Genomic DNA, 57,046 nt, shown 5'->3' with positions numbered 1-57,046 from the left:
CGGCTGATCTCGATCACGTGCGACATCAACGAAGCGGCGCGCGCGCCGATGGGCGACGCCGTCATTGCTGATATCGCCGCCACGTTGCGCGTATTGAGCGAAATCGTGTCGCCCAGTCCGCGGCCGATCCCCAACACGCTATCGCGTCCCGACCACGCGCCCGAATTGCCCGGCCCACTCGCGCCCGAGCGTGTGTTCGATATCCTCGACACCGTCGCGCCGCGCGACGCGATCTACGTGAACGAATCGACGTCGACCACCAACCTCCTGTGGCAACGGCTCCGCATGACCGAGCCGGGCAGCTATTACTTCGCCGCTGCGGGCGGACTGGGGTTCGCGCTGCCCGCGGCCGTCGGCATCCAGCTCGCGAAGCCTGAACGGCGGGTCATCGGCGTGATCGGCGACGGATCTGCCAACTATGGAATCCAAGCACTCTGGACCGCGGCGCAATACGGCATTCCCGCAATCTTCATCATCATGAAGAACGGCACGTACGGCGCGTTGCGCTGGTTCGCCGGCGTCCTGCAGGTCGACGACGTGCCGGGCCTCGACGTTCCGGGGCTCGACTTTTGCGCGCTCGCGCGCGGCTACGGCGTCGATGCGCTGCCCGCGAACTCCGCTGCGTCGCTGAAGGCGGCGCTCGAGCAGGCGCTTGCCGGCGACAAGCCGTTCCTCATCGAAGTCGAAACGCGCGCTTGAGCGCATGTGGAAGGAGACGGAGATGAGCCAGCCTGTCAATGTCGCGGAATTCCGTGCACTTGCACGGAAGCGTCTCCCGCGAATCGTGTTCGACTATCTGGACGGCGGCGCGGAGGACGAAATCGGTCTGCACCACAACCGCCGCGTTTTCGATGATGTGAAGTTTCAGCCTCGCCGTCTCGTCGACGTCAGCCGGCGCGATATCCGGACGTCACTCTTCGGCAAGGCGCTGTCAGCGCCATTCGTCATCGCGCCGACTGGCCTCAACGGCATCCTGTGGCCCGACGGCGACCTGGCGCTCGCGCGAGCGGCTGGAAACTTTGGCATTCCATTTGCGCTGTCGACCGCATCAACCGCGTCGATCGAGGACGTCGCCAGGGCCGCGACCGGCGAGATCTGGTTCCAGCTCTACGTCGTCCACCGCAGGCTCGCGGAAACGCTGGTGAAGCGCGCGCTCGCCGCCGGCTACACGACGCTGATTCTGACCACCGACGTCGGCGTCAACGGCAAGCGTGAACGCGACCTGCGCAACGGCTTCGGAATGCCGATGCGGTACAGCCCGCGCACGCTGCTCGACGGCATACTGCACCCTCGCTGGTCGCTCGACCTCGTGCGGCATGGGATGCCGCAGCTCGCGAACTTCGCGAGCACCGATGCCAAGGATACCGAACTTCAGGCCGCGCTGATGAGCCGGCAGATGGACGCAAGCTTTTCGTGGGAAGGGCTGCAATGGCTGCGCGATCTTTGGCCGCACCGGCTGCTCGTCAAAGGCATCAGCCGGGCCGACGACGCTGAGCGCTGCGTCGCGCTGGGCGCTGACGGCGTGATCCTGTCGAACCACGGCGGACGCCAGCTCGACAGCGCGGTCGCACCGTTCGAAGCGCTTAGCGCGACAGCGTCGCGGATTGCGGCGCCCGTGCTGATCGACAGCGGCATTCGTCGCGGCGGCGACGTCGTGAAGGCCATCGCGATGGGTGCGAAAGCGGTACTGCTCGGCCGCGCAACGCTGTATGGCCTCGCCGCCGACGGTGAGCGCGGTGTCGAAGCTGTATTGTCGATGTTGAAGAGCGAGATCGACACCACGCTCGCGCAGATCGGCTGCCCCGACATCGGCCAACTATCGCGGGACTTCCTCTGGCCGCACGGGCCAAACGCAGATGACGGCGCATCTGCGCCCTCGCCGCTCACTCAACTTTTCGAGGCACCATGACCGACATCCGCATCACCGGCCTGCGCGCGCGGGCCGTCAACATTCCACTGCAATATCCAGTCAAGACCGCAGTCGGCACGGTGGCGACGTCGCCGCTCGTGCTGATAGACTTGCAGACGAATGCGAACTTCATCGGCACATCCTACCTCTTCACGTACACGCCGCTTGCGCTCAAGTCGGTGCAGCGGATGGTCGAAGAACTCTCGGCGGTCGTCAAAGACATGCCACTTGCGCCCTTCGCAATCGACCAACTTATGCTGTCCCGATTCCGCCTGATCGGCCATACGGGCATCGTCCGCATGGCGACGGCTGGCATCGACATGGCCATTTGGGACGCTCAGGCGAAATTGCACAATTTGCCGCTCGTCGAACTCCTCGGTGGCACGGCACGGCCACTGGCTGCGTACGACAGCCACAGCATGGATGATGTCCAGCTCGCGCAAAAGCGCGCGGCCGATGCGGTCGCGTCTGGTTTCACTGCGATCAAGACGAAGATCGGCTACCCGACCCTAGAGCACGACATCAAGGTTGTCCGGGCCATTCGCGAAGCGGTCGGCGATGCCGTACAGATCATGGTCGACTACAACCAGGGGCTGACGGTGCCCGAAGCCATACAGCGCGGAAAGGCACTCGAATGGGAAGGCGTTGCGTGGATCGAGGAGCCGACGCTGCAGCACGACTACGTGGGACATTCGGCCATTCGCGACGCATTGCAGATTCCCGTTCAGCTAGGCGAAAACTGGTTCGGTCCCGAGGAAATGACTAAAGCGATCGCGGCACGCGCTTGCGATCTGTGCATGCCCGACTTGATGAAGATTGGCGGCGTGAGCGGATGGCTGCGGGCAAGCGCTCTGGCCGAGCAATATGGCCTGCCGATGTCCAGCCACATCTTTCAGGAATTCAGCGCGCATCTGCTGGCGGTCAGCCCGACGTGCCACTGGCTCGAACGCATGGATCTCGCCGGACCGATCGTCGAGCCCACTCTGCAATTCAAGGACGGCAACGCGCATTTCGGGGATGCGCCCGGCGCGGGAATCATCTGGCGGGAGAAAGAGGTCGACCGTTTCCTGGTCTGATCGTCGTCCCCGTGGACGAACGCAGGTGTATCACGCTGATTCGCGCGAATGTTCTTGGAGACAGACAACGAATGAATGACAACAAGCAAAGGCGGCATGGGAACTGCACGCGACGTATGAGCAGCTGCAAATGGCCGCCGCGATGCCAACGCAACCGGATGGTGCGCTGTTCCCGTCGGCGCTGCCCGGTCGAATGGACTTGTGCCGACAGTTCCCGATTGGCGTAGTCGGCGTGATCGCACCGCGGAATTTCCCGATTCTTCTCGCGATGCGCTCGGTTGTGCCGGCCCTCGCCTTCTGCAACGCGGCCATCCTGAAACCGGACCCGCAAAGCGCCGTGGCGGGTGGCTCTTGATGCTGGCTCAGGTGGGGGAAGATGCGGTCTTGCCGGCTGGCGTCCTTCACGTGGTCCCCGATGGTCCGGCGACTGGCAATGCCCTTGTGCTCCAACCGAAGGTCGGCATGATTTCGTTTAGGGGCTCGACGGTGGTTGGCCCATCGATGGGCCAGATTTGCGAACAGATGCTGAAGAAAGTCTCACTGGAGCTCGGCTGCAACAACGCAATCGTCGTACTGGACGATGGGTATGTCGATGCGGCGCGTGGGGTGCCTTTATGCATCAAGGACAAGTTTGTATGCAGACAGGCTGGCACCTCGTGCGTCGCTCGCTGGCCAATGTCTATGCATTGAAACTCGCCGAACGTGCGCAAAAACTGCTTGTGGGCAATCCGTACAAGGAACACGTGCACTTCGGGCCGCTCACTAATCAGAAGCAACGCAACAGGATCGACGACATCGTCATGAAGACCCTTGCGTCCGGCGCGACACTTGTGGCGGGAGGACGATTCGAAAAGCTTTTCTATCAACCAACGATCTTGACTCACGTGACGGCGGACATGCCCGCGTTCATGGAGGATATCTTCGGGCTCGTCGCGCCTGTTACGGTGTTCGCCGACGATGTCGAAGCGGTGGCGCTCGTCAATGCGTCGGATTGCGGTCTTGCGGCCGCTGTGCACACGCGGTCACTGTCGCGCGGGTTCGCACTGTCATCGCAAATTCGGGCAGAAATGGTGCATTTGAACGACCAGATGGTCAACAACGAATTCCACGTGCCCGTCGGAGGAATGGGGTCAGCCGGAAACGGCGGACCCGCGAACGTCCACGAATTTACTCAGACCCAATGGATCAGCGCTCTCGACAAGCCGATGGCATACCCGTTTTCGACTATGGAGTACTCGAAGCCGTGGCCCGTCTGCGACCGGTTGCGGCCACGCACGAGCGTAACGATCGGGAAGGCCTCGTCAATATCACCGCTTCGCCGCAATCGCATGACTTAGTAGTGGATTCAAATGCAAGTCGCCGCAGGTAACAGACCGACGCACCGGAAATGCACCACAACCAGCCAGACCTCGCCTCCAGCATCAACCCTTCGATCCACAACTCAAGCAAGTGGTTGAAAGACACACAGTATTGCTGATACGCGCAGTGGCGACGGGATCACATCCGGAAAAGTGGCTTTCGCGCCGCCCGTGAAACGTCGGGGTCTCTATGCTTGTTGATCCTGTGACGTGATTTCCATCGCTCAGGCCAGCGCGTGGCGGATGAGCGCCGCGCGCAATGTGTTCCCGTGCTCGTCCGCAAGCACGGCATCACGCAGTTCGCGCAGGGTCGCGGGTGCGAGCCGTGCACCGGCGTTCGTCACGGGCGCCATGACGGCCTGGTAGTTTTGCACGCCGCGCTTGTGTGTGTCACTGTACCCTTTCACGATGCGCTGGCATTGCGCGACTTCTGTTGCAAGCGCCGGATTATGCTGCGCCGACTCAACGATCTGCGCCAGCCATGCCACGATGCGCGCGTTCTCGAGTTCGTAACGTAGCGTGCGCCTGCGCATACCTCGCAGACTCGCGACAAAGTACAGTAGCAGATAGCCTCGCAGCGAACTCGTCTGCACGACGCGCCCTGACTGCGCAAAGCGGCGCACGAACCTGTGCACCCAATGTGGCTTCGCGAGCCAGCGGCCGAGTCCGGCAGGTAGTGCCTCGCAGATCTCCTCGATGCGAGGATGCATAAACTCGTTGATCGCGAGCAGTTGACCCGGTTACACGGACACTTCGCCACGTACCCGCGCAAAACGCGAACCGCGCGTCTTGAGATCGGCGACGCGGATCGTGTCCTCATACGACATCCACAGCGCAAGATGGCGCGCCGTTTCCCGCAGCAACGTCGCACCGGCCTCGGGCAGCACGTCCTGCAGACGTGCCAAGCGATCCAGATAGCACGCGGCATACGCCGAGTCCTGGTAGTCGACGAGACGACGCACGCCTTCGATCGCAATTAACTGGACCTCAGAAGGCAGTTCCCACATCACACGCTCGACGAGATGCGCTATATTCTCGTGAAGGCAACCCATGGCATGGAGCGTTCGTTCGACCTGCGCGACAACCACTTGCGCCAGATGCGTGCGACCTGATACGGCAGGCTCGCCAGGCGCTCATAGTTCCCGCTGATGCCAAAGTAGGCATAGTGCCCCTTGAGCATCCGACTCAGGCGCTGGTGCTGATCGCGAAGCGGCCGGTTCCGCATAGCGCGGCAGACACGGCTGATTACTTTGAGTGTACGCGCGACGCGAATTTTGGCGGTCAACTGCCGCACCATGGCCCTGCCCTTCTCCGAGGTCACCCACACGTGGGTGAACCCGAGGAAGTTGAAGGTCGTAGCCAACGGCTCCTGATGATCGCCTTGGCCGGATTGAGGTTGGAAGCGGAAATCAATCATCTGGGTTTTGTCCGGATGTAGTTCCAGTCCATACTTGCCCAGTCGCTTTCCCAGCACCCGCAAGACACGCTCCGCATCGTCCTTGTGCGCGAGTATCACGACAAATGTTCACTGCCTGCCTCTTCAGCGCGGGCGGGGCCACTTTCTTACAGCAATGTCCTGCAGGATCGCCTTGTCCAGGCCGAGCTCAGCAACCAGCTTCTTGAGCCGCGCATTCTCGTCCTGTAACTGCTTCAGTTCGCGGAGCTGGTTCGATTCCAGTCCCGCATACTGCTTCTTCCACTGGTAAAAACTTCTGCTCGGAGATCCCCAGCTGACGCTGCAGATCCGCCACTGGCAAGCAGGCGGAACTGTGATTTGAGCACGGCCACGATCTGCTCCGCCGGGTACCGTTTGCGTTTCATCGCCAACCTCCCTCAAAAGGGAAACGCGCGTCGAAACACTAACACTCATTTCTGTCCAGGATTTTTGTAGCAGTTCAGCCCCGATCGCTCCGCAAGTTCGTGCAGTTGCATTGCGCGCGTTGACGCAGACACTATGTCTGCGATCGCGAGTTGACGCGCCAACCGCAACGGAATCGCAAACTACCCAGGAACTTACGGAGCTATGCATGGATCGTTCGCGCAGGGTCGTTGAAAGTCTCTTTCGACCCGACAAGGGCAATCGGGCGCTGGTCTCAATGACGGTTGCAAGGCTGAGATTGAGCGGTAGCGTCGTTGTCGTATGGTTGTGGATCTCGCATCCGCCTCCAATGCAGTCAACTTCAAACGCTTTGCGCTGCAGCTGTCTGCAACGCTGCGAGAAGACGTGCAGCGGACGCGGCGGCTAGAAGTTGCGCTACGCAGACCTGTTTCCCGATTCTTTTCGTGAGGCCCCCAGATGGGAAATTTCCGGAAGTCGTGTGCTTCATCCTTCGGGGTCGGGCAAAACACGATGAATCACTCTCAAGAGTTGGAGCCTCCACCAAACCCGGGGCGGTTCAGTACAGCCTTTTGATGGGAGACCACGGTGTTATAAGGCTTGGCGGTCGGGCGAGATGCTGTATATGTGAACAGTGTTTTCTATCTTAAGTCAGAAAAACACACACCTCTTTGCGACCGGCCAGAACTGCGGGGTAACCACGGTAACCGTATCCGGTGTCCGGAGAGTTGACTACTGCCCCATAGCGTACCTCCACCCCATGCACCCGAGGAATGAACGGGGCAAACCGTTTCTATATTGGGTTTCCGCTGATTCGCTTCTAACGTATTGCACAGAATGCAGGCACGAAACGACGCGATTGGCGAGCGACCAAGATGCAAATATTAGAAGCCGTTGGCCTCGACGTAAGACACCCGCGCCACACAGAACTAGAGCCATAGACGCCGCGCGGGCCTGCGGTAGAACGGCTCCGGACCGCGCCGCGTGTGAGATCTGGGAACGCCAATACGCATTGTGCCCCCTGCTGTATTGGCGACGCTACGGCGACCGCCCCTGACGTTGATGCCCGGTGTTTGCTCGGACTCGAATCCCGGATCTTCCAGCCTTACTGCGCTAGACGGGCTGCCCCCAGCAGAGCGCGCCCACCCTACTCGACTCCGGCAATCCGCCCGAGACGTTGACTTGCGTTTGGCAAACCCCATGAGAACCTCGTCCTGTCACTGCCATTCAACTCGCAGCGACAAGACGGGCGGGCGATCGATTAAAGGTCTGGTAGTCCCGCCTGCCCGCACTGTTCCTTTCGGGCATTCGGCTTAGGCCGCCTTGCCCGCCTTCTACCGATGGAGAAAACAAGAATGGACCGCCCCCCGCTCTGGAAGGTCTTTGTCGAAGAGTGCCGAGACTTCTTCCTTGACTGCATCCGGCCCCTGATTCTGCTCGCCCGCTGGATCAGGCGGCGCCACAAATAATTCTGCGGGCCGCGATGTGCCGCGACCCATCGCCAATTACACAAGGATTTCGAATGAAACTCCGTCGCATCATTTCCCTCGAGGAGTTCCGGCGCCGAGTGAACGATGGGATAGCACGTCCCGTGGCATGGAAACGCCGCGAGGCACGTGAAGAGCTTCGCGAACGCGTGAAGCGACTTCATGGACGCCGGCGCGTGGAACGTCACGTGCCCGTACGCGCACCGCGCTATCGGCGTCGCGAGGCACGCGGCTTTTATCGCCGCCGCTGGGGTCTGCCAGTATGGACGTACCACATGACCTAATTGCACGACCCCGACTTGCGTTGGCGATGTCGCGCGAGAAACTGGACACAAGAAGTCAAGAGCGTACGTCGCTCCATCCCCAACCTGTTTTCGAGGAACCCATGAATCTTTTTGGCATTCAGAAGCTGTATCGCGCGTACCGCGCGCCGGACCAACTTATCATCAACGGGGGCATTGTCACGGTTCCGCTCGAAGCGAAGATCACGCGCGCTGCGCCGACTGTCGTCGCGCGCACCGGACCTGCCCAACCGATTGAGGCTGCACCATCGACTCCCGCCGCTAGGGTGATGTCCGCGATGCCGGCGGGCTCTGCTGAGCCTGCTATTTCGACAGCCTCTCAAGAGCCAGCCATCCACGAGCCCCTCCCGAGGCCGACCGTCACCACTGAACAGCCGCGAGCGCCGGTTCCCCAAAAGCCGTCAGGCCTGGCGCAGCCGAAACAGCCGCCGCAGCCTGAATACACCTTCAATCATCTGGTGCAGCGCGCGCGCTTTAACTTCAGCGCCATCGTCGGCATGGCCGAGACCAAAAAGCGCATGCTGGCTGCCGCGAGGGAGATCCTCGCCTTGCAGGATCAGGGCAAGGGTACGCCGCAGGGACAGCCTGCCGCTAAATCGCGCAACGGCATGCTGTTCTTTGGCGAGCCGGGCAACGGCAAGACCCTGTTTGCCGAGGCGCTGGCCGGTGAACTGAACGTGCCGTTCCTGTCGATCGCCTACGGCGACGTCGCCTCCAAGTGGGTCAACGAGACCCCGCAGAAGATCAAGGCGGTGTTTGACCAAGCACGGCGCAAGGGCGCGGGCGTGCTGTTCATCGACGAATTCGATTCGTTCGTGAAGTCGCGCGACGCGGGCGGTGCGCACTCGATGGATCAGGACATGACCAACGTCCTGCTCACCGAGATCGTGTCGCTGCGTGGCACGCCGGTGGTGTTGGTGGCGGCGACCAATTTCATCGACAACCTGGACCGCGCATCGATCCGCGAAGGCCGCTTCGACTACAAGATCGAGGTGCCCCCGCCCGACTTCGAGGCCCGCAGGGCGATCCTCAACAAGACCCTGTACACGGCGTTCGGCCAGGGCTGCATCTACACCGGCACGTTGACGAACCTCGCGGAGCGCTGGGAAGGCTTCAGCGCGAGCCGCCTCGATTCGCTCGGTGGGCAGCTCAAGGAAATGCGCAATGACGGCACCTTTGGCCCGGGGCGCGTGACGTTCGATATCGCCATGAAGGCCATGCGCCTGCTGCAAGGGCGCAAGGGCAAGCTGCCGGAGAACGTCAAGCCGATCGACGAGATCATCATGCCCGAGCAATCGCGGGAGGTGCTGCGCGACCTCGCTTTCAAGATGAAGAACGTGTACAACCTCGAGAAGATCGGTGGCCGCATTCCTGCCGGGTTGGTGTTTGCCGGCCCCCCTGGCACCGGCAAGACTGAGGCGGGCAGGTCGCTCGCCAAGGAAAGCGACTTCGCGTTCCTGGAGACGACCGGCGCCAAAATCGTCGCCGATCCCGGGTTGTGGGACAAACTGGTGCGCGAGGCGCGCGATATCCGCCCGACCATCGTCTTTATCGACGAGGCGGACGACGTCCTGCGCGACCGGCGGTTTTCGAACGTTGCCACGCTCACCAACAACGTCCTCACCACAATGGACGGCGCCGCTGGCCGGATGCGCGACATCGTCTACATCGCGGCGACCAACCACCTGGAGCAGTTCGATTCGGCTGCCCTGCGCGGCGGCCGCTTCGAGGAGAAGATCCTGTTCGATGTGCCCGGCAGCGAGGACATGGCGCGCTATGCCAGCGCCAAGCTCACGAGGCTCGCCGGCAGCACCTACGAGATCATGCCGGATACCCGTGCGCGGCTGCTCGATATGCTCGCGGGCCGCTCGATCGCCGACGCGGACGCCGTTATGCAGAAAGCGATCGATGCCGCCGCGGTGCGCGCGCTACGCGAAAGCGTCAACGAGATCCGCCCAGAGGACGTCGAGCACGCTTCCCGTACGGTGCTGAACGAGCAGGAACTGGCGTAAAGGCGCAGCAGCAAAAGGGCTGGCGGCGGTGGCCGCCCGCTTTTTTGTAGTAGCCGAGACTCGATCTGACAGACTGTTGGGCCGATAAGAGAAGGTGGGCATCTGAGAGATGAGTATCCTTCGGGAAGACGAGCAGTCGAGGAAGGTACGCATTGGGGGGATTGCCCATAGCAGCATCGGCCTTGATGGCGCAAACCGGCCAACGGCTCGAGGCTCCGGTGCAGCCGCAAATTGGCCGCGCAATTGGGCGTGACTTTTATAACGGTGTAACGCATCTGGCGCGCATCGTCTCGATACCCGCGTGGTGTCCAAAGATCCGGATTTTGAGACGAAGGCCGCCGATGTGATCGGTCTGTACTTGGATCCGCCTGCCCATGCAGATGTGGTGTGTTCTGCAACCGTAAACGTCGGGGCGTGCTTTGTGGTGGTGAGCTGCTCGAAGTCCAGTTCGTTCAGAAGGCGCCGCGACAAGAAAACTTCGCGGCACTTTGCCAACAAGGCCTGGCTTCGATCCCTTTAACGGCAACGCTGGCGTGAGACAGCTTTTGTCCCACGCGAGCGCCAGAATGGTGGCACCGACCTTATCGCGCAGCGGGATTCGTGGGAACGCCTCGTGCGGGAGGCTAACGATATTCGCCCGGCGATCGTGTTCATCGACGAGGCCGCACGGTTGAGCTTCGCACCGGCCGGAGGCGCGACACCTCCCCAAAGGGTCGCGCTCTCAGCGAATTCGGCTATGTCAGCCTTTCCACTGTTTACAAGTGCGACCTTTCGCTCTTTTGCCGAATCGCTTTCTGACGAACAATGCTGAATTGGGTACCATTTCTGCAACTTATCGACGTAAGGCACCTCACGACGTTGGTGTGAATTGTGATTGTGAGACGCGCGCGTCGCGCCGGACCGTCTGGGGCGGAACGCCAAACCCGCGCACGAACGCCTCGCGCATATGGCGGCGGTCGCGAAAGCCGGTTTCTTTAGCGATGACTTCGAGCGGATGCCGGCTCTGTTCGATCATGAGCCCCCATCGTTGCGTAGCCATCGCCGCCCGAGATCTGCTGGCACTTGATCGCGCCGTTGATGACGCCTGTCGACGTGGAAGTCTGTCCGGTGTATGACGGCCCGGTGTAGGCTGGTTCAGGCGCTCCGGCAGGGAGCGCCGTCGGATGCGCCGACGTGGTTGGCGGGCATTGCACCCGGAACGACTGGGCGAATGAAGGAATGGCGAACAGCAGTAACAGCAGTGCTGCAACACTGCCGAGGTATGCGCGGGTACTGAACATATGACCTCCGTCCCAGGGGTCAGCCAGCGCGATACGCGCTGGACGTCATGCTCTACTGCGAGTGCGGGCTGCTCAAGCTTTTACATCTGCCCGTATCTGGATTCTGGACAAGAGCGACGGAGCCTGGGATGGGTCACCCCCCTACACTTGGGGTAGGGGGCAACCTAGCGGCGTTCTTCAAACCGGTCGGAGTACGCATTTGACGGCACGATGGGCTCGGACCGCGCTGTCGTAGACACTTATTCGAATTCGGCGGGCAGCGTAGATGACGCGTTGCGCTTTAGATAGATGGCGGGTCTTTACCCATGCGGATCGGAGGGAATCCCTACTGCTTCGCGTTGATTACCGACGCAAGAATGAGACGACAGAATGCCCCCCTCGCGGGCATCGGGACGACCAGGGTGACAGCGGGTTCGAGGCAAGATGAGGTCCGCATCGTCGAGCTACTGCCCTTGAGATTTCCGGCCTCACTAATGAATCGCTGAAGGATCACACCATGAACAAGCTTACCGCCACCCTTCTCGCCTGCTGCTTGACTTTGCCGATCGCGGGCGCCTTCGCTGCCGATAGTACGTCACCCGACCCCGCGTCTAAAGACGCAGTGAGTCAGGAGAGCATGGCAAACGATGCAACGGAACACGACGCGACGAGCGCCGACAGTATCGCCAAAGATGGGATGAAGGAAGACGCGCTGAAGGAAGACACGATAAGCCATGACAACATGGACAAAGATGGAACAAAGAACAACGAGGTGCCGCAGTAGTGGCCCTTGCGGAGTAGCACGCGGGGATCGCACCCGCAGGCCCCTCGCTCCGTGCCGAAGGGCCGCAAGGCCGTCTAGCGCATGGCCCGCCGCGCCGACCATTGCCGATCGCGCCGGGTATGGCAGGCCGTTGCCAACTGCTGCGACAGCAGGGCCCTGAGCGGGGACACCCGCGGATGCGTCTCCCGCCCCTGGCTCAGCCGCTTGAGCTGGAACTTGACCACCGCCATGCTGGCGAGCGCGCCAAGCGCCTTGTTCTTCCACGTGACAGGCCGTGCCGCCGGCGCGCTGTTCTTGCCGGCTTGCCAGTCTTTCTGCAGATTCGGATCGATGGACAGCGCCGTCGCGTATCAGGTTTCAGGCAGACAAACCCACACCCGGAGCCTGACGCACGGATTTTTCGAAACGCCAGAATCCCGCAAAGCCTTGTGGCGGAAGGCAGCCGACTCCAACAACCGCCCGGACAGCCCTGCCAGGTTTGACTCCCACCCTGCCCGATCACCGCCTACCCACGATCCTACCCATACTTCGTGGCGACACACGGAAACCAGTATCTAACCTGGTTTTCGCCGCATCAGTCGGCGCCACTTTCACGAGAAATTTCGGTCAGTCGTGCGACGCGCGACTGGCTTCCGCACAGCGGCTCCGCAAACGGCGCCGCGCACCTTGAAATCGATTCTCGACCACAGTCTTCTTCGCTTTTTGGTGTTTCGTCAAGCCGGTCGCACGCGTCATCAATCGCCTGAAAGAAGAGTATCCCCACTCGATTGTCAATTAGGCCGCTGGACGTTGGTAGATACGGCGTTTTCGCCCGCTCTTCCACCTCAGGATGTACATCGGCTGGAGCAGTGCTCTCCCTAATCAGCGACGTTCATGTAATCAACGAGTCGTCGGTGAAGTCATTCCGGATACGGCTGTGTCAGGGTGCATCGGGCGGCTCCATAACTCCGCGCATCCCTTACCCAGCAAGGGTTTCACACCAATTTACCATGCTGCACCTAGGTTCTTAAACGCAACAGCGGTGTGCGCCTCCTTCTAGAAAGTTGCCCGTCCGTTGTTACCGTCAGAGATCGAGTTCACAAGCTGCGGGACGGCTCCCTGCCTGAACCGAGTGGGCCGGCAAGTGGCCATGATATGCGCCGCACATACGCAGATACCCCTGTTGAATGGTGATCCGGGACTCTGTTGCCCACCGTCACTAAAGGCGCCACTAAGCCGTGTAAAAACCCGACGTCCAGTTGGACCCGCACGACCAGCGGATTTGTAGGAGAGGGTATCAAGCGGTTCGATCCCGTGTCCGCCAGGAATTCTGACCATCTGCTCGACAGGCTTGAAAGTGGCACTTAAGCCAGACTCTCGGCACGGGCAGGCACGGCACTGCTATACCACGACATCATGGCACGATCTATGTTCCACTTATGTGGCACTTCGCCCTCCCCGATCATCCCGTCGTAAGGAACACGTCGCGGCTTGCCAGGCAGGCAAGTAGCCCGATTCACCAACACAGACACGTCGACTTCCACAACAAAGATTGATGCTTCAAAAATTTTTGGTTCCGGGGTATTGCGTAAATGGTTGCACATCAGTTAATCTTGTCCGTGATTCCCAACGCCGGTGTTCCGGCATGCCGTTGGTCTTCTGATCAACACCCGATGAAAGAGCACCGAGGCGTGCTCACATGAAGAGAAAGCGTTTGGATCTTTGCATGATCTGAACGCCCCACCAGATCGCACATCTGCGAAGAGTGCGTTCGACAGCGACGCGAACGGCGCCTGCCGCTTGCGGGACGGGCACAGCCCTCCCATCCACCTCTCCGGAAACCAGATTCCTAGGTAATTGCGTCGCTTATTGCTGCCTTGTCACGCGAACAATCAACCGAAAGGGCTTCCCATATCAGCGCCGCCGGCGCCCCGCAATTTCCGACGTGATGCAGCTTAAGCATCCCGCTCGCCCCATTTGCACTGCCACCGCACAGTCATCAACATTTCTCTCAAAGTAATCCATTGCTATCAACGGGGTGCACGTAGGCCGCACGTGCAACCCCGTAAGAAAACGTATCGCGGCAACTCGTACTCCTGCGGGGGCGCGCCGGCTCCAGGCCGATCATCTTTCAACCAGTAGTTCGCGGGGCACTTATGTAGTCGTCGATTCAGGATGTGAAGCGGGACCACGGCAGAGTCCATTGCAAGCCCGCTTGCGTGTCGAAAGACACCCTGCAAGCTACCAATGACACACCAATGAGGAGCCGCGTTTGCCGCAGCTGAGACGCGAAGAGTCATTTTCCGGGCCAATGTCCGAGCATTGAATGCCCATGCTCAGACGTTGCCAACCTGCTGTCGATTTCAATACTATTGCGAGAGGACCAAATGTTTAACGAACCGGTATTTAGCAAAAGCACGATAGCGCTCGGGCTGGACCTAGGGTTTGGCCACACAAAATATGCCTTCCTCAACGAAGGAGGGATCCGAACTGGCAGTTTTCCCTCGATCGCGATTCGCTCAGCCGGGACCGATCTGGCATCCGTCGTCGAAGGCATCGGCGCACGCGACGCTGACCTCAAAGTCGAGGTTAGCGGCATCACTTATGTGATCGATACGTCTGAAAGTCAAAGCGTCGCATCAAGCGTAATCCGCACGGAGAACGACAATTTCCCGAGCACCGGTGAATATGCCGCGCTTGTGTTTGCATGTTGTACTCTCACAACGACCGTGCTTGTTTTTGAAACAACGCTGCTCTATTGCAGTACATTGGCATAAGTAGTCGTAGTCGTACCCGCCGCTACTGCGGCAGCCTCCGGGCACCCAAGGTTTGCTTCATATTAACGCGCAGGTGTTGCCGTTCGGTTTTGAGCGGCAAGTCAATTACGCAGGATTCTCTGCGTCACCGTAACCGCCCTTTCTGCTCGTCCGGGAAGAGAGGGCGTGTCTATTTGCGACCAAGAAACCAATCTGTCGTCGGGCTACGCCCCGTGGCGTTGACACACGTGTTTGCGAGCGCCGCAGCGCGCATCGCATCCGCGGTTCACGCCCGTCTCCTCAGATTGGTTCGCGTGCTCACTGTGGCATATAGCGGCGCCTTGTCCGCGATCCATCAATCCCCTCACGTTGAAATGGCTTCCGCGCCGCCGTTGCCGCCCCTGGTCAGGGTATGCCTCGCATCAACCCGCAAAGGTACCTGACCCGTCGCCCCCTGTGGGCGACGGCGGCATCTGGCCGCGCGGGTTGCATCCCCCCTTGTGGATGTGACACTCCCAATACGGAGGTCGAGCCATGCGCACACGCAACAAACCCTCAAAGCTGAACCGGGCGCCGATCGTTGATCAGATCCGCCGGTATACAACGGCGCGCTTGCAAGCGGTGGACAAGCGCGCTTACTCGCTTCAGAATCTCGCCGACAAGATTGAGGATCGGTTTCAGATCAAGGTTCACAAGTCGACCGTCCACCGCTTCCTCAAGGTCCTTGGACTCCATTTCGCCTGGGAGAAAGCGAAATGACCAAACGCCCCCACTCCGTCGAAGAATCCGCGCGCAAAAGTATCTCGAGCGTACTAGCATTGGGGCAGTCGAAGACTACCCTCGGCAAACTGGTCCGTCGTGTAATTAAGTCGGTGGGTACCGCTCGCAGTTTCGAGCAGTGTCTTCGGGATTTTCTGTGGTGGCGCGTCGCACAAGGCGCAAGCATCGACGCGCCTGTAACGCGCGCAGAAATAGAAGACTACCTGCGTCAAGAAAGCGTGCGGTGGCGTCAAAAGACCGTTGATCAACACCGGCAAGCATTGAGTCTGGTATATAGCGTGGCCCTGACCCACGTCGAGGCCGGGATCCCCACGATTGCCGTCGGACGGGCATATACGCTGGATCAAATGGAGCGAATCGCATGTCGTCAGGCATCGCACAATGCTCTTGCGACGAGGATTGCCTTTCATTCGGGTCTTCGGGCAGCCGAATTTCCGGAACTACGTGATGCTCCCGAACTTGCGCCGGAGGCGAATCGACCATGGCGCAACGATCTGTTCATAGGGATGGCAGGGGGTACTATCTACCGGACCGTCGGCAAAGGTGGGTTGGCGCGCAGCGTTCTGATCCCGCATGAGTTGCACCTGCAATTGCAGTCCCGTCGGCTTGACGCTCCCGCCGTCGTGATCGACCGGAAGGTACGCCGGACAGCACATTTTTGCGTCGGTGGGGGTCAAGCTGTTTCGGAATCCTTCTCATCGGCAAGTCTTCGAGTGCTGGATTTTTCCAACGGCTTCCACGGGCTGAGGCACGCTTACGCGCAAGCTCGCCTCGAAACGCTACTGAGTATGGACCTCGACCCACTGGACTGTCTGGAAATCACGTCCCAAGAAATGGGACATCTTCGCCCCGACGTCTCACTTGTCTATACAACTCGGAGCAAACCCCATGCCGCGGAGAACTGATCGGCCGGCAGGGATGCGCGCGCGTCGCGGCCGGAAAGGGGTACTCACCTACTATCTAGTGCGCCAGGACGGCTCAAAGCTCGTCCTGGGACAAAATCTGGAGCTTGCATATGCAAGGTGGGTGCAAGAACAGCGATCGCTAGTCCAGCTCGCGCGCCCGACGACCGCGATTGAATTGCTCGGCTGCTTTGAACAATGCGCGCTCCCTCTGTCAAGCGAACAGGCCGCCGCCCGCCGTCGCGCTGAGTTGACAACACTCCGCGCGTTCTTCACAGAACACGATGACCCGGCTTTGGAATCGATTGCCGGAGAAGAGCTTTTCCTGGCCTGGTATCGCAATGACAGTCGCTCAAGCCCATCCGACACCGCCATTCGGATGTTCAGGTTGGTGTGGATGTTCGCGTTGCAGCTTGAGATCGTTAAAAGCAACTGTCCATGGAAAACCTTCGATCTGCGCAAAATCCAGCTGAAGCTGGAAGCAGCCGATGTCGTCTGTCAGTTCGCGTCCCCTCCTTTGAAGGAATTTCTTGAAGAGCTTCTATGTAAAACAACCCGGACGTCGGTAAAGCCACCGAGCGATGTGAAACCCGAATATTCCGAGCGTTTGCAGGTTGAACTTACGCTTGCTATTTCGCGCGCTGTCGTGATGCTACGCAAATGCGGTCGCCCCGACCTCATAGCGCCGGTTCATCAACTCAAGGTCGACGAGTTGCTCTTGCTGCGGAACTCGTCCGTTCTTGAATTGGCGCGCCCTCCCGGCGCCATTTTTCTTGATCATCAACGTACGGAGGTCCTCGCTTCGCTGCGTACGGAGACTAACGCTTCGGGGCATCAGACCAAGCCTCGCACACTTCAGCGATTCAATCGAACTGCATCGCCCGAAGGTGATTCACAATTTCCCGGGTCGGTTGGTTTTACCGTGGAGGAACAATGAGCCAGAGACTCAGATCCACCGGGGAGTTAAAGCGGCCGACGGATTTCATGTTCCTGACCAAAGATGAACTGACCTATCTAACTGGAAGACGCCAGCGAGTTAGCCAAGCGCAAGCGCTTCGCGCAATGGGCATCGAACATCGAATCCGGCCAGACGGCCATATTGTAGTGCTACGCCGGCACGTCGAGCAGCTATTTGGCGCGGAAGCCGAACGTATAAACGCAGGTGAACCGGTCCCTAATTGGAGTGCCGCTTGATGCCGAAGAGGAGAAATTCCGAAAACCGCGGCTTGCCAGAGCGCTGGAGAAAATTTCATGGGGCCTACTATTACCGTGTACCGAATGGGCTTGAGAGCTCATGGGACGGAAAGAAGCAATTCCGCCTTGGCGGCACGCTGCCCGAAGCGTACAGAGTCTGGGCCGACCGGCTAGGATCCATCGATGACGCAAAAACTGTCGGCGACCTGTTGGAACGGTATGCGCTCGAGGTCGTACCTAAGAAAGAAATCACCACCCAGGCGCACAATGCGGTAGCAATCAAACGGCTGCGCGCCGTCCTCGGAAACATGCCACTTGCCTCGATTAAACCACGTCACATATATCAATATGTCGATAAGCGTTCGGCCAAGACCGCAGCGAAGCGCGAGATTGAGGTCCTGTCCCACGCCTACACGAAAGCCGTAGAGTGGGGATACTTGGACTCGCATCCGTTCAAAGGAGAGGTGCGGTTAGGCGGAGAAAGACCGCGCACACGATACGTTGAGGACTGGGAGATCGTGGAATGCCTTTCCCTGCAGTCGCGGCGGAAATCAGGCAGTGTGCTGGCGATCCAGGCGTACGCTCGCATCAAACTTCTCACCGGAATGCGCCGTGGCGACCTGCTTCGGCTAACGATGTCTGATCTGCAAGACGACGGCATTCATGTGACGCCCGGCAAAACCGAGGGCTCGACAGGAAAACGCCTAATTATCGAGTGGACTGACGAACTCCGCGCGGCCGTCGCCACGGCGAAATCGGTTCGTCCGGTTCCGCTCTCACCTTGGCTATTTTGCAATCGTAAGGGCGATTGCTACTTCAACCAGGTGGGACGCGCCGGCGGTTGGGACACGATGTGGCGTAATTTCATGGACCGCGTGCTGGAAGAAACGCAGGTGAAGGAGCACTTCACCGAGCATGATCTGCGCGCCAAATGCGCTAGGGATGCGGAGACACTTGAGCACGCACGTACGCTTCTCGCCCACGCAGACGGTAAGGTGACGGAACGTATCTATCGGCGAAAGCCTGAACGGGTGAAGCCGTTGCGATGAACTCTATGGCACAGCGCCTAACCTATGGCACAGCCGGCGAATTGGAACGGCCGCAAAGCCTTATAGGTCGGGTGGCGGAGAGACGGGGATTCGAACCCCGGATAGGCTATTAACCTATACACGCTTTCCAGGCGTGCGACTTAAACCGCTCATCCATCTCTCCGGCGGGGAGCCGAATTATAGCAAACTTCACGCCTTGCGCCACACCCCTGCGCAAACGCGCTCAAGGATGCCGGATATAGTCCACCAGCGCGATCGTATAGGCATCCGGTTTCCGGTCGAACATACTCACGCCGATCGCCACCAGAAACCCCGCCGGCACGCCGAACACGCCCGAGCTGATCGGCTCGATGCCGAACCATCGCGCGCCTGTGAAGCCCGTCATCTGCGTGAAGAACGGATACGTCGAGACGATGTAATAGATGCACACCACGAGCCCCGCCACCATGCCGGCCACCGCGCCGAGCCGCGTCGTGCGCTTCCAGAACACGCCTAGCACCAGCACCGGAAACAGACTCGACGCCGCCAGCGAAAACGCCGCGCCCACCAGGAACAGAATGTTCCCCGTATTCAGCGACGCAACATACGACGCAAACAGCGCCACCCCCAACAGCAGAATCTTCGAGATCGTCACACGCCGCTGACTCGACGCGGCGGGATCGACCATGTGGTAGTAGACGTCGTGCGACAACGCGTTGGCGATCGTCAGCAGCAAACCGTCGGCGGTCGACAGCGCCGCGGCCAGCGCGCCGGCCGCGATCAAGCCCGACATCACATACGGCAGCCCCGCGATCTCGGGCGCGGCGAGCACCACCATATCCGGCTGCATCTGAATCTCGCTCCAACGCACGATGCCATCGGCGTTCGTATCGGCGAGACTGATCAGGCTCGGCTCCACCTTGCGCCACTGCATCAGCCATTGCGGCAAATCGGCAAAGTGATGACCAACCAGATTGCTCAGAATCTCGTACTTGATCAGCACCGCCAGCACCGGCACCGTCAGATAGAACAGCGCGACGAAAAAGAGCGTCCAGCCGACCGAGCGTCGCGCGGACCCCACCGAAGTCGTCGTGTTATAGCGCGTCAGAATATGCGGCAGGCTCGCCGTACCGAGCGACAAACACAGTAGCAGCGACAGAAAATTGCGCTCGTGAGTGCGCCGGTCCTCATCGCTGACCACGGGAAACGGCTCATGCATCGGCACCGGCGCGGACGCGCGCATCAACATTTCGTCGCGGTGCTGGGTCCAGACGATCTGCGCGGCGGCGGCATCGCGGGGAAACTGTTCAAGCGCCCTTTCACGCTCCTTGATCTCGCGCAACGGACCATTGTGGCGGCGCAAATCGGCGACTTCCTGCGTGAGCCGCGACTTCTCGTCGACGAACGATTGCGGCAACGTGTCGAGCCGGTTCTGCATCAGCGTGGCACGACGTCGATAGTCGTCGCGCACGGTCTGCTCGAGCGGTGCGTCGCGCACCTGCTTCTCGAGCCCTTCCATGCGCTCCATCAAACGCCCGTAGCTGAATTGCGGCACCCAGCCAAGGCCGTCTTTATGCGCGATCATCGACACGGGAATCAGGATCGCCGCGATCAGGATGATGTACTGCGCGACCTGGGTCCACGTGACCGCGCGCATGCCGCCAAGAAATGAGCACACCAGAATGCCCGCGAGTCCGCAGAAAATGCCGACGGCGAAATCCACGCCGATAAAGCGCGTCGCGATCAGGCCGACGCCCTGAATCTGCGCGACCAGATAGACGAACGAGCACAGGATCGCGGCGAGCGCGGCGAGGCCGCGTACCGCGTTGCTCGAAAAGCGCGTGCCGAGAAAATCGGGAATCGTGTAGCGCGCGAGCTTGCGCACGTACGGCGCGAGCAGGAACGCGACGAGGCAATAGCCGCCGGTCCAGCCCATCAGATACGCGAGACCGTCATATCCGGTCGCATAGATCGAGCCGGCCAGCCCGATGAAGGATGCGGCCGACAGCCAGTCGGCCGCCGTCGCCATGCCGTTGAACGCGGACGGCACGCGCCGCCCCGCCACGTAGTATTCGACCAGATCGGAAGTACGCGACAGTACGCCGATCACCGCATACACCGCGATCGGCACGAACAGGAACACGTAGCCGATCCACACGCCGGAACCGGTGGTGCGCTCGATGCGCCACATCAAGTAAATAAACAGCAGGAAGCCGAGCGTATAGAGCGCGTACGAGCGGATCAGCCGGTGCGTGAGCTTCATCGGCTCAGTGTCCGCGCGCGCTCGGCGCGCCGGCATCGGCACTGATGTCCGCACGGGCATCGGCACTCGTGTGCGCGCTGGCATCGGCGCTGGCATCGGCGCTGGCGTCTGCGCTGGCATCCGCATCGAACGCGCGTTGCAGGCGGCGGTCGGCGCGCTGCATCAACGCGATATACACGGCGATCAGCCCGAGGTAGATCAGGATCGCGCCTTGCGCGCCGAAGTAGAACGGCAACCTGAAGCCGCCGACACGCAACTGCGCCAAAGCCGGCGCGATCAGCGGCAACACGAACGACACAATGAAGCCCAACGTCATCAGCGTCGCGATCAGCGCGAGATTGAAACGCCAATACTTTCGATGCGCGCGCGCCATCGCCGCCGAGACCGCAGGCGGTTCGGGCGCGGGATTGAGCGTAGCGTGAGAGAAGTGGTGCGGCGCGGCCATGCGCCTATTTATCAAAAAGCCACCGGGCAGGCAATCGGGATTGTCCGCGCGATGGCATCGATAGCCTCGCCGAAGTGATCAACACGTGATCGACCTCTGCGTCAGGTCAAGAGCGCATCGTTCGACGCACCCTTGCCATCAACCCAGATGACCCGGCGCTCAGAGCGACTCGCCGAGCTGATCGAGAATCGCCGGGTTCTCCAACGTGGACACGTCCTGAGTGATCGCCTCGCCTTTCGCGAGCGAGCGCAACAGGCGGCGCATGATCTTGCCCGAACGCGTCTTCGGCAGGTTCTCGCCGAAGCGGATGTCCTTGGGCTTGGCGATCGGACCGATCTCCTTGCCGACCCAGTTGCGCAGTTCGTTGGCAAGCTTCGCTGCTTCCTCGCCTTGCGGACGCACGCCCTTGAGCACGACGAACGCGCACACGGCTTCGCCGGTGGTCGCATCGGGCCGGCCCACCACCGCGGCTTCGGCCACGAGCGGATTCGACACCAGCGCCGACTCGATCTCCATCGTGCCGAGCCGGTGGCCCGACACGTTGAGCACGTCGTCGATGCGGCCCATGATCGTGAAGTAGCCGGTTTCCTTGTCGCGCACCGCGCCGTCGCCGGCGAGATACAGCTTGCCGCCGAGTTCCTCGGGGAAGTAGCTCTTCTTGTAGCGGTCCGGGTCGCCCCACACGTTGCGCAGCATCGACGGCCACGGACGCTTCATCACCAGAATGCCGCCCTGCCCGTTCGGCACGTCCTGGCCGGTTTCGTCGACGACCGCTGCCATGATGCCCGGCAGCGGCAGCGTGCATGAACCCGGCACGAGCGGCGTGGCGCCCGGCAGCGGCGTGATCATGTGGCCGCCGGTTTCGGTCTGCCACCACGTATCGACGATCGGGCAACGGCCGCCGCCGACGTTCTCGTGATACCACACCCACGCTTCCGGATTGATCGGCTCGCCGACCGTGCCGATGATGCGCAGCGTCGACAGATCGTAGCTCTTCGGATGCACCTTCGGGTCCGCGTCGGCGGACTTGATCAGCGAGCGGATCGCGGTGGGCGCCGTGTAGAACAGCGAGACCTTGTGCTTCGCGATCATGTCCCAGAAACGCCCGGCGTTCGGATAGGTCGGCACGCCTTCGAACATGACCTGGGTGCCACCGAGCGTCAACGGACCATAGGTGATGTAGCTATGGCCGGTGATCCAGCCGATGTCGGCGGTACACCAGAACACGTCGGCGGGCTTCCAGTCGAAGGTCCACTTCATGGTCTGCGCGGCCCACAGCAGATAGCCGCCGGTACTGTGCTGCACGCCCTTCGGCTTGCCGGTCGAACCGGACGTGTAGAGGATGAACAGCGGATGCTCGGCGCCGACCCACTCGGGCGCGCATTGATCCGATTCGGCTTGCGCGAGTTCGTGCATCCACAGGTCGCGGCCTTCGTTCCACGCGACCTTGCCGCCGGTGCGCTGATACACGATCACGCTCGTGACCGCTTCGCAGCCGCCCATCGCGAGGGCTTCGTCGGCGATGTTCTTCAGCGGCAAGGCCTTGCCGCCGCGCATCTGTTCGTCGGAGGTCACCAGCGCGACCGCGCCCACGTCCACCAGCCGCTCGTTGAGCGACTTCGACGAGAAGCCGCCGAACACCACCGAATGCGTTGCGCCGATTCGCGCGCAAGCCTGCATCGCGACGACGGCTTCGATTGACATCGGCATATAGATCACCACGCGGTCGCCCTTCTTCACGCCGCGCTTCTTCAGCGCGTTCGCGAAACGCGACACGCGTTGCAGCAGATCCTGATAGGTGACGTTGGTGACGGTGCCGTCGTCGGCTTCGAAGATGATCGCGACGCGCCCGCCGTTGCCGGCTTCGACGTGACGGTCGATGCTGTTATACGACGCGTTCAGCTGGCCGTCTTCGAACCATGTGTAGAACGGCGCTTGCGATTCGTCGAGCACCTTGGTGAAGGGCTTGCTCCAGCTAAGGGTCTCGCGGGCGAGGCGCCCCCAGAAACCATCGTAATCGCGCTCCGCTTCGGCGGCCAGCGCCCGGTACGCGTCCATGCCGGAGATCGTGGCACCCGCCGCTGCTTCAGCGGAGGGCGGGAAAACACGGCGTTCCTGAAGAACCGATTCAATCGCAGACATCGATAACCCCTTGGTGAAGATGAAACGTAAAACCTTTGGCAGCGCACCCATGGCGCGCCATGTCCTGTTGACGCCGCCATCGGTGACCGACGCGCGGCGCGCTGTCTCCAACCCTCGCGCCTCGATCGCCGATCGCTGCGCCGTGGCTCGCTGGCCTGCGCTGGGCACTCATGCGGCACTGCAATATGAATGCGTGCGAAACCGGCTTACCGCTCTCGTGTTCAAACATAAGCGCTGCAACTTACCGGCCACTTACGCGAGCGGCATCGGCTTGCAAGCGAAAACCCTTAGCCGCTGCCTGGTCGCTGACAAGGCACACGCGACACCTACGCGGAGCCCATGCAGCAACGCACAAGCGGCGCATTCAACGCAACGTACGCATCCTACTCGTTACGTCGCGTTCACGTATTCGAAGCGGCATAAGGCTGCGCCGCAAGGTTGAGCGTCCGCCTCGCGCCTTTACGCTGGCTCGCACGGCCTCTTACAATGCTAACTGAACTAGCCGCCCGGATTCCAGCTTGAATCGCTACGCCCTGCTTCTCATTACCTCGATGCTGCTGGTCGGCAGCAATGTCGGAATCGGTAAATCGATCGTCGAGTTTGTCCCCGTCCCTCTGTTTGCGCTGCTGCGCTTTGTGATCGCGATGGCGGTGCTATGGCCGCTGCTGCGCGTGGCCAAACTGCGCCGCGTCAAGCGCGATGAATGGGTCAATCTGTTTCTGCAGGCGCTGTTCGGCACCTTCGGGTTTACGCTGCTGATGCTCAACGGCGTGCAGCGCACCAGCGCGGTGGCGGCCGGCGTCTGGACGCTGCTGTTGTGGTACGGACTGTCGGCCAGCATCTTTTCGTTCTGGCTGTGGATGAAGGGTATCCGTCACGTGCCGGGCAGCCTCGCAGGCGTCTTCAGCGCCGTGCTGCCGGTGGCCGCGGCGATCTACGGCATCACGTTTCTCGGCGAACGCCCCACGCTCGCGCACGGCTTCGCGCTCGCCTGCGTGATCGCGGGAATCGGGCTGGCGAGTCTGAAAGCCAGACGGGTGCCGCCGCTCGCGTCCTGAACAAGCCGCCGCCCACGCTGCCCGCCGCGCCGCAGCAAATTCACCCGACGCTGTACAATGGCACGCCTGACGCGAGCTGTTCCGGCCTTCCATCGCCGTGCACCGCGGCGTCTGCGCCTGGTTTTGCGTGTCTGATCCACGTGCGTCGTCTGCACGCCGGGTCGGCGAATTTAGTCCGTGTTCCGTCACCTGCGTTTCATCCGACTCTTGCCTATGTCCGCTCCGCGACTCGACTCCGCCCGTCAGCGCCGCCCGATGCGCCCGCTGCCGGTCATCATCTTCATGAGCCGTTGGCTGCAAGTGCCGCTCTACCTGGGCCTGATCGTCGCGCAGGCCGTCTACGTCGTGCTGTTCGTAAAAGAAGTCTGGCACCTGGTCACGGCGTCGATGACGCTCGACGAAACCAACATCATGCTGGTCGTGCTCGGCCTGATCGACGTGGTAATGATCTCGAACCTGCTGATCATGGTGATCATCGGCGGGTATGAAACCTTCGTGTCGCGCCTCGGTGTTGAGGGACATCCGGACGAACCGGAATGGCTCGACCACGTGAACGCCGGCGTGCTGAAAGTCAAATTGTCGATGGCGCTGATCAGCATCTCGTCGATCCACTTGCTGAAGACCTTCATCAGCCCCGATCAGAACACGACTCACACGATCATGTGGCAGGTCATCATCCACGTGGCGTTCCTGGTGTCCGCGCTGGTCATGGCGCTGGTCGACCGCCTCACCACGCACACGCATCCCAAGCATTTCGAAGAGCCCACGGTACTGCACGCCGTGGGTTCCGCAAAACTTTCCACTCCCCTGAAGGCGCACGACTGACCGCACTGCGCTGCGTGTCTGACAACAAGCGCCATTGTCCCCACTGAGCTAGCCATGACCGTCATCAAACAGGAAGATCTGATTCAGAGCATTGCTGATTCGCTTCAGTACATCAGCTATTACCATCCGCTCGATTACATCCAGGCCTTGGGCCGCGCTTACGAACTCGAACAGAGTCCGGCAGCGAAAGATGCGATCGCGCAGATTCTCACCAACAGCCGCATGTGCGCCGAAGGCAAGCGCCCGATCTGCCAGGACACCGGCATCGTCACGGTGTTCGTGAAGGTCGGCATGGACGTGCGTTGGGACGGTGCGACGATGGGCGTCACCGAGATGATCAACGAAGGCGTGCGCCGTGGTTATCTGAACCCGGACAACGTGCTGCGCGCGTCGATCGTGAGCCCGCCGGAAGGTGCGCGCAAGAACACGAAGGACAACACGCCGGCCGTGATCCACTACGAGATCGTGCCGGGTAACACGGTCGACGTGCAGGTCGCGGCCAAGGGCGGCGGCTCGGAAAACAAGTCGAAGTTCGCGATGCTGAATCCGTCGGATTCGATCGTCGACTGGATCCTGAAGACCGTGCCGACCATGGGCGCGGGCTGGTGCCCGCCGGGCATGCTTGGCATCGGCATCGGCGGCACCGCTGAGAAAGCGATGGTGATGGCGAAGGAATCGCTGATGGACCCGATCGACATTCAGGACGTGATCGCCCGCGGCCCGCAGGACTGGATCGAAGAACTGCGCGTGGAACTGCACGAGAAGGTCAACGCGCTCGGTATCGGCGCGCAAGGTCTCGGCGGTCTCGCCACCGTGCTCGACGTGAAGATCATGGCCGCGCCGACGCACGCCGCGTCCAAGCCGATCGCGATCATCCCGAACTGCGCCGCCACGCGTCACGCGCACTTCACGCTGGACGGTTCCGGCGTCGCCAGGCTCGAAGCGCCGTCGCTCGACGCATGGCCGAAGGTGCAGTGGGAACCGAATACGGAAACGAGCAAGCGTGTCGATCTGAACACGCTGACGCCGGAAGAAGTGGCCGGTTGGAAGCCCGGCCAGACGCTCCTGCTGTCGGGCAAGATGTTGACGGGCCGCGACGCCGCGCACAAGCGCATCGCCGACATGCTGGCGAAGGGCGAAAAGCTGCCGGTCGACTTCACGAACCGCGTGATCTACTACGTCGGTCCGGTCGATCCGGTGCGTGACGAAGCGGTCGGCCCGGCAGGCCCGACCACCGCAACGCGTATGGACAAGTTCACCGAGACGATGCTGTCGCAAACCGGTCTGATTTCGATGATCGGCAAGGCCGAGCGCGGACCGGTCGCGATCGAGGCGATCAAGAAGCACAAGGCCGCGTATCTGATGGCCGTGGGCGGCGCAGCATACCTCGTGTCGAAGGCGATTCGCAGCGCAAAGGTTCTGGCGTTCGAAGATCTCGGCATGGAAGCGATCTACGAGTTCGACGTGCAGGACATGCCGGTGACGGTCGCGGTCGACTCGAACGGCACCTCCGTGCACCAGACCGGCCCGAAGGAATGGCAAGCAAAAATCGGCAAGATTCCGGTCGCGGCGGTCTAATGAATCGCCGTTGACGCCTGTCACGTGAGTCGAAAAGCCGGGGCTGCAATCCCGGCTTTTTTTATGGCCGCGCGACAAGGTGCGCGATACCTGAAAACAATGTCAAAAGATCGGTCTGTTTCCTTGGCTTTTTCAGGTATGGCGTTTATTGTTGTTGGAAATTCAAAGTGCCCACATAAGGAAATATCATGCAAGGCGACAAGAAAGTTATCGAGTATCTGAACTCGCAGCTGAAGAACGAATTGACGGCCATCAACCAGTACTTCCTGCACGCGCGGATGTACAAGCACTGGGGTCTCGACAAACTCGGCAAGCACGAATACGACGAATCGATCGGCGAAATGAAGCACGCCGACTGGCTCATCGAGCGCATTTTCATGCTCGACGGCCTGCCGAATCTGCAAGACCTGCACAAGCTTTTGATCGGCGAGGAAACCAAGGAAATCCTCGAATGCGATCTGAAGCTCGAGCAGATTTCGCAAGGCACCTGCAAAGAAGCCATCGTGTATTGCGAGTCAGTTCGCGATTTCATCTCGCGCGAAATCTTCGTGAAGATTCTCGACGACACGGAAGAGCACATCGACTGGCTCGAAACCCAACTCGACCTGATCGACAAGGTCGGCATCCAGAACTACCAGCAAAGCGCAATGGGTTCGGTCGAATCCTGATCGAGCCGCGCTGAAATTGCCCGCGCGCTGGCCCATGGGTCTGCCCATTTGCGACGGCATTCGAGATGGCCTGCGCCGCGCGGGCGATATACTTGCGCACTTTCCCGTTTTTGCGGGTTCACCTTGACCCCCGCGCCACGCGCATTCTCTTCGCCTATGCCTGCACAATCGCCGTCCCCGACTGTCCGGACATTTACCTCGGGCGCCGTTTCGCGCGCGCCGGTCGGCATTTTCGATTCGGGTCTGGGCGGTTTGTCGGTGCTAAGAGCGGTCCGGGCGCAACTGCCTGACGAATCGATCCTGTACGTCGCCGACTCGCTCTACGCGCCCTACGGCGAGCGCGACGACGACTTCATCGCCGACCGTACGCTCGCGATCGGCGAATGGCTGGTCAAGCAGGGCGCGAAAGCGCTGGTGGTCGCGTGCAACACCGCAACCGCCCAGTCGATCGCGCTGGTTCGCGAAAAGCTGCCTATTCCGCTGGTGGGCGTCGAACCCGGCGTCAAACCTGCCGCGCTGCAGTCGAAAACCCGTGTCGCCGGCGTGCTCGCTACGCAGGTGACCTTGCGCAGCGCCCGCTTTCAGGGACTGCTCGAGCGCTACGCCGCGGATTGCCGCTTTCTGTGCCAGCCAGGCCACGGGCTCGTGCAGGCCGTCGAACGTTGCGATGTCGGCTCGGCCGAGTTGCGCGCGCTGCTGCGCGATTACCTTCAGCCGATGCTCGATGCGGGCGCCGACACGCTGGTGCTCGGCTGCACCCACTATCCGTTTCTCGATGCGGCGATCCGCGATATCGTCGGCGATCGGCTCACGCTGATCGACACGAGCTTGGCCATCGCGCGTCAATTGGAACGCGTGCTGGATCAGCATGGCCTGCGCGCCGCTACGGAAAGCGCCTGTTCTGCTCTGCCCCGTTTTTATTCGACCGGCGACGGCACCCATCAGCAACAGCTTGCGGCAACCCTCTTGCACATCGACGCAACAGTCGAGCGCGTGCAGATCCAGTCGCGCCGCACGGCAGCGCCGGATTCCCAGGCGGCATAAAGCCCTCTGACGCGGCGGTATAGCGCCGTCGCAGCGCGTTTTTGCCTACCTTTCAGGCACATTCGCGCCAATCCTGTCGCCCGCGCCGAACGCTATCCTTAGACGAAACCCTTCTAACAGTCTGGTTTTGTTACAAAAAATCACGCAGGAGGCTTGCCAAACGGCCCAAACAAAATGATAATAATTCCCATTAACGTTAGCTATGACGCCCTGCCATGATTGTCTGTGTCTGCAAGTCTGTTTCTGACCGCACGATCCGTTCCGCGATCGCGGATGGCGTCGACTCGTTCGACGAGCTTCAGTTTGAACTCGGCGTCGCTTCCTGCTGCGGCAAATGCGAAGAGTCCGTGCGCGACGTCATGCTGCAAAGCGGCGTGTGCGCAAGCCGTTGCGGCGTCGAGCATCATTCGCAGGCCGTACCTCTCACGTTCTACGAACGCAAGGCCGCCTAAAGCCAGCTTTCGGGGCGCGGCGCGAGCCGTGCCCGGAGTGCTCAACGCCCCACGGCCTGATGCGCCGCTTCACGCGCTGCATTACGCGTCATTCCACTGCCGTCAGCAAGCCAGTATTCGTACCAGCCAGCTACCCGCTCACTCGTCAAAAGGAGTTCGAGATGGAATTGCTGATTGGTTTCGTGACTACTTTGTTTATTTCGCTGCTGATCTTCCGAACATGACGATGTCTTGTCTGACGCGCTGCTTCGACAGCGCGCTGCCACGCTAACATGCAGGCCTCGCCTACCGTTTCCGCCAGCGCCACGCCGGCCTCGCCCTCTCGTACGAATTCCCGCGCGTTGACCGCAACCGCCGTAGTGGCGGTAGTTCACGTTGCGCTGCTTGCCGTGATCATGACGTTGCGTCATGAACCCGTGCAGCCTACGCTCGAATCACACGTGATGACCGCGCAATTGCTGCCGCCAGCGCCGCTCGCCGCGCCGGTCGCGATGCAGTCGCTCGCGCCGCCCCCGCCGAAGCCAACGCCGCCGGTTCATACGAAACCCAAGGTCCAGCCGAAGCCGACACCGACGCCCAAGCCATCGCCTACCCCATTGCCCGAGGCGGCCGCGCCATCGCCGACGCCTGTCGCGGCCCCGGATCCGACGCCGCCTACGCCCGCCGCACCGGCGGCACCGCCGGCCGCGGCGGCGCCCGCGATCGGCCGTCAGACGATGGAGATCAGCGCGCCGAAGAACGTCGCGCACCTCGACTGCAATATCGCCAAGCCCGACTACCCATCGCTATCGAAGCGGCGCGGCGAAACCGGTACGGCGTCGGTGAGGTTCGTGGTCGGCCTGAGCGGAAAGCTCGAAAACATCGAGTTGAAGAAGAGCAGCGGCTTCAACCGTCTTGACGATGCCGCGCTCGCCGCCGTGCATGCGAGCGCCTGCAAACCCTACGTTGAAAACGGCCAGCCGGTTCGGGCCGCATATACCCAGCCTTTCGACTTCAATCTGACCGATTGAGGCAGCTTTTAAAAATAAGGAATTGCAATGCAGAACTACGGATTGGCGCACGTTTGGGCGCAAGGGGACTTCGTGACGCGCGGTATCGCGCTCGCGCTGTTGATCATGTCGGTGATGTCGTGGAGCGTGATCGTCATCAAAGGCTGGAATGTGATGCGCCTGAAGCGTCTCACGAAGAATGCCGAGCAGGCGTTCTGGCATTCGGACGATCTCGCCGACGGCGTGAAGAAACTCGGCGCCGGTTCGTCGACGCCGCACGACAATCCGTTCCTCGCGCTGGCGCTGTCGGGCCAGGAAGCGGCCGATCATCATCATCAGACGCAGCCGCATCTGCACGACCGCATGGACGTGTCGGACTGGGTCACGCGCTGCCTGAAAGACACGATGGATGAAAGCGTCGCGCGCATGCAGAGCGGCCTCGCAATTCTCGCGTCGATCGGCAGCACGGCGCCGTTCGTCGGTCTGTTCGGCACGGTGTGGGGCATCTATCACGCGCTGCTGGCGATCGGCGCAAGCGGCCAGTCGTCGATCGACCAGGTCGCCGGTCCGGTCGGCGAAGCGTTGATCATGACCGCATTCGGTCTGTTCGTCGCGATCCCGGCGGTGCTCGGCTACAACGCGCTGACGCGCGCCAACAAGGCGGTCGTCGCCAAACTGAGCCGCTTTGCGCATGGCCTGCATGCGTTCTTCGTGACGGGCGCGCGTCTGTCGTCGTCCAAGCGCGGCGACGGCCTGCGTCTCGCGACCCGCACGAACTGATCGACGAGGCACTCCGATGGCAATGAGCCCCTTCGCCGGCGACGATGACGACGGCCTGATGAACGAAATCAACATGACGCCGCTCGTCGACGTGATGTTGGTTCTCCTGATCGTCTTCATGGTGACGATTCCGGTGATTCGTCACGCGGTCAAAATCGATCTGCCGCATGCGAGCAGTCAGAAGGAAGAGACGAAGCCCGCGCAAGTGACGGTCGCGATCGACGCGGACGGCAACGTCCTGTGGAACGACCAGAAGGTCGACGAAGCAGCGTTGAGCGCGAAGATTGCAGAGGCCGCGCAAGCGAGCCCGCAGCCGGAACTGCATCTGGACGCGGACCGCAAGGTGCCGTACGAGAAAGTGGCGCAACTGATGTCGGCGGCGCAGGCCGGCGGCCTCACGAAGATCGGCTTCGTCACGCAGCCCAAGGGCAAGTAAGCAGGCAACCAGGCCGACAAGCAACGCTGCAAGAAGCGCTGCAAGCGAGCACGCGGCGCTTTACACAGCGCCTGCCGAAAAGCGCAGAAAAGCCCTTGCAACAAGGGCCAAAAAGTAAAAGGCCCTCATCGTCAGATGAAGGCCTTTTTTTGTGCGCACTCGGCGCCTTCGGGCGGCGGGCTCACTTGCCATTTGAAGATTGATAGCTGGAGTCACCGCATGCGACAGCCGTGATCGACACGGACAGCGCGGTCAGCCCTATCAGGCCCGCTATGATAGCGGCCATGAGTTTCCGCATAAGAGACTCCTTAGCGAAGGGATTCCACTATAGGCCTGTGAGCGCGCGCATTCAAGCAAACGGCCATTGAAAGTACTCATGACAAGCCACGCTTAAATGCTAAAAGCGATATAGCGTTGCGGAAGGCCAGCTAGGGCGCAACTGCAAGCGACGGTTGCGCCGCGGCCTTTTCCTCCCATGCCGGACATTCGCCCATGATGTGTTTGCCGTCGTCCGGATCGAGCATCTCGACCAGATAATCGACGAACGCGCGCACCGCCGGCACCATCCCCTGGCGCGACACGAATACGGCGTACAACTGCGGCGTCGGAAAGGTCCAGCCCGGCATGACCGGCGACAATTGCCCCGCGCGCAACGCGGCACCGTACATCATCTCCGGCAGCGCGGCGATGCCGACGCCGGAGAGCACCGCCTCGCGAATCGTCATCAGATCGGCGGTCACGAGTCGCGGCTCGTGTTCATGCGCGTGACGCGTGCCGTCGGGCGAGATCAGGTTGTAGACGTGGCGTCCGTCGCTGGTCGGTACGTCGAGCGTTTCGAAGCGGCTCAGATCGGCTGGCAACAGCGGCGGCGCATTCTGCTGCAACAGACTCGGCGCGCCCACCAGCATCTGCTGCGTGCGCCACAGCGGCCGCACGACGATGTTGGCGTTTTCCGGCGGGTCGGAGCGCACGCGCAGCGCGACGTCGATCGAATCCTCGAACAGATCGACCACGCGGTTCGTCACCCGCATCACCACCCGCACTTCGGGATAGCGATGCATGAATTCCGGCAGGATCGTCGACAGGATGGTCTGCGAGATCGTGACCGGCACGCTGACGCGCACGGTGCCGCGCGGCGACGCGCGCAGTTGCTGCACGACGTTGACCGCCGCCTTCGCCTCGCTCAGCATCGCCTGACAATGCTGGTAAAACAGTTGGCCGGCTTCGGTCAGCGCCAGCTTGCGCGTGGAGCGCTGCAACAGGCGCACGCCCAGCGACGCTTCCAGCTCGGTCAGCCGGCGCGACAGGCGCGACTTGGAGATGCCCAGCACCCGTTCGGCGGCGGAAAAACCGCCATGTTCGACGACCTGCGAGAAGTACATCAGGTCATTCAGGTTGTGTGAATCGATCTTCATCTCATCGTTCCATTAATAGAACAATCCATTGCGTGACGGCGGCTGGCACCTCTAAAAACGGTCCCTATAATAGCTCGATGTTTCAAAAATGACGCTATTCCCCATTTTTCAAGGTGACTTTGATGAGCACGACACGCACGATCGAACGCACGTTTCCCGCCGTTCGCACGACCGAAGGCGGCGGCTTTATCGTCTACCGCCCGTTTCCGACCCGTTTGCTGATGGACTTCGATCCGTTCCTGCTGCTCGACGAAATGGGCCCGATCGACTACGCGCCGGGCGAGGCCAAAGGCGCGCCCGACCATCCGCATCGCGGCTTCGAAACGGTCACGTACGTGCTGGAGGGCCAGTTGGGCCATAAGGATTCCGCGGGCCATTCCGGCACGCTGCACGCCGGCGACGTGCAATGGATGACCGCGGGCGCGGGCGTCGTGCATAGCGAGATGCCGGACCCGTCGTTCGTGCGGACCGGCGGACGCGTGCACGGGCTGCAACTGTGGGTGAATCTGCCGCGTCGCGACAAGATGATCGCGCCGCGCTACCAGGAGATACCGTCATCGAGCATTCCGGTGGCGACGTCCGCGGACGGCAAGGTGCGTGTCAAGGTGATCGCCGGCGAAGCGCTCGGCGTGAAGGCGGCGATCGAAACGCGCACGCCGATCCTGTATCAGCATTTCTCGCTGCAACCGGGCGCGACGATCCGCCAGCCGGTGCCGGCCGACTATCGCGTGTTCGCGTATAGCCTGGCCGGCACGGGCTTCTATGGCGAAGGCGAAGCACGTCAGCAAATCGACGCGCAGAAGATGGTGGTGTTTCAGAACGACGGCGACGCCGTCACGCTGACCGCCGGCGAGGAGCCGCTCGAGGTGCTGCTGCTGGGCGGCGTGCCGCTGAAGGAGCCCGTGGTGCGCTACGGCCCGTTCGTGATGAATACCGAGGACGAGATCCGCCAGGCCGTCGTCGATTACCAGGCCGGGCGCATGGGCGCGATCACGCACTGAGCGACGGTGAAGCACGCGCCGCCATTTAAGGATCGCGGCGGCCAGCTTGTGGATCGCCCGGCATCGCGACATGCCGCCGCTGACAACACGGGTGGCACGAGTAGCGTCCAACGCGCCGCTCGCGTCGGGGTTCATTCAAACCAGACATAGATCAGCCCGAGGCACTCAGGCCGGTAATTTCGTTCACAATAGCGTTTCATGCCGCGCGCCACGCCGTTCACCACAATGAGTCGTGGCGCGCGGCGATTTTCCGTCCTGTTCAGGAGCGCGCATGGCAGAGTCCACCGTCACCGCCCACATCGGTTCAACGAATTTCCGAGTCCTTTTGGACGACGGCAAGCACACGTGGCTGGCCGACGAACCCCAGTCGCTCGGCGGCGGCGATCGCGGGCCGGCGCCCGTTTCGCTGTTGCTGTCGAGCCTCGGCGCCTGCACGTCTATCACACTGAAGATGTACGCTCAGCGCAAGGAATGGCCATTGACGGAGGTGCGCGTGACGCTCTCGTTCGAAACCGGCGACGCGGGCTCGACCATCGACCGCAAGATCGTGCTCGAAGGCGATCTGTCCGACGAGCAGCGGGAACGGCTCTTGCAAATCGCCAATGCGTGCCCGGTTCACAAGATCCTCTCGAATTCGATCACGATCCGTTCGGGTCTCGTCATCGCGTAACGCGGCGATGGCCCGCAGGGCGCGCCCACGCTGACAGGGGGCACACGTATTGCAACGCTTTCACAGGAAGCCGCCGACTTGAATTTCGAACACCTTATCCAGATCAACGACCCGTTGAATCCCTTTGTCGACTCGATGACCCGCGAGCAGTTGTGGGAGGGGCTCGTGCTGCGCGCCGAGCAGCCGCAACTGTTCGTGATGGGACTCGACAGCTGCACGATTCTGTCGCGCGACGGCAATGTCCTCGAGCGGGAGCTGCACTACGGCCAGGCCACCGTGCGCGATCGCGTCACGCTGCAGGAGAGCCAGAGCGTGCGCTACGACATTCTGCCAACCGCAGACTACGTCGGCGGCTCGCTGACGATGACCATCGAACAGCCGGACGAGCTGCAGCTGTTCCTGCGCTTCGAGTACGCGACCACGCTGCCGGTCTCCACCGACCAGGACGCGGTGCAGACGCAGGAAATCGTCAAGTCGGCGTATCGGGAGAACGATATCGATACGGTGCGGCTGATCCGCCAGTTTGTGCAGACCAGGCAGGAGCCCGGTTCGCTGCATTGAATCCGGCGCGGGAGCGCTGCCCGCGCCGCTGTGTCCGCTGCGCTTACGCCCTGCGGGGCCGCCGGCTGAAGGCGATCTTCCCCTGTTCTTCCACGCCCCTTTCGTTTAGCTATCAGAACTCGGATCCGATGAATTTCTCTTTCTTGTAAATAGGAATGGTTATCATTTAGAATCAATCCATCGAATCGACCAACAAGCTAAAACGAATGACCGATCTCACCCGCCCTTCCACACTCAGCCTGCACCGCCCGGCGGCCGCGCTGACCAGCCGTCCGAAATCGTCGACGGCGAGCGCACCCGCCGCGAAGCCTGCCGCGGAGCGTGCAAACGGTTCGGGCGAGACGACGGAACGAGTCGTACGCAGCGACGCATTGCTGCAAGGACATAGTCACGTCAGCATCGTGCACAACGGCGAAACCTACCAGCTGCGTGCCACGCGCTTAGGCAAGCTGATCCTGACGAAGTAACAACGAACAGAGGTAAGTACCGGGTATTGTGGGGACCACCTCCTCGAGAGGTGTTGGGCATTAGCCAGCCACGACGGCTTGCACGTGAGAACTAGACCCCTTCGTGCAGATACCAAGCCAGCCGTCGCAGCCAGCCAGGCCGCTTTTTTGGTTCTCACCCGATGCGGATGCACGAAACGTCGTGTGCCGCTGATGCAGAAAATGAAAGAGCCGTGGGATGTTGCCATCTCCACGGCTTTTTTGTTTGTGTGGCGCGGCCAGTGTTCCAACGAACGCGGCACGGCCGGAATAAAGCTTCTGGCTTACTTCGAAGCCCAGCCCCAGAACATCAACCACCACGCGCTATCGACCACGGCCAGTGCGGCGGCGAACCACATCATCGCGAGGCTGCGCTGCACGAAGCGCTCGCTATAGCGACGCGTGACGAGCCACGCAAGCCATGCGCTCCACAGGTTAGCGATCAGCAGAATCGCGAGACGCAGATCCGACGCCCACCACAGCGGCACATGTTCCGCACGCAGCAGCGACAACGTCGTGGCCGACAGCCCAAGGAACACACCCGCGCCGGCGATCGGAATCAGCCCTTGCGTCAGATGATGCAGACGCACCGCGCTGAAACGCCCGAGCATGCGCGTCGCGCCCGTCAGCAACAGCAGCAGCGCGGTGCCGTATACCAGCGCGGTCGCGAGGATGTAGCCGATCACCATCGTGCCGTCGAGCCAGGAAAACACGTCGTTCTGTTCGGGGTAATGCGTGAACAGGAACCACGGCGCGTTGGTGTCGAGCGGCCAGGTGATGTCGTGATCGACCAGCCACGTGGCGAAGAACATCTTCAGGTCGACGAACCAGCGCGACGCGGTCCAGTGGAACGCGCCGATCGCGATGCCGAGCAGGCCGTACAGGATCAACGCGGTGTCCCACGGGTTCGCCCGCTTGTCGCCGAGCTGCACGACTTCCGACGACGGCGCGCGCCACGTCAACGCAATCGCGTCGCGGTGCCCGCTGCAACGGCCGCACATATGGCAGTCCGCCGCCCCCTTCATATTGCGCAGCGGCACGAGCGGCGCGCAATTGATCGGAATCACGCGATGCCCATGCTCGCCGTTCCTGTACGAACGCCGCCAGGCGTCTTCATCGACTTTGTAGTGGAACGGCGCAAGGCGTGCCAGAAGCGAAAAAACCCCGTTGACGGGGCACAGGTACTTGCACCAGACGCGCTTCTCCCGTCCATAAAGCAAGCCGATGATAATCGCCGCGAAGGTCGAGCCACCGAGCACCAACAGCACGGCCTTCGGATACTGGTAGACGCTCACCATCTGCCCGTAGATGGTGGTGATGCCGAACGCGACGAACGGCCAGCCGCCCCAGCGCATCCAGTGCGGGATCGCCCAGCCGCGGCCGAACTTGCTGGCGAATTCGGCGAGCGCGCCTTCCGGACACAGCACGCCGCACCAGACCCGGCCGAGCATCACCATCGACAGCAACACGAACGGCCACCAGATGCCCCAGAACACGAACTGCGCGGCGAGCGTCAGGTTGGTCCACAGATGCGCGGTGTCGTCCGGCAGCGGCATCACCGCCGGCACGATGATCAGAAACGCGTACACCGCCACCACAACCCATTGAATGCCGCGGATCACGGCGCCGTGACGCTGCATCCATTGGCCGGCCGCCGCAAGACGACCCGGCCGGGTCATCACGGCGCTCATGCGGCGCGCCCTGCCGCTTGCTGCGCCGGCTTGCGATTCGCACGACGCAACAGCAGATAAACGACCGCCCAGTACACCGCGTACGCCAGCAGATTCATCAGCGCCGGATGAGCGCGATAGCCAGTCAGCGTCGCGACCAGTGAACCGAAGGTGTTCGAGTCGTCGAGGATCGCCGACGAATTCCACAACTGGTCGACAATCGTCGGCAGGATTTCCTTGTCGATCAGCTTGTCGACACCGGTCTGGAACAGGCCCGCGCCTAGGAACAGCAGCATGATTTCGGTGACGCGGAAGAAGAGCCGCCATGAGAAGAACTTGCCGCCCAGTTGCAGCAAGTAGAAAGTCAGGAACGCGAGACCAAGGCCGATCACGACCGCCAGCATCTGATTGCCGTCGACGTGACCCGACTGGCCGAAGCCGAGGCCGTACAGGAAGATCACCGTTTCGCTGCCTTCACGCGCGATCGCCAGCGCCACCAGCAACGCGACGCCCCACCAGTTCGAGTCGCGCTGGCTCTTTCGCAGCGACTGTTCCATGTCGCGCTTCAGGGACCGGCCGTGCTGCTTCATCCACAGCACCATCTGCACGATCAGCACACAGGCGACCAGCACCATCGCGGTCTGGAAGTAATCCTGCGCGTCGCCGGAAAGCACTTCGGTGAAGCCGACCAGCGCCGCGCCGAGCGCCACCGCCGCGATCACACCGGCCGCGACGCCGCCCCACAGGTACGGCAAGCCGCGGCGCGCATCGTCGTCGCCATTTTTCAACCACGCGTACAGGATGCCGACGACCAGCAAGGCCTCGACGCTTTCCCGCCACACGATGAATAGAATCTGACCCATTCAAGCTCTCCCTTCTATCCTTTCTGCTGCTTGACTGCCTGAGCGAACGCGGCACTCGCCGAGCGCTCGCGCTTGCGTCTCAAGCGATTACTTCGCGACGATCACGCCCTGCGCCTGCTGGTGGAAATCGTCGAAAAACTTGTATTCGCCCGGCTCCAGCGGAGCAATCACGACGAACGAATCCGCGCCCGGCGCCAACACCTTTTCTTTACGAAGCTGCACGCTTTCGAATTCGGCTGCGCCTTTGCCGGTGTTGCGCACTTCGATCTTGATACGCTGCCCCGCCGGCACTTCGATACGGGCCGGGTTCAGCTTGCCGTCGTTCATTTCCAGCTTGAAGGTCGGCAGGTCGGCTGCGTGGGCGGTGCCCGCGAGCAACATCGTGGCGGCGAGCATCGCGATCTTTCGGTTAATTCTCATTAGCCTTTCCGGAAAACGCGGCGCGCCGATCTCGATCGTCCGCGCGCCGCCTGCTGCATTCATTCACTCATTCGCCCGTTCGTCGATCTGCGGCCGCGCGCTCAAGCATGGCTGCGCAGCGTGACCGGCGGCAATCGACCGATCAGTAGCCGCCCTTCTTGCCGATGCCGGCGAAGGTGAAGTCGTACTCGAGCGTGATCGGCTTGAACCACGGGCCCACGCCGGTTTCCTTGTCGACGTGACGGCCGAAAGCCATATGGCCTGTCTGCATCGGCGCTTCGACGATCATCTTCAGGTGATACTTGCCCGGGCCTTGCAGCTTGACGTTGTCGCCATAGTGCGGACCGTCGTTGGCGACCATCGCCATCATGTCGCCCTTCTGCGTCTGATTCGAGCCGGCTTTCGTCAGCTCATAACGCACTTGCAGATACGGCATCCAGTCGCCTTCGGCAAAACCGGTCGGGTTGTTCTTGACCGCGTGGATGTCGGCTTCGAGGTGGATGTCCGAGTCCGACGCCTTGCGCATCATGCCTTCCGGTTCCATCGTGATCGGCTGCAGGTAGACCGCGCCGATTTCCATGCCGCCCTGGATCTGCTGCTTGCCGATCGGGTATTCCGCGGCCGTCGCCGAAAGAGCCGCCACTGCGGCCACCGCTGCGGCGCCACCGCGCACAAATGAAGAAATCCGCATTGAAACTCCTTGTTTTTATCAGACTGGAATCGAACCCATTGGAACAGTGCGTTGCGCATGCCTGATGCGGCGGTCCCACCATCCTTCAGCAGGGGCGATCGACCGGAAGAAACCGCATATACGAACTTTAAATGCGAACCATTCTCAATATTGGGCGAGTTTATCATTGATCGCCACGGAGAACAATTCAGGACGCACGCAAAGCCTTGTCGCAATAGGGTCTTAAGGCAGATTTAAGGAAGCGCGTGTGAGGGAACGTGCTGGGGCGTCAGGCGGATTTTCCGGCTGCAATGGACAGGGCGGCACATTGCCGCGCCCTGCGGTGGAAAGCGGCTTTATTCGATGCCGGGGACGTGGTCGCCGACGTTCGCGCCGAACACGCGCTGACGCAGCAGCGCCAGTTGGTCGCGGGTCTGCGCGGCCTTTTCGAACTCGAGGTTCCTGGCGTGCTCCATCATCTGCTTTTCGAGGCGCTTGAGCTCCTTGGCGAGCTGCTTCTCGGACATGTCCTCGAATTTCGCGCGCGTCTGCTGCTCCTTCAGTTCGGCGCGCGCATCGTCGACGTTGTACACGCCGTCGATGATGTCGCGAATGCGCTTGACCACCCCGCGCGGCGTAATGCCGTGCTCGACGTTGAAGGCGATCTGCCTGGCGCGCCGCCGCTCGGTTTCGTCGATCGCGCGGCGCATCGAGTCCGTCACCTTGTCCGCGTACAGAATCGCCTTGCCGTTCACGTTGCGCGCCGCCCGGCCGATGGTCTGGATCAGCGAGCGCTCGGCGCGCAGAAAGCCTTCCTTGTCCGCGTCGAGAATCGCGACCAGCGACACTTCCGGGATATCCAGCCCTTCGCGCAGCAGGTTGATCCCGACCAGCACGTCGAAGGTGCCCAGCCGCAGATCGCGGATGATCTCGACCCGCTCCACCGTGTCGATGTCGCTGTGCAGATAGCGCACCTTGACGCCGTGGTCGGCCAGAAATTCGGTCAACTGCTCGGCCATCCGCTTGGTCAGCACCGTGACCAGCACGCGGTCGCCGACCTTGACGCGCTCGTTGATCTCGCCGAGCACGTCGTCGACCTGGCTGCGCGCCGGCCGAACTTCGATTTCCGGATCGACGAGACCGGTCGGGCGCACCAGTTGCTCGGCCACCTGCCCGGCTGTTTTCTTTTCGTAATCCGCCGGCGTGGCCGACACGAACACGACCTGGCGCATCTTGCGCTCGAACTCGTTGAACTTGAGCGGCCGGTTATCGAGCGCCGACGGCAGGCGAAAGCCGTAGTCGACCAGATTCTCCTTGCGCGCCCGGTCGCCGTTGTACATGCCGTTCAACTGGCCGATCAGCACGTGCGATTCGTCGAGCATCATGATCGCGTCCGGCGGCAGGTAGTCGACCAGCGTCGGCGGCGGCTCGCCGGGCGCCGCGCCGGAGAAATGCCGCGAGTAGTTTTCGATGCCCTTGCAGAAACCCAACTCCTGCAGCATTTCCAGGTCGAAGCGGGTGCGCTGCTCGAGCCGCTGCGCTTCGACCAGCTTGCCGTCGCTATAGAAGAATTCGAGCCGCTCGCGCAACTCGGTCTTGATCGTTTCGACCGCGCGCACCACGGTATCGCGCGGCGTCACATAGTGCGACGACGGATACACGGTAAAGCGCGGAATCTTCTGCCGCACGCGGCCGGTGAGCGGATCGAACAGTTGCAGCGTGTCGATTTCGTCGTCGAACAATTCGACACGCACCGCCATCTCGGCGTGCTCCGCCGGGAAGATATCGATCGTGTCACCGCGCACGCGGAACGAGCCGCGCTGGAAGTCGGCTTCGTTGCGGTTGTACTGCATCGCGATCAGCCGCGCGATGATGTCGCGCTGACCGAGCTTGTCGCCGGTGCGCAGCGTCAGAATCATCTTGTGATATTCGGACGGATTGCCGATACCGTAAATCGCCGACACCGTGCCGACGATCACCACGTCGCGCCGCTCCATCAGGCTCTTGGTGGCCGACAGCCGCATCTGCTCGATATGCTCGTTGATCGACGAGTCCTTTTCGATGAACAGGTCGCGCTGCGGCACGTAGGCTTCCGGCTGATAGTAGTCGTAGTACGACACGAAGTACTCGACCGCATTGCGCGGAAAGAACTCGCGGAACTCCGAATAAAGCTGCGCGGCGAGTGTCTTGTTCGGCGCGAACACGATCGCCGGGCGGCCGAGCCGCGCGATCGTGTTGGCCATCGTGAAGGTCTTGCCGGAGCCGGTTACGCCGAGCAGCGTCTGGAACGAGAGCCCGTCCTCGACGCCTTCGACGAGCGTGTCGATCGCCGTCGGCTGGTCGCCGGCGGGCGGATACGGCTGATAGAGCTGAAACGGCGAGCCTTCGAACGTGACGAATTTGGATTCGTCGAGCGTTTCTTCGGCTTCAGTCAGGTGGTGTTCGGACATGGGGACGGCACCGGGCCTTGGGCAAAGGACCATTCTAACGGGTTGCGGGAAACGCGGATTGAGCGGGTCCGCGTAGGGTTGAGGAAGTCGTCTGGGAAGTCGCGGGCGGGTTTGCGGCCGATCGCCGGAGCACTGCTATGGCCCTTTGCTCGGACCAATCGAGTCTTTCCGGTTATGCGCAGAGCGGCCATAAGGGGCGTTCGTGGGATGGACCGGGAGCCGGCTGGCGGCTGTCGCCAGTCGGCGTCCGCGCAGAGCTGTTCTCGCCATATGACGCCGGAGTGCCTGTTTTTCAAGCAAATAATTGCCTCCTGCTGGTCTTGTCGCCCGAAAAACGCTCGCGGATTCGTTACAATGCGAAGTTACGCTCGCTCGCCGCCATCCGCCACCTGTCCGCGTTCTGCATCAGACGCCTCAGGCTGGGCCGCCCGCGCTCGGAGCCGCCCTCTTTTCACTACTGCTGCCCACCCACCATGTCTCTGTTCTCCGCCGTCGAACTTGCTCCCCGCGACCCGATTCTGGGCCTGAACGAAGCTTTCAACGCCGATACGCGCGCCACCAAGGTCAATCTCGGCGTTGGCGTGTACTTCGATGAAGAAGGCAAGATTCCGCTGCTGCGCGCCGTGCGCGAAGCTGAAAAGGCCCGCGTCGAAGCTGCGCTGCCGCGCGGCTATCTGCCGATCGAAGGCATCGCCGCTTACGATGCAGCCGTGCAGAAGCTGCTGCTCGGCAACGACTCGCCGCTGATCGCAGCGGGCCGTGTCGTCACGGCGCAGGCACTGGGCGGCACGGGCGCGCTGAAGATCGGCGCGGACTTCCTGAAGCGCCTGAACCCGGCGGCCAAGGTCGCGATCAGCGATCCGAGCTGGGAAAACCACCGCGCGCTGTTCGAAGGCGCAGGCTTCCAGGTCGAGTCGTACCCGTACTACGACGCGCACACGCATGGCGTGAACTTCGCAGGCATGTTGAGCGCGCTGGACGGCTACGCCGCAGGCACGGTCGTCGTGCTGCACGCGTGCTGCCACAACCCGACCGGCGTCGACCTCACCGTCGATCAATGGAAGCAGGTGGTCGAAGTCGTCAAGGCGCGCGATCTGGTGCCGTTCCTCGACATCGCGTACCAGGGCTTCGGCGACAACATCGAATCGGACGCCGCAGCCGTGCGTCTGTTTGCGGCATCGGAACTGAACGTGTTCGTCTCGTCGTCGTTCTCGAAGTCGTTCTCGCTGTACGGCGAGCGTGTCGGCGCGCTGTCGATCATCACGGCAAGCAAGGAAGAAGCCGCACGCGTGCTGTCGCAACTGAAGCGCGTGATCCGTACGAACTACTCGAACCCGCCGACGCATGGTGGCTCGGTGGTCGCAGCGGTGCTCGCCTCGCCCGAACTGCGCGCCACGTGGGAAAAGGAACTGGCCGAAATGCGCGACCGTATCCGCGCAATGCGCAATGGTCTGGTTGAGCGCCTGCGGGCGAGCGGTGTGGATCGCGACTTCAGCTTCGTGAACGCACAGCGCGGCATGTTCTCGTACTCGGGTCTGACGGCGCCGCAAGTGGACCGTCTGCGCGAAGAGTTCGGCATCTATGCCGTGGGCACGGGCCGCATCTGCGTGGCTGCGCTGAACACGCGCAACCTCGACACAGTGGCTAACGCGATTGCTCACGTGTTGAAGTAACGCATTTCAGAGCGCGGACGTTCGTCGCCCGCTCTGCTGGAACTGCTTGTGAAAAGCGGCGCCCTTTCAGAAAGGGCGCCGTTTTTTATTGCTGAACGCCGCCGCCCTTTCAGCGCGCATCGCGATGGATATCGTGCGTGACGAAACCCGCGTCGTTATCGGGTATGTCGAGCCACTCGGGTTGCTCGAGCGAACGGCGGATGTCCTCCAGACCGCTTCGCCAGTGCTCGCGCATGGTCGACAGGCCGAACTGGAAGTCCTTGAAGTGCCCTTCGTATTCCTTCTGCCGGTAGATGAGATGGATCACGTTGTAGCGCTTCGAACACGCGAGGTCTTCGGCCAGCTTGCACCACGGATCGTCACGCTGGTCGGACGGCACGCGCTCCAGCACCTCGCGCAACACGTGCCGGAAACGCTGCGAGCGCTGCATCATGTCGGTCACGAGACGCGTGCGGCTCGAATACTGGATGTCTTTCATGCGTCCCTGAACGTCGGTGAGGTTGTCCGGCACCGGCCCGATCGCGCTCCACAGATCGACCTGGAACGCGAGCGTGTCGCGACGCGGCGTGGACTGGATCACTTCGTAGAGCGGCGTATTCGACATCAAACCGCCGTCCCAGTAATACTGGCCGTCGATTTCGACTGCCGCGAAGCCTGGCGGCAACGCGCCTGACGCCATGAAATGTTCGGGCCTCAGCGTGGTGTGCGTGTTATCGAAGTACGCAAAATTGCCCGTACCGCAATTGACCGCGCCCACCGACACGCGCATTTCGCGCGAATTGATCCGGTCGAAATCGCACAGCGCCTCGAGCGTGGCCTTCAGCGGTGCAGTGTCGTAGTAGCTGGCCATTTGCGGCGGCCCGGACACCGTGGGCAACGGCGGCGGGAAACGCGGCACGAAAAAGCCCTTTTGCCCTTCGACGATCGCGCCCATCGCCTGGGTTGCCGTAAAGGCTTTGCGCACGGCCTCGCTGGAATTGAAGAACGCGTGCTCGACGAAAGCCGGCAATGGCGGTCCGAATGCCGGTTGGCAGATCGTCTCCCAGAACTGCAGCAGCCGTTCGACCCGCTTCTCCGGCGGATTGCCGGCAATGATGGCCGTATTCAACGCGCCAATCGAAATGCCCGCCAGCCAGTTGGGCTCGATGCCGGCTTCGTAAAGCCCCTGAAAGACGCCGGCCTGATAGGCTCCCAGCGCGCCGCCGCCCTGCAGCATCAGCGCGACAGTTTCGTAGTTGGGCAACTCGAAGTGCTGGCCAGGGAGCGCGGCGGCGGGCGGACCGGCGCCCTCGCCGTCCCCGTCGCCGGGCGCGCCCACGCGCGCCCGCTTCAGATTGCGTTGCGCCATGGGCACCTCCTTATTGCATGTACCAGCCGTGGCTCACAATGAAGGACTGGCCGGTCAGCGCCGCCGTCGGGAAAGTGGACAGGAACAGCACCGTCTGCGCGACGTCTTCCACCGTGGTGAAAATGCCATCGACCGTGCCGCCCAGCATCACGCGCTTGACCACTTCTTCCTCACTGATGCCGAGTTCCTTGGACTGCTCGGGAATCTGCTTGTCGACGAGCGGCGTGCGCACGAAACCCGGACACACCACATGCGAGCGCACGTTGTGCTTCGCGCCTTCCTTGGCCAGCACGCGTGCGAGCCCCAGCAGCGCATGCTTGGCCGTCACATAGGCGGACTTCAGCGGCGACGCTTCGTGCGAATGGACCGAGCCCATGTAGATCACGATGCCGCCGCGATCGTCCTTGTACATGTGCTTCAGCGCGGCCTTCGTGGTGAGGAAGGCGCCGTCCACGTGAATCGCCTGCATCTTTTTCCAGTCCGAAAACGAATAGTTTTCGATCGGATTGACGATCTGGATGCCGGCGTTGGAAATCAGAATATCGATCGAGCCCAGTTCCGCGGCGATCTTGTCGATGCCCTGATTGACGGCCTCTTCGCTCGTGACGTCCATCGCCACGCCGATTGCCTTACCGCCACCTTTCGTGATTTCTTCAGCGACGGCGTTCGCGCCGTCCTGGTTCAGGTCGGCGATCGCGACCGCCGCGCCCGCCGCGGAAAGGGTCAGCGCAATCTGCTTGCCAATGCCGCTTGCCGCGCCAGTAACCACGGCGACCTTGCCGTTCAGATTCGTGTTCAGAGACGACATCCGGAACCTCCATGCAGTTGATGAGCAATGAGACCACAGGCCGCAAACGGCGTGAAGTCGGTCAAACGGCATAGACCGTTCGGCCGAATGCTACATTGCGGCCAACGCTGCTATTGTGCATGAACCCTGTGAACTCCATAGGTAAAACGCACATCGAGCTGCATCTCTTTAAACTGGACGTTTTCGGCGCAATACCGGCGGCATCACCAACAAGGAGACATACATGAACTATCGACGTCTGGGCCGCTCCGGCCTGCAAGTCAGCGAACTGTCCATCGGCTCATGGGTCACCTACGGCAATCAGGTGGATCATCGCGCGGCGCGCGAATCGCTTGCGGCAGCGCGCGACGCGGGTGTCAACTTCTTCGATAACGCCGAGGTCTATGCGGGCGGCCAATCCGAGGAAATCATGGGCCAGGCCCTCAAGGAACTGGCGTGGCCGCGCGTGAGCTATGTCGTGTCGACGAAATTCTTCTGGGGGCTCACGGAAGCGCCGAATCAGTACCACACGCTGAACCGCAAATACTTGCTGGACGCAGTCGACGCGTCGCTCAAACGCCTGCAACTCGACTATGTCGACCTGGTATTCTGCCATCGTCCCGATCCGAACACGCCGGTCGAGGAGACCGTCTGGGCGATGAGCGACATGATCACGCGCGGCAAGGCGCTGTACTGGGGCACGTCCGAATGGAGCGCCGACGAGATCCGCGCCGCGTATGAGATCGCAGAGCGGCACCATCTGCACAAACCGGTCATGGAGCAGCCGCAGTACAACCTGTTCCACCGCAAACGCGTCGAGCAGGAATACAAGCGGCTTTACGGCGATATCGGCCTCGGGCTGACCACCTGGAGTCCGCTCGCGTCCGGGCTGCTCACCGGCAAATACCGCGACGGCGTGCCGGCCGATAGCCGCGCGCAGTTGCAAGGTTATGACTGGCTGCGCAAGCAGGTCACCGACGCAGGCAAGAACAACGTGGTCGGCAAGCTCGGCGCTGTGGCCGACGAGTTGGGCTGCACGATTGGCCAACTCGCGATCGCCTGGATTCTGCAGAATCCGAACGTCAGCACTGTGATCACGGGCGCGTCGCGGGTCGAACAGATTGGCGAGAACATGAAATCCGCCGAGGTGGCAGCGCGGATCACGCCGGAGATCAAACAGCGGATCGAGGAAGTCATCGGCGACGCTTGCGACTGACCGGACTCGAGCCGGAACTTACCGGGAAGCGCAACGCGGCGTCGCGTACAATACGCGACCGCGCTGCACACCGGCGCTGTTTGCCCGCTGTGCCGCCGCATTGCACCCGCACCGCCGAATCCGCCCGGGACCGGCATGCCCTCTTTCAGCGTTTCCTCATCATGCTCAGCTACCGCCACGCCTTTCATGCAGGCAATCACGCCGACGTTCTGAAACACGCCGTCGTGTTGCAGCTATTGCGCTACCTCGGCCAGAAGGACAAAGCCTACTGGTATATCGACACGCATGCGGGCGCCGGCGTCTATTCGCTGAAGGAAGGCTACGCGACCAAAACCGGCGAATTCCAGACGGGCATCGCCAAACTGTGGGAGCGCAACGATCTGCCGCCGCTCTTCGCCGAATACGTCGATGAAGTGAGCGCGCTCAATCCGGACGGCCAGTTGCGCTTCTATCCCGGCTCGCCGTATATCGCGTGGCGGCAGTTGCGCGAACAGGACCGCATGCGTCTGTTCGAACTGCACACCACCGAAATCGACGTACTGCGCCACAATTTCCGCGACGCGGGCCGCCGTGCGATGCTTTACGCGGGCGACGGCTTCGATGGCATCCTCGCGCTGCTGCCGCCGGCGCCGCGCCGCGCGCTGGTGCTGCTCGATCCGTCGTACGAGGACAAGCGCGATTACACACGCACGCTGCGCTGTGTCGAAGAGAGCCTGAAGCGCTTTCCGACCGGCACCTATGCGGTCTGGTATCCGCAGGTGAAGCGCCCGGAATCGCAGCGTTTCCCCGATCAGTTGAAGAAGCTGCAGGAGCGTAACTGGATCCACGTGAGCCTGACTGTCAGCAATCCGCCAGCGGATGGCTTCGGACTCTTCGGCAGCGGCATGTTCATTCTGAACCCGCCGTATACGCTGGCGAAAATGCTGAAAGAGCAGATGCCCTGGCTGGTCAAAACGCTCGGCGAGGACAAGGCCGCGGACTTCAAGGTGGAGTATCGCGGCGACTGAGGTTTGCCGCGGGCAGATTGCAGTTACGGTTACCAATGCGCGTGTCGGCGCAAGCGAGCTTTATTGCATGCTCGCGCTGCGGGTTTCGGCGAGTGCGTCACGACAAGCGAATCTGTTGCGGGCCGCGCGCGCATCGGCTGCCAAAGTACAGCGTATAGCGCGCGCAACCGGGTTTCCCGCCGCCCGTCTGTGCGCTTACTTCAGCTGCGCCGCGGCCTTACGGGCGAAGTCGTTCGTATAGGTAGCGTTCAGGTCGATCTTTTTCGGATCAAGCCGGCTATCGAACGACGCCAGCGCGCGCAACGAAGTCGCCGGGCCGTCGGCCGGCATCAAGCCATCCGGTGAATACGCGTCGCGCACGTTGTGGAAGGCTTCCACATAAAGCGCCGAGTCGTTGAGCAGATAAGCCGGCGGCACCATCTTCAGCAAATCGGCATCGCTCGCGGTCTGCAACCAGTGGTTTGCGCGCACGATCGCATTGGCGAGCGCCTGCGTCGTCTTCGGATTCTTCTGGATGAAACTCTCCGATGCGTAGAGCGTCGCCGCGGGCATCGTCCCGCCGAATACCTCCTGCGTGCCTTTCACCGTACGCGTATCGACCAGCACCTTGATCGCACCGCTGCGTGTGAGCTTGGTCATCATCGGATCGACGTTGGAGAGCGCGTCGATCTGGCCGCTACTCACGGCAGCCAGCACCGTGGCACCGCTGCCCACACCGATCGCCGAAATCTCGCTACGTTGCACACCGGCTTTGCGCAAAGCCACGGTAAGCACGAGATCCGTCGACGAACCCGGCGCGCTCACGCCGACTTTCGCGCCCTTGAAGTCCGCCAGCGACTTGAACTGATCGGCCTTCGACTTCACCACCGCGACGACGATCTGCGGCGCGCGGCCCATCAGCGCAAACGCCCGGTAGTGCTGCCCCTTTGCCTGCATGAACAGCGTGTGCTCGAACGCCCCCGCGCCCACGTCGGCGCTGCCGCCGACCACCGCTTCCAGCGCCTTCGATCCACCCGCGAAATCTTCGAGCGTGACGTCGAGCCCTTCGTCCTTGAAATAGCCCAGTTGATGCGCGGCAAGTACCGGCAAATAGTAGAGGCCGGGCAAACCGCCGACGGCCATTGTCAGCGCGGGCATCTCAGGCGTGTCTTTGGCGAGCGCGACGCCGGGCGGCACGGCAAGCGCGAGAAGTGTCACGCAGGCACTCGTCGCACGCCGGATCCAGTGAATGGACATCTGATGTCTCCTTGTTCTGTTTTCATTCGAAGCGGTGACGCGGCGCGATCAGGATCGCTCGGTCCGCTGGCGAGACGCTGCGAAACGATTGTCGTCGGACGGTTTCGCTCGCGCCATGCGCCCAAACCCCAATGCCGCTCACGAGTCGTCACGCCTGCACGAGCTGAAGTCATGCGCGGATGCGCGAGCGGCGGCCAGGCGCGTGCCGGGCGTCGAAGTGTCAACGGGGATGAATCAGAACCGCCGGAAGAAATCGCGCCGACGACGCTTATTGCGAAGGAGGCAGCGGACGGGGCTGTGGTCGTGGCGGCGCGCCACCACCCGCGGGCAATTGAATATAAGGCGCGACAACGATCGGTATCGACGACTCCGGCAGCGCCAGCTCGGTGGGCGTTGCGATGGGCTGCGCGCCGACGATCGGCTGCCACGATAGCGGCCCGGTCTGCACCACCGTGCCGCTCTGGCCATTGATGATGCCGCCCTGCGAGTCGACGATCACCGGTCTGCGGGCGCTGTCCGGCGTGGCGAACGCCGTCGGGACGGCGAAAACCGTCGTCAGCAAGGCTGCAGCGGCTACGGCCAGGATGGATTGGGGCGAGCGGACAGAGGACATAGGCGGACCGGTTGGGTTGAGAATGCCGGATTGCGCGGAGAACACTTTACCTTACCTCGGCATTAGCCGCCAGGCTAGTCGGTATTCGCCAAGCATAGCGTTCGAGCACCGTTTGCCGGGCAATTCTCAGGGTCCAGATGTGACAAAGCCCCGAATCGACGGGGCTCGACACTGTACTACAATCGCCGCGCATCGAGCGCAGCCGGGTCAAACTCGAAGCAGATGAAACTTACAGCGAGTAGCCGTTGGTTTCGAGCGAGCGGATACGCTGTTCAAGCTGAACGATGTCCGACGACGATGCCAGGTAGGCTTCCCGGCGGCTACGTTCGGCGGTTTCAAACCAGGCGCTCAGCTTTTCAAGAATCAATGCAAACATGATGTTCTCCAAGGATCAGATTGAATCCCCGGTGATTTGGACATCAGGGATTTCCCGTAAAAGGGTTAACCCGAATTATAACCCTATGGTGCAACCTGACTAGTGAAATGCCCGCATGACGTGCATTCCGTTTTGGAATGGTGCACGCTAGCAGTGCGTATAAGTTCTTGATTTGGCTCGACTCAAGATGAAATTTTAGTGGTCTTGGATGCCACCCCAAATTTTATTGCACATAATTGGTGCAAATTGCCACCAGGTTGCAACAAATTCACACCCTAGGTTGCACCTATCCCGTCAACGCACATCAAATGGGATGACAAGCCTTCCCCGAAACAAGATTCGTATCGGCAAGGCGCTCGATAATCGGACAGTCGGGGCGATCGTCGCCATGGCAGTGATTGGCCAGATGAGCAAGGGTATCGCGCATTTCGGTGAGTTCGGCGATACGGCGGTCGAGCTCCGCGACGTGTTCCAGCGCAATCTGCTTCACTTCGGCGCTGGCGCGCGAGCGATCGTGCCACAACGCCAGCAGCCGGCGAATGTCTTCGACCAGAAAGCCGAGCCGGCGCGCCTGCCGGATAAAGCGCAGCGAATGGACCTCCTGCGGACCGTATACGCGGTAGCCAGCACTGGTGCGCGCTTTTGCCGTCAGCAAGCCAACGCTTTCGTAGTAGCGAATCATCTTCGCCGTGACGCCCGATGTGCGGGCCGCTTCGCCGATATTCATGACTGTTTCCTCAAGGTGTCAGTCGATCGTACACCTTCCCATGATGGGAAGGTCCAGACACTGAAGTACGGATCGGCAGGCATAATTCAACTACCGTAATATTGATTTTTCCCGAGGCAATCCTGATGACAATCGAATTCAAGGTTAATGGCATGAGCTGCCAGCATTGTGTCGCGGCCGTCACCAACGCCATTCGCGAACACGATGCAGCCGCGCAGGTTCAGGTCGATCTCGCGTCCGGCCGTGTGGTGGTCGACTCGGCGCAACCGGTCGACACGCTGAAGGCCGCCATCGACGACGCCGGTTACACGGTTACCGCCGTCGCGAGCGGAACGGCAACCGGCGGCACAGCCCGCTAAGCGAGTTCAGACCATGTTCAAAGTTGTCGTCATTGGCGCGTCCGGGCTGCTCGGCCGCGCGCTCGTCGACGAACTGGCGCGGCAGGCGGACTGGCAAGTCGTTGCCACGGCGTTCAGCCGACCGGCGCCGAACACCGTCGCACTGGATATTCGTGACGCGCAGGCGGTCGAGCAGTTTGTCGAGCGCGAAGCGCCGGACGCGCTCGTGATTGCCGCGGCGGAACGTCGGCCGGATGTGTGCGAGCACGATCCGGCGCTTGCCCGCGCGCTGAATGTCGACGCAGTGCGCACCCTGGCTGCGGCGGCAAACCGGCGCGGCGCATGGACGCTGTCGATCTCCACCGACTACGTGTTCAACGGCACCCACCCGCCCTATCGGCACGACTCCACGCCCGCGCCGCTCAACGCGTACGGGCATAGCAAGCTCGACGGCGAGCGCGCGCTGACGGCAACGACCGACCTCGGCTGCGTGCTGCGTTTGCCGCTGCTGTATGGGCCGATCGTCAGTTGGGCCGAATCGGCGGTGACGAGTCTCGTGCCGGCGATTGCCGCATCGGCGTCATCGAATGGCAGATCCGCCGTGATGGATGCGTGGGCGATCCGCTATCCCACCTTCACGCCGGACGTCGCGTTAGTGATCCGGCAAATGCTCGAACGGCATGCGCATGGCGAAACGATCCGCGGCATCGTGCAATGGTCGGGCGACGAACCGATGACCAAGTACGAGATCGCCGTGCGCCTCGCCGAAGCATTGCAGCTCGATGCGAACCTGACGCCGCAGTCCACCCCGACCGATGCGACGCCTCGTCCGCATAACTGCCATCTGGCATCGAGCCAGTTGGAGGCGCTCGGGATCGGCCGCCGCACACCATTCGACACGGCGATTCGGCAAGTGCTGGCCGCATTTCCGTGGCGCGGCGAAACGGCCGCCTGACATCGGGCATGCGCGCCTTTGCTTGACCACGGCCAGCCGGCTTCAATGAAAATCGCGGCTCGCCGTGGCCAGTTCGCCGAGCCAGTCGCTGTGGTCCGCGAGACGATGGGCGACGAGATGGATCACCTCGCCCTGGTTTTTCCGTTTTCCCTGGGCCTGCGTTTGGCGTTCACCACGTTGCCGGCGTGGCCGGCATTGTCGCCGCCAGTCGCGACGCCGTCGTCGCGTTGCAAAATACCGTAGACCGCCAGCAACGATGAACCCAGCAACGCTTTACGCTGCTTTTCCACGAACGATGGCCAGACGATCACATTGATCGAACCAGATCGTCGGCATCTTCTGGGCACGCTTCTGCGTGCGCGGCTTGTGTCTTGCCCGCACGGTCGTTCTGTTGACGCTCCCGTTCCTGTCTGATTTCTCTCAGCGCCGTGTGCGCAGGCACGACGCGCCGCCAGTGAGCATTCGTCGATGATCGCGAGCGCGCTATCGCCGCCCGACATCGCCTGTTCGACGAGTTCATGGGGATGCGGACGCCCTGCTGCAAGAGGGGGATGGCAGGAAGGTTGTCATGATGCTCAGCCGAACAAGCCCTGCAAATACCACTCGTTAAGACGCTCGCGATACACCCAGACCATGTGGCAACGATCGTCGTCCGCGACGTAGTAATCCCGTTCGACAATATTGCCATCCCACCACCCTGCTTGAATCCGCTCGGTACGCGTGAGCATTTTCAGAGGCCGGCGATAGATCGGCCGCCGGTCGCGCATCATCAGGCGCAGCGGTTTATCGATGTGGCGCGACAATTTGGATGAGAGACGCGCGACAAACAAGATGAGAATGTCGCGGCGAGGTTGATGGTGCCCATGTTGATTGACGCTGGCAAGCGATTATTGATTGACGCGCACTTGTTGATTGACGCTGGCGAGCATCGCGCGCGCCGCGCGTCAATCAGGATGAGAACAGTGCATCAGTCGGTGAGATCGATTCCGTAACGCGTGACGATGGCGTTGAGCACGCGCTTTACGCTGTTGCGTTTGATTTCAATGAGCATCGTCGGAGTCCCACCGGCATCCAGTGCCGCCAACCCATCACTGAGCAGGCTCAGCAATGTAACGCGTGACGCACAGGTCTCTTCGCCAATGGCGTCGATGACGGCTCGTTTGCGCCGTAGGCGGTACGCGCGTTGCCGTTGCGCGGCAGTGCGCGGGATGGACGTCGCCGGCGACGCATCGGATGTGCCATCACGCGTGACGACATTCAGTTGTGAGTTGCTCGTCATTGCTGTTCCTCCGCGCGCGGCGGCACGCCGACGTTGTTTGGCGTCGCGAAACTGGCCGGACGTCCCGGTCCCTGCTGCTTGCGCTGCAGGGCGGTGCGCCCTCGGTAGCTTTCGACGTTGAGCTCGAAGATGGTCGAGTGATGGACCAGCCGGTCGACGGCGGCCACCGTCATGGCCGGGTCGGGGAAGACCTTGGTCCATTCGCCGAACGGCTGATTTGCCGTCAAGAGAACCGAACGTCGCTCATACCGTGCGCTGATCAACTCGAACAGCACCGACGTCTCCGCCTGGTCCTTGCTGGCGTACGCAAAATCGTCAAGGATAAGGAGATCGAAGCGATCCAGCCGGTTGATGGCAGATTCGAGAGCCAGCTCGCGTCGCGCAACCTGCAACCGCTGCACAAGGTCGGTGGTGCGGGCGAACAGGACCTTCCAGCCCTTCTCCAGCAGGCTCAGTCCGATGGCCGACGATAAATGCGACTTGCCCCCGCCGGGCGGCCCCATGAGAATCAGATTGGCGCCATTGCGCAGCCTGCCGTCGCCAGCGCAAAGCGCCGAGACGTGCGCCCGGGACACCATCGGGACCGCGTCGAAATCGAAGTTCTCCAGCGTCTTGCCCGGCAGCAGTCTCGCTTCCCTGAGGTGGCGTTCGATACGGCGTCGATCGCGCTCGGCGATCTCGTGTTCGGCCAGCGCCATCAGCAGGCGAGCGGCGGGCCAGCCTTCAGTATCGGAGCGTTCGGCAAAGCCAGGCCAGATCTGCCTGATGGCGGGCAGCCGCAAATCGTTGAGCAGCAGCGACAGGCAGGTGGCGTCGAAATCGTGACTCATGCTGCCACCCCCGTTGCCAGGTCGAGCAGGGCCTCGTAGTCGCGTAACGAAGCCAGCCGGACGTGCACCTGCGGCACGGCTGCGGGTTTCGGTGCGAAACGCGAATCCAGTGCGCCCAGATCGGGTAACTGTCCATCGTCCAGGCACTGCTGCAGCGCCTGTGCCAGTTGCGCCTCGCAGTTGCGCTCGTGGGCCAGGCTGAGCAGTTCAACCATGGTCTTGCATGCCGCACGCTCCGGCAGTTGCTCGCACAGGCGTTCGAAGGTCAATCGATAGGCCTCGCGCGGAAAGACCTGATCGCGGTAGACCAGGTTGAGCAGCGCCATGGGCTTGCGGCGTAGCGCGTGGATGATGTGCCGGTAGTTGATGACGTGGCCGTGCTTGCCGTTGGCGCCCGGGCGGCCGCGCTGCAGCGTCATCATGGTCGTGCTGCCCAGGAACAGTTCCAGCCGGTCGTCATACAGCCGCACACGCAGTCGATGACCGATCAGGCGCGACGGGACGGTATAGAACACCTTGCGCAGGACGAAGCCACCGGTGGAGCTGACGTACACACGCGTTTCCTCGTAGTCGCTCGTACGCTGCGCCGGCAGTGGCTGAAGCAGCGCTCGCTCGGCCTCAATGCGCTTGCCATTACGCGCGTTGATGCGACCGACGATCTCGTCGATGAAGCGGCGATAGGCCGCGAGCTCGGCAAAGTCGTTACTGCCGCGCAGGAGCAGCGCATCACGCACCGCGCTCTTGAGGTGGCCGTGAGGGCTCTCGATGGAGCCGTTCTCGTGGGCGATGCCACGGTTGTTGCGCGTAGGCTGCATCCCGTAATGAACACACAGCGCTTCGTAGCGCGTGGTCAGGTCGTCGCGCACTTCACGCTCGAGGTTGCGGAACGCCGCGGACAGGCTGTCGCTGCGATGCTCGCGCGGCGCGCCACCGAGTGCCCAGAGCGCGTTCTGCAGCCCTTCGGCCAGCGCGACATAGCTCTCGCCGCCGAGAATGACGTGAGCGTGTTCAAAGCCCGAGCAGGCCAGGCGAAAGTGATACAGGCGATGTTCCAGCGCGACACCGGCCACGGTGACACCCAGGCTGTCCATCTCGGTGAAGTCGGACAAGCCGAGGCGACCGGGCTCGTGTACCTGACGGAACACGACGTCACGCTCCTTGCCATGGAGTGCGCGCCAGCCGCGAATACGTCGCTCCAGTGTTCGGCGCACGTTGCGCGAGAGGTCTGGATGGCGCCGAAGCATCTCGTCCAGTACGGCCACGGGCCGGATACCCGGCGCGGACTGCAGCAATGGGACGATCTCGGCGTCAAAGATCGCAGCCAGCGGATCTGCGCGCCGGCGCTCGCGCGGCGCCTTCTTCTGCGATGGCAGTCGCCGGTCCTGTTCGATGCGATAACCCGTGGCGGCGCTGAACCCGGCGCGCGCAGCCGCTTGAGCTGGTCCTTCCTTGAGTCTGTACCTCATGTAAAGCCTCATCTGATGGTCGTTGATGTGCCGTCCGGGCACTGCGCCTCCCCTTGACATGGAAGACTCAGTTCATACCCGATCTACCGCGACCACCGACAAGGCTCTCCAATGACGGGGGGCTCCTCGGCGCGGCGTGGCGTCAGCGGTTCCGGGCTACGCCCTTCACCGCTGACGCCACGCCTGTACTCTCATCCTCATTGACGCGCTGCTCTCACCTTGATTGACGCGCGGCATTCGGGTCCTCCGGTCTGGCTTTGGAAAATCTCTATGATCTACCGTTTTGGGCACTTTGATGCCGTCGCCCCGTGAGGACCCACCTTCTTACCTTCCATCTCCACCGCTCACGGGTGGGAGGCGCTCATTCCATTCTCACACCGGCAGCCTGGTTCTCTCACGCGGCAGCCTGGTTCGCGAGGGAGACGGGATCCATTCCACCGAAGGGCGGTACGGATTCATGAAAGCGAACCGGGCCCGCTGGCCCATTGCAATGATGGCACGGCTGCTCGGCGTCTCGACGAGCGGCTATTACACGTGGCTGGTGCGAGAGCCCGCGATGCACACACGTAGCGATGCGCAACTGCTGGCGCACATCCGCACGCTACATGCGAGTTCGCGCGGCACGTATGGGGCACCGCGTATCCATGCGCAGCTCGCGCGCGAAGGCGTACACGTGGGGCGCAAGCGGGTGGCGCGCCTCATGCGTATGGCGGGTCTGTGCGGGGCAAGCCGGCGGCGCTGGCCGCGCACCACACGGCCACGCGCAGGCGCCCGGCGTGCGCCTGATCTGGTGCGCCGGCACTTCAGTGCCGACGCGGCAAACGTGCTGTGGGTCGCAGATGCGACCTATGTACCCACGGGTGAAGGATTCCTCTATCTGGGGGTCGTGCTGGATGTGTTTAGCCGTCGCATCGTTGGCTGGGCGATGTCCAACCATCTGTACACCGAACTGATGTTGCGCGCGCTGGACATGGCGTTGCAGCAACGACGCCATGAAGGTGTGATGCTACATTCCGACCACGGCTGCCAATACACATCCATTGCCTTTGGACGGCGCTGCCGCGAAGCAGGCGTACAGCCATCGATGGGCACGGCCGGTGATGCTTACGACAACGCGATGTGCGAGTCGTTCTTCGGCACACTCGAAGCCGAACTGCTCTGTCGCGAACACTTCGCGACCCACGAACAGGCACGGCGGCGTCTCTTCTCGTTTCTGGAGAGCTGGTACAACATACGCCGCCTGCACAGCAGCATCGGCTACTGTTCACCGCTCGAGTTCGAAAACCTGCATGCGCAAGATCTAAGCTTATCGCCGCGCGGGTTGTCCACCGCCGGGCAGCGTCGTGGTCGTGACAGGCGACCCGCCGCCCGGCCGTGGACAACCCGCGATTCAACCTTATCGGGAGGTGCCACACCGCATTAGATTCAACTGCAAATCCATCCGTCGAACCGGGTCAATCTCAGGGATACGAATTGAGTACCAGCGTATGCGCTGGCTTATGACGTTGAGGATATTATCAGAAAGGGATAGAAACTGCGCTTTCACGGCCGCTTTCTGTTTTTCGGGGAATGTGGGCGCGGCAACCGGCACGCGAATCGCATGTACGCGTGAAATGAGATGTGCGCGGTTCTCATGCACGCGTAAAC

The 57,046-nt window shown here is 61.7% G+C and carries 53 protein-coding genes, 1 tRNA gene and 7 pseudogenes (1 of these 61 cut by a window edge); 33 read left to right on the top strand and 28 right to left on the bottom strand.

The features are described from left to right. The 5 genes and pseudogenes from mdlC to HV744_RS37630 form a co-directional block, all read left to right on the top strand. Positions 1–699 carry the final stretch of a benzoylformate decarboxylase gene (gene mdlC / locus HV744_RS25945; protein ID WP_175152230.1) on the top strand. Its footprint begins 879 nt before the window's first position, so the window shows 699 of its 1,578 coding nt (coding positions 880–1,578); the start codon falls outside the window, past its left edge; the stop codon is at positions 697–699. 22 nt (positions 700–721) lie between these two features. Beyond that, complete coding sequence (locus HV744_RS25940) at positions 722–1,909, top strand: alpha-hydroxy-acid oxidizing protein (protein WP_175152229.1); 1,188 nt, start codon at positions 722–724, stop codon at positions 1,907–1,909. After that, entirely contained in the window at positions 1,906–2,985 is a 1,080-nt protein-coding gene (locus tag HV744_RS25935) for an enolase C-terminal domain-like protein (protein WP_175152228.1), read from the top strand. The genes HV744_RS25940 and HV744_RS25935 overlap by 4 nt, the downstream gene beginning before the upstream one ends. Before the next feature lie 130 nt (positions 2,986–3,115). Next, positions 3,116–3,340: an aldehyde dehydrogenase family protein gene (locus HV744_RS37635; protein WP_246279195.1), complete on the top strand. Its 225-nt coding sequence runs from the start codon at positions 3,116–3,118 to the stop codon at positions 3,338–3,340. Then, positions 3,340–4,322: pseudogene (locus HV744_RS37630) on the top strand (aldehyde dehydrogenase family protein). Before HV744_RS37635 ends, HV744_RS37630 begins: the two are co-directional and overlap by 1 nt. Before the next feature lie 245 nt (positions 4,323–4,567). Here the strand turns inward: HV744_RS37630 and HV744_RS37625 are convergent. The 3 genes and pseudogenes from HV744_RS37625 to HV744_RS25910 all read right to left on the bottom strand — a co-directional run. Further along, positions 4,568–5,374: pseudogene (locus HV744_RS37625) on the bottom strand (DUF6537 domain-containing protein); the annotation flags it as partial. Next, the gene (locus HV744_RS25915) at positions 5,371–5,859 is read right to left on the bottom strand and encodes an RNA-dependent RNA polymerase family protein (protein ID WP_175152182.1); all 489 of its coding nucleotides are present in this window, start codon (positions 5,857–5,859) and stop codon (positions 5,371–5,373) included. The pseudogene HV744_RS37625 and the gene HV744_RS25915, both read right to left, overlap by 4 nt. Continuing rightward, positions 5,855–6,164 (bottom strand): annotated as a pseudogene (locus HV744_RS25910) (transposase); the annotation flags it as partial. The pseudogene HV744_RS25910 and the gene HV744_RS25915, both read right to left, overlap by 5 nt. Positions 6,165–8,052: 1,888 nt before the next feature. Here HV744_RS25910 and HV744_RS25905 point away from each other — a divergent pair. Continuing rightward, positions 8,053–9,981 carry an ATP-binding protein gene (locus HV744_RS25905; RefSeq protein WP_175152225.1) on the top strand — a complete coding sequence of 643 codons (1,929 nt, stop codon included), beginning with the start codon at positions 8,053–8,055 and terminating at the stop codon, positions 9,979–9,981. A 189-nt stretch (positions 9,982–10,170) separates the two neighbouring features. Beyond that, positions 10,171–10,372: pseudogene (locus HV744_RS37620) on the top strand (IS630 family transposase); the annotation flags it as partial. Positions 10,373–10,831: 459 nt separating this feature from the next. Here the strand turns inward: HV744_RS37620 and HV744_RS25900 are convergent. After that, positions 10,832–10,996, bottom strand: coding sequence for a hypothetical protein (locus HV744_RS25900; RefSeq protein WP_425497839.1), 165 nt, complete (start codon positions 10,994–10,996; stop codon positions 10,832–10,834). Between the two features lie 7 nt (positions 10,997–11,003). Then, positions 11,004–11,261: pseudogene (locus HV744_RS37615) on the bottom strand (multicopper oxidase domain-containing protein); the annotation flags it as partial. Positions 11,262–11,757: 496 nt separating this feature from the next. Between HV744_RS37615 and HV744_RS25895 the strand changes: the two are divergent. Then, complete coding sequence (locus HV744_RS25895; protein WP_175152224.1) at positions 11,758–12,024, top strand: pentapeptide MXKDX repeat protein; 267 nt, start codon at positions 11,758–11,760, stop codon at positions 12,022–12,024. Between the two features lie 74 nt (positions 12,025–12,098). On the opposite strand, the pseudogene HV744_RS37610 reads toward HV744_RS25895, so the two are convergent. Further along, a pseudogene (locus tag HV744_RS37610) lies at positions 12,099–12,371 on the bottom strand (2,4-dienoyl-CoA reductase); the annotation flags it as partial. Positions 12,372–14,390: 2,019 nt separating this feature from the next. Here HV744_RS37610 and HV744_RS25890 point away from each other — a divergent pair. From HV744_RS25890 to HV744_RS25865, 6 genes are all read left to right on the top strand, one after another. Next, complete coding sequence (locus tag HV744_RS25890) at positions 14,391–14,780, top strand: hypothetical protein (protein ID WP_175152223.1); 390 nt, start codon at positions 14,391–14,393, stop codon at positions 14,778–14,780. Positions 14,781–15,293: 513 nt separating this feature from the next. Continuing rightward, positions 15,294–15,518 (top strand): hypothetical protein, encoded by a 225-nt coding sequence (locus HV744_RS25885; RefSeq protein WP_175152222.1) that lies wholly within the window; start codon positions 15,294–15,296, stop codon positions 15,516–15,518. Beyond that, entirely contained in the window at positions 15,515–16,444 is a 930-nt protein-coding gene (locus HV744_RS25880) for a site-specific integrase (RefSeq protein ID WP_175152221.1), read from the top strand. Before HV744_RS25885 ends, HV744_RS25880 begins: the two co-directional genes overlap by 4 nt. Beyond that, a complete protein-coding gene (locus tag HV744_RS25875; RefSeq protein WP_175152220.1) occupies positions 16,428–17,378 on the top strand; it encodes a hypothetical protein in 951 nt (316 codons plus the stop codon). Before HV744_RS25880 ends, HV744_RS25875 begins: the two co-directional genes overlap by 17 nt. Next, a complete protein-coding gene (locus HV744_RS25870) occupies positions 17,375–17,635 on the top strand; it encodes a DUF4224 domain-containing protein (protein ID WP_175152219.1) in 261 nt (86 codons plus the stop codon). Before HV744_RS25875 ends, HV744_RS25870 begins: the two co-directional genes overlap by 4 nt. Then, complete coding sequence (locus HV744_RS25865) at positions 17,635–18,684, top strand: tyrosine-type recombinase/integrase (RefSeq protein ID WP_175152278.1); 1,050 nt, start codon at positions 17,635–17,637, stop codon at positions 18,682–18,684. Before HV744_RS25870 ends, HV744_RS25865 begins: the two co-directional genes overlap by 1 nt. Positions 18,685–18,756: 72 nt before the next feature. On the opposite strand, the gene HV744_RS25860 is transcribed toward HV744_RS25865, so the two are convergent. The 4 genes from HV744_RS25860 to acs all read right to left on the bottom strand — a co-directional run bounded on the left by HV744_RS25860 (position 18,757) and on the right by acs (position 23,513). After that, positions 18,757–18,847: transfer RNA gene (locus HV744_RS25860), tRNA-Ser, on the bottom strand. 60 nt (positions 18,848–18,907) lie between these two features. Continuing rightward, a complete protein-coding gene (locus HV744_RS25855) occupies positions 18,908–20,926 on the bottom strand; it encodes a sodium:solute symporter family protein (RefSeq protein ID WP_175152218.1) in 2,019 nt (672 codons plus the stop codon). 4 nt (positions 20,927–20,930) lie between these two features. Continuing rightward, positions 20,931–21,371, bottom strand: a complete 441-nt coding sequence (locus HV744_RS25850) for a DUF4212 domain-containing protein (protein WP_175152217.1) — start codon at positions 21,369–21,371, stop codon at positions 20,931–20,933. 159 nt (positions 21,372–21,530) lie between these two features. Beyond that, on the bottom strand, positions 21,531–23,513 hold the full coding sequence (acs, locus tag HV744_RS25845; protein WP_175152216.1) for an acetate--CoA ligase: 1,983 nt from the start codon (positions 23,511–23,513) through the stop codon (positions 21,531–21,533). A gap of 518 nt (positions 23,514–24,031) precedes the next feature. Here acs and HV744_RS25840 point away from each other — a divergent pair. The 9 genes from HV744_RS25840 (at position 24,032) to HV744_RS25800 (ending at position 31,343) form a co-directional block, all read left to right on the top strand. After that, positions 24,032–24,571, top strand: coding sequence for a DMT family transporter (locus HV744_RS25840; RefSeq protein WP_175152215.1), 540 nt, complete (start codon positions 24,032–24,034; stop codon positions 24,569–24,571). 255 nt (positions 24,572–24,826) lie between these two features. Continuing rightward, complete coding sequence (locus HV744_RS25835) at positions 24,827–25,396, top strand: TIGR00645 family protein (protein ID WP_217469158.1); 570 nt, start codon at positions 24,827–24,829, stop codon at positions 25,394–25,396. Positions 25,397–25,450: 54 nt separating this feature from the next. Continuing rightward, a complete protein-coding gene (locus tag HV744_RS25830; RefSeq protein ID WP_175152213.1) occupies positions 25,451–26,974 on the top strand; it encodes a fumarate hydratase in 1,524 nt (507 codons plus the stop codon). 188 nt (positions 26,975–27,162) lie between these two features. After that, on the top strand, positions 27,163–27,642 hold the full coding sequence (gene bfr, locus HV744_RS25825; protein ID WP_175152212.1) for a bacterioferritin: 480 nt from the start codon (positions 27,163–27,165) through the stop codon (positions 27,640–27,642). A gap of 156 nt (positions 27,643–27,798) precedes the next feature. Continuing rightward, complete coding sequence (gene murI, locus HV744_RS25820) at positions 27,799–28,686, top strand: glutamate racemase (protein ID WP_175152211.1); 888 nt, start codon at positions 27,799–27,801, stop codon at positions 28,684–28,686. 215 nt (positions 28,687–28,901) lie between these two features. Next, positions 28,902–29,138 carry a (2Fe-2S)-binding protein gene (locus HV744_RS25815; protein WP_175152210.1) on the top strand — a complete coding sequence of 79 codons (237 nt, stop codon included), beginning with the start codon at positions 28,902–28,904 and terminating at the stop codon, positions 29,136–29,138. Between the two features lie 272 nt (positions 29,139–29,410). Next, on the top strand, positions 29,411–30,148 hold the full coding sequence (locus tag HV744_RS25810) for an energy transducer TonB (protein WP_175152209.1): 738 nt from the start codon (positions 29,411–29,413) through the stop codon (positions 30,146–30,148). 27 nt (positions 30,149–30,175) lie between these two features. Beyond that, complete coding sequence (locus HV744_RS25805; protein ID WP_175152208.1) at positions 30,176–30,907, top strand: MotA/TolQ/ExbB proton channel family protein; 732 nt, start codon at positions 30,176–30,178, stop codon at positions 30,905–30,907. A 16-nt stretch (positions 30,908–30,923) separates the two neighbouring features. Further along, positions 30,924–31,343, top strand: a complete 420-nt coding sequence (locus tag HV744_RS25800; protein ID WP_175152207.1) for an ExbD/TolR family protein — start codon at positions 30,924–30,926, stop codon at positions 31,341–31,343. A 428-nt stretch (positions 31,344–31,771) separates the two neighbouring features. Here the strand turns inward: HV744_RS25800 and HV744_RS25795 are convergent, their stop codons facing one another. Continuing rightward, positions 31,772–32,758 carry a LysR family transcriptional regulator gene (locus HV744_RS25795; RefSeq protein WP_175152206.1) on the bottom strand — a complete coding sequence of 329 codons (987 nt, stop codon included), beginning with the start codon at positions 32,756–32,758 and terminating at the stop codon, positions 31,772–31,774. A gap of 122 nt (positions 32,759–32,880) precedes the next feature. Here HV744_RS25795 and HV744_RS25790 point away from each other — a divergent pair, with 122 nt between their 5' ends. The 4 genes from HV744_RS25790 (at position 32,881) to HV744_RS25775 (ending at position 35,457) form a co-directional block, all read left to right on the top strand. Beyond that, positions 32,881–33,759, top strand: coding sequence for a pirin family protein (locus HV744_RS25790; protein ID WP_175152205.1), 879 nt, complete (start codon positions 32,881–32,883; stop codon positions 33,757–33,759). A gap of 271 nt (positions 33,760–34,030) precedes the next feature. After that, positions 34,031–34,429, top strand: a complete 399-nt coding sequence (locus HV744_RS25785; RefSeq protein ID WP_175152204.1) for an OsmC family protein — start codon at positions 34,031–34,033, stop codon at positions 34,427–34,429. A 78-nt stretch (positions 34,430–34,507) separates the two neighbouring features. Further along, positions 34,508–34,990 carry an SRPBCC family protein gene (locus tag HV744_RS25780; protein ID WP_175152203.1) on the top strand — a complete coding sequence of 161 codons (483 nt, stop codon included), beginning with the start codon at positions 34,508–34,510 and terminating at the stop codon, positions 34,988–34,990. Between the two features lie 206 nt (positions 34,991–35,196). Beyond that, on the top strand, positions 35,197–35,457 hold the full coding sequence (locus HV744_RS25775; protein ID WP_175152202.1) for a hemin uptake protein HemP: 261 nt from the start codon (positions 35,197–35,199) through the stop codon (positions 35,455–35,457). 302 nt (positions 35,458–35,759) lie between these two features. Here the strand turns inward: HV744_RS25775 and HV744_RS25770 are convergent, their stop codons facing one another. The 5 genes from HV744_RS25770 to uvrB all read right to left on the bottom strand — a co-directional run bounded on the left by HV744_RS25770 (position 35,760) and on the right by uvrB (position 41,548). Continuing rightward, the gene (locus HV744_RS25770; RefSeq protein ID WP_175152201.1) at positions 35,760–37,166 is read right to left on the bottom strand and encodes a 4Fe-4S binding protein; all 1,407 of its coding nucleotides are present in this window, start codon (positions 37,164–37,166) and stop codon (positions 35,760–35,762) included. Continuing rightward, positions 37,163–38,008 (bottom strand): FTR1 family iron permease, encoded by an 846-nt coding sequence (locus HV744_RS25765; protein WP_175152200.1) that lies wholly within the window; start codon positions 38,006–38,008, stop codon positions 37,163–37,165. The genes HV744_RS25770 and HV744_RS25765 overlap by 4 nt, the downstream gene beginning before the upstream one ends. Before the next feature lie 87 nt (positions 38,009–38,095). Then, positions 38,096–38,428 (bottom strand): cupredoxin domain-containing protein, encoded by a 333-nt coding sequence (locus HV744_RS25760; protein WP_175152199.1) that lies wholly within the window; start codon positions 38,426–38,428, stop codon positions 38,096–38,098. Between the two features lie 142 nt (positions 38,429–38,570). Further along, positions 38,571–39,119 (bottom strand): iron transporter, encoded by a 549-nt coding sequence (locus tag HV744_RS25755; RefSeq protein ID WP_091795661.1) that lies wholly within the window; start codon positions 39,117–39,119, stop codon positions 38,571–38,573. Between the two features lie 335 nt (positions 39,120–39,454). Next, a complete protein-coding gene (gene uvrB, locus HV744_RS25750; protein ID WP_175152198.1) occupies positions 39,455–41,548 on the bottom strand; it encodes an excinuclease ABC subunit UvrB in 2,094 nt (697 codons plus the stop codon). 473 nt (positions 41,549–42,021) lie between these two features. On the opposite strand from uvrB, the gene HV744_RS25745 reads away from it, so the two are divergent. Beyond that, positions 42,022–43,221 (top strand): amino acid aminotransferase, encoded by a 1,200-nt coding sequence (locus HV744_RS25745; RefSeq protein ID WP_175152197.1) that lies wholly within the window; start codon positions 42,022–42,024, stop codon positions 43,219–43,221. 109 nt (positions 43,222–43,330) lie between these two features. On the opposite strand, the gene HV744_RS25740 is transcribed toward HV744_RS25745, so the two are convergent. Beyond that, positions 43,331–44,569, bottom strand: coding sequence for a DUF3734 domain-containing protein (locus tag HV744_RS25740; protein ID WP_175152196.1), 1,239 nt, complete (start codon positions 44,567–44,569; stop codon positions 43,331–43,333). A gap of 10 nt (positions 44,570–44,579) precedes the next feature. Next, entirely contained in the window at positions 44,580–45,377 is a 798-nt protein-coding gene (locus HV744_RS25735; protein ID WP_175152195.1) for a 3-hydroxybutyrate dehydrogenase, read from the bottom strand. A gap of 223 nt (positions 45,378–45,600) precedes the next feature. On the opposite strand from HV744_RS25735, the gene HV744_RS25730 reads away from it, so the two are divergent. Together HV744_RS25730 and HV744_RS25725 are read left to right on the top strand one after the other, a co-directional pair. After that, complete coding sequence (locus tag HV744_RS25730) at positions 45,601–46,572, top strand: potassium channel beta subunit family protein (RefSeq protein ID WP_175152194.1); 972 nt, start codon at positions 45,601–45,603, stop codon at positions 46,570–46,572. Positions 46,573–46,733: 161 nt separating this feature from the next. Beyond that, a complete protein-coding gene (locus HV744_RS25725) occupies positions 46,734–47,579 on the top strand; it encodes a 23S rRNA (adenine(2030)-N(6))-methyltransferase RlmJ (protein ID WP_175152193.1) in 846 nt (281 codons plus the stop codon). 195 nt (positions 47,580–47,774) lie between these two features. On the opposite strand, the gene HV744_RS25720 is transcribed toward HV744_RS25725, so the two are convergent. From HV744_RS25720 to cueR, 4 genes are all read right to left on the bottom strand, one after another. Next, entirely contained in the window at positions 47,775–48,815 is a 1,041-nt protein-coding gene (locus HV744_RS25720; protein ID WP_175152192.1) for an ABC transporter substrate-binding protein, read from the bottom strand. Positions 48,816–49,083: 268 nt separating this feature from the next. Next, positions 49,084–49,428, bottom strand: coding sequence for a hypothetical protein (locus HV744_RS25715; RefSeq protein WP_175152277.1), 345 nt, complete (start codon positions 49,426–49,428; stop codon positions 49,084–49,086). Positions 49,429–49,657: 229 nt separating this feature from the next. Continuing rightward, positions 49,658–49,804, bottom strand: a complete 147-nt coding sequence (locus HV744_RS25710; protein ID WP_175152191.1) for a DUF3563 family protein — start codon at positions 49,802–49,804, stop codon at positions 49,658–49,660. Positions 49,805–50,108: 304 nt separating this feature from the next. Then, positions 50,109–50,531 (bottom strand): Cu(I)-responsive transcriptional regulator, encoded by a 423-nt coding sequence (gene cueR / locus HV744_RS25705; RefSeq protein ID WP_175152190.1) that lies wholly within the window; start codon positions 50,529–50,531, stop codon positions 50,109–50,111. 125 nt (positions 50,532–50,656) lie between these two features. Here cueR and HV744_RS25700 point away from each other — a divergent pair, with 125 nt between their 5' ends. Both HV744_RS25700 and HV744_RS25695 read left to right on the top strand, forming a co-directional pair. Beyond that, entirely contained in the window at positions 50,657–50,890 is a 234-nt protein-coding gene (locus tag HV744_RS25700) for a heavy-metal-associated domain-containing protein (protein WP_175152189.1), read from the top strand. 13 nt (positions 50,891–50,903) lie between these two features. Then, positions 50,904–51,824 (top strand): dTDP-4-dehydrorhamnose reductase family protein, encoded by a 921-nt coding sequence (locus tag HV744_RS25695; protein ID WP_175152188.1) that lies wholly within the window; start codon positions 50,904–50,906, stop codon positions 51,822–51,824. A 122-nt stretch (positions 51,825–51,946) separates the two neighbouring features. Here HV744_RS25695 and HV744_RS38305 read toward each other — a convergent pair whose 3' ends face one another. The 5 genes and pseudogenes from HV744_RS38305 to istA all read right to left on the bottom strand — a co-directional run bounded on the left by HV744_RS38305 (position 51,947) and on the right by istA (position 55,441). Next, complete coding sequence (locus HV744_RS38305) at positions 51,947–52,114, bottom strand: hypothetical protein (protein ID WP_175152187.1); 168 nt, start codon at positions 52,112–52,114, stop codon at positions 51,947–51,949. A gap of 285 nt (positions 52,115–52,399) precedes the next feature. Next, positions 52,400–52,615 (bottom strand): annotated as a pseudogene (locus HV744_RS25685) (Y-family DNA polymerase); the annotation flags it as partial. Between the two features lie 176 nt (positions 52,616–52,791). Then, complete coding sequence (locus HV744_RS25680) at positions 52,792–53,103, bottom strand: hypothetical protein (protein ID WP_175152186.1); 312 nt, start codon at positions 53,101–53,103, stop codon at positions 52,792–52,794. Further along, complete coding sequence (gene istB, locus HV744_RS25675; RefSeq protein WP_175152185.1) at positions 53,100–53,933, bottom strand: IS21-like element helper ATPase IstB; 834 nt, start codon at positions 53,931–53,933, stop codon at positions 53,100–53,102. The genes HV744_RS25680 and istB overlap by 4 nt, the downstream gene beginning before the upstream one ends. After that, positions 53,930–55,441 (bottom strand): IS21 family transposase, encoded by a 1,512-nt coding sequence (istA, locus tag HV744_RS25670; protein ID WP_425497829.1) that lies wholly within the window; start codon positions 55,439–55,441, stop codon positions 53,930–53,932. The genes istB and istA overlap by 4 nt, the downstream gene beginning before the upstream one ends. 415 nt (positions 55,442–55,856) lie before the next feature. Here istA and HV744_RS25665 point away from each other — a divergent pair, with 415 nt between their 5' ends. Then, on the top strand, positions 55,857–56,822 hold the full coding sequence (locus HV744_RS25665) for an IS3 family transposase (RefSeq protein WP_175152183.1): 966 nt from the start codon (positions 55,857–55,859) through the stop codon (positions 56,820–56,822). Here the strand turns inward: HV744_RS25665 and HV744_RS36835 are convergent. Further along, positions 56,796–57,046, bottom strand: a 251-nt coding sequence (locus tag HV744_RS36835; protein WP_217469157.1) for a hypothetical protein, incomplete at its 5' end; no start/stop codon positions are given. The genes HV744_RS25665 and HV744_RS36835 overlap by 27 nt on opposite strands.

The organism is Paraburkholderia ultramafica (assembly GCF_902859915.1).
Lineage (GTDB): Bacteria > Pseudomonadota > Gammaproteobacteria > Burkholderiales > Burkholderiaceae > Paraburkholderia > Paraburkholderia ultramafica.
Note: the sequence above shows the minus strand (reverse complement) of the source record. Positions and strands in the feature narration are given on the sequence as shown.

Bases quoted from the DNA above. Each gene is read 5' to 3' on its own strand.
- HV744_RS25755 (WP_091795661.1), bottom strand. From the start codon at position 39,119: ATGCGGATTTCTTCATTTGTGCGCGGTGGCGCCGCAGCGGTGGCCGCA.
- HV744_RS25805 (WP_175152208.1), top strand. From the start codon at position 30,176: ATGCAGAACTACGGATTGGCGCACGTTTGGGCGCAAGGGGACTTCGTG.
- HV744_RS25745 (WP_175152197.1), top strand. From the start codon at position 42,022: ATGTCTCTGTTCTCCGCCGTCGAACTTGCTCCCCGCGACCCGATTCTG.
- HV744_RS25730 (WP_175152194.1), top strand. From the start codon at position 45,601: ATGAACTATCGACGTCTGGGCCGCTCCGGCCTGCAAGTCAGCGAACTG.
- uvrB (WP_175152198.1), bottom strand. From the start codon at position 41,548: ATGTCCGAACACCACCTGACTGAAGCCGAAGAAACGCTCGACGAATCC.
- bfr (WP_175152212.1), top strand. From the start codon at position 27,163: ATGCAAGGCGACAAGAAAGTTATCGAGTATCTGAACTCGCAGCTGAAG.
- murI (WP_175152211.1), top strand. From the start codon at position 27,799: ATGCCTGCACAATCGCCGTCCCCGACTGTCCGGACATTTACCTCGGGC.
- HV744_RS25895 (WP_175152224.1), top strand. From the start codon at position 11,758: ATGAACAAGCTTACCGCCACCCTTCTCGCCTGCTGCTTGACTTTGCCG.
- HV744_RS25760 (WP_175152199.1), bottom strand. From the start codon at position 38,428: ATGAGAATTAACCGAAAGATCGCGATGCTCGCCGCCACGATGTTGCTC.
- HV744_RS25830 (WP_175152213.1), top strand. From the start codon at position 25,451: ATGACCGTCATCAAACAGGAAGATCTGATTCAGAGCATTGCTGATTCG.
- HV744_RS25800 (WP_175152207.1), top strand. From the start codon at position 30,924: ATGGCAATGAGCCCCTTCGCCGGCGACGATGACGACGGCCTGATGAAC.
- HV744_RS25815 (WP_175152210.1), top strand. From the start codon at position 28,902: ATGATTGTCTGTGTCTGCAAGTCTGTTTCTGACCGCACGATCCGTTCC.
- HV744_RS25740 (WP_175152196.1), bottom strand. From the start codon at position 44,569: ATGGCGCAACGCAATCTGAAGCGGGCGCGCGTGGGCGCGCCCGGCGAC.
- HV744_RS25905 (WP_175152225.1), top strand. From the start codon at position 8,053: ATGAATCTTTTTGGCATTCAGAAGCTGTATCGCGCGTACCGCGCGCCG.
- HV744_RS37635 (WP_246279195.1), top strand. From the start codon at position 3,116: ATGGCCGCCGCGATGCCAACGCAACCGGATGGTGCGCTGTTCCCGTCG.
- HV744_RS25890 (WP_175152223.1), top strand. From the start codon at position 14,391: ATGTTTAACGAACCGGTATTTAGCAAAAGCACGATAGCGCTCGGGCTG.
- HV744_RS25720 (WP_175152192.1), bottom strand. From the start codon at position 48,815: ATGTCCATTCACTGGATCCGGCGTGCGACGAGTGCCTGCGTGACACTT.
- HV744_RS25940 (WP_175152229.1), top strand. From the start codon at position 722: ATGAGCCAGCCTGTCAATGTCGCGGAATTCCGTGCACTTGCACGGAAG.
- HV744_RS25835 (WP_217469158.1), top strand. From the start codon at position 24,827: ATGCGCCCGCTGCCGGTCATCATCTTCATGAGCCGTTGGCTGCAAGTG.
- istB (WP_175152185.1), bottom strand. From the start codon at position 53,933: ATGAGTCACGATTTCGACGCCACCTGCCTGTCGCTGCTGCTCAACGAT.
- HV744_RS25795 (WP_175152206.1), bottom strand. From the start codon at position 32,758: ATGAAGATCGATTCACACAACCTGAATGACCTGATGTACTTCTCGCAG.
- HV744_RS25735 (WP_175152195.1), bottom strand. From the start codon at position 45,377: ATGTCGTCTCTGAACACGAATCTGAACGGCAAGGTCGCCGTGGTTACT.
- HV744_RS25850 (WP_175152217.1), bottom strand. From the start codon at position 21,371: ATGGCCGCGCCGCACCACTTCTCTCACGCTACGCTCAATCCCGCGCCC.
- HV744_RS25715 (WP_175152277.1), bottom strand. From the start codon at position 49,428: ATGTCCTCTGTCCGCTCGCCCCAATCCATCCTGGCCGTAGCCGCTGCA.
- HV744_RS25770 (WP_175152201.1), bottom strand. From the start codon at position 37,166: ATGAGCGCCGTGATGACCCGGCCGGGTCGTCTTGCGGCGGCCGGCCAA.
- cueR (WP_175152190.1), bottom strand. From the start codon at position 50,531: ATGAATATCGGCGAAGCGGCCCGCACATCGGGCGTCACGGCGAAGATG.
- HV744_RS25695 (WP_175152188.1), top strand. From the start codon at position 50,904: ATGTTCAAAGTTGTCGTCATTGGCGCGTCCGGGCTGCTCGGCCGCGCG.
- HV744_RS25885 (WP_175152222.1), top strand. From the start codon at position 15,294: ATGCGCACACGCAACAAACCCTCAAAGCTGAACCGGGCGCCGATCGTT.
- HV744_RS25855 (WP_175152218.1), bottom strand. From the start codon at position 20,926: ATGAAGCTCACGCACCGGCTGATCCGCTCGTACGCGCTCTATACGCTC.
- HV744_RS25725 (WP_175152193.1), top strand. From the start codon at position 46,734: ATGCTCAGCTACCGCCACGCCTTTCATGCAGGCAATCACGCCGACGTT.
- HV744_RS25870 (WP_175152219.1), top strand. From the start codon at position 17,375: ATGAGCCAGAGACTCAGATCCACCGGGGAGTTAAAGCGGCCGACGGAT.
- HV744_RS25935 (WP_175152228.1), top strand. From the start codon at position 1,906: ATGACCGACATCCGCATCACCGGCCTGCGCGCGCGGGCCGTCAACATT.
- HV744_RS25785 (WP_175152204.1), top strand. From the start codon at position 34,031: ATGGCAGAGTCCACCGTCACCGCCCACATCGGTTCAACGAATTTCCGA.
- HV744_RS25865 (WP_175152278.1), top strand. From the start codon at position 17,635: ATGCCGAAGAGGAGAAATTCCGAAAACCGCGGCTTGCCAGAGCGCTGG.
- HV744_RS25880 (WP_175152221.1), top strand. From the start codon at position 15,515: ATGACCAAACGCCCCCACTCCGTCGAAGAATCCGCGCGCAAAAGTATC.
- HV744_RS25700 (WP_175152189.1), top strand. From the start codon at position 50,657: ATGACAATCGAATTCAAGGTTAATGGCATGAGCTGCCAGCATTGTGTC.
- HV744_RS25775 (WP_175152202.1), top strand. From the start codon at position 35,197: ATGACCGATCTCACCCGCCCTTCCACACTCAGCCTGCACCGCCCGGCG.
- HV744_RS25710 (WP_175152191.1), bottom strand. From the start codon at position 49,804: ATGTTTGCATTGATTCTTGAAAAGCTGAGCGCCTGGTTTGAAACCGCC.
- HV744_RS25665 (WP_175152183.1), top strand. From the start codon at position 55,857: ATGAAAGCGAACCGGGCCCGCTGGCCCATTGCAATGATGGCACGGCTG.
- HV744_RS25900 (WP_425497839.1), bottom strand. From the start codon at position 10,996: ATGATCGAACAGAGCCGGCATCCGCTCGAAGTCATCGCTAAAGAAACC.
- HV744_RS25765 (WP_175152200.1), bottom strand. From the start codon at position 38,008: ATGGGTCAGATTCTATTCATCGTGTGGCGGGAAAGCGTCGAGGCCTTG.
- acs (WP_175152216.1), bottom strand. From the start codon at position 23,513: ATGTCTGCGATTGAATCGGTTCTTCAGGAACGCCGTGTTTTCCCGCCC.
- HV744_RS25790 (WP_175152205.1), top strand. From the start codon at position 32,881: ATGAGCACGACACGCACGATCGAACGCACGTTTCCCGCCGTTCGCACG.
- HV744_RS25875 (WP_175152220.1), top strand. From the start codon at position 16,428: ATGCCGCGGAGAACTGATCGGCCGGCAGGGATGCGCGCGCGTCGCGGC.
- HV744_RS25810 (WP_175152209.1), top strand. From the start codon at position 29,411: ATGCAGGCCTCGCCTACCGTTTCCGCCAGCGCCACGCCGGCCTCGCCC.
- HV744_RS25680 (WP_175152186.1), bottom strand. From the start codon at position 53,103: ATGACGAGCAACTCACAACTGAATGTCGTCACGCGTGATGGCACATCC.